Source organism: Ollibium composti, from assembly GCF_004801285.1.
Taxonomy (GTDB): domain Bacteria; phylum Pseudomonadota; class Alphaproteobacteria; order Rhizobiales; family Rhizobiaceae; genus Mesorhizobium; species Mesorhizobium composti.
In genome coordinates this window covers 57,672-112,974 of the sequence record NZ_SSNY01000007.1, presented here as the reverse complement: position 1 = coordinate 112,974, position 55,303 = coordinate 57,672, and the positions used below count along the sequence as shown (strand labels likewise).

Here is a 55,303-nt window from a genome sequence, read left to right as displayed (position 1 = left end):
AATAGGTCGGCGCCGACACAACGCCGCCGCCGGCGAACGGCACGACGTGGCCGGGCACGCCGCCCTTGGCGAAGGGCAGGATGCCCGACAACCCGCCGATGAGGCCTGAGAACAGCGAGCCGGCCAGCGACTGCAGTGGTTGCAGCCCCTGCTTCAATGCCAACCCCGCCAGGTTGAGCCCGATGCGGCGCAGTACATCGTCGAACTCCCTGCCGCTGACGACGGCCCCTTTCATCGCACCGGCCATCTGGGTGCCGAAGCTCTCGGAGAGTTTGCCGAGATCCGCCAGCGCAGCCTCGAATGGCGATGTATCGGCGCGGACGGAAACGGTTACGTCTTCGGCCAAGATCAGGCCTCCTTTTCAGAACGATCGGGGAAGGCACGCATCAGCGCGACCAGATCGGCACGCAAGGGAACCGGGCCGCGTCCAGGCGAGCGGACGCGCACGGCATGGCCGAATTCGACCGGCGTCATCGCCCAGAACACCTCCGGCGAAAGCCGCAGCAGGCCGAAACCGACGGCCATCGCCTCCTCCCACGGAAAGGCCAGTCTCTCGCCCGCTGCTGCGTCTAAGGGTTTGGCGTCGGAGCCTGTCCACCGGCGGAACCGAAGGTCGCCATCAACAGCTCCGACACGATCGCCGCAAAACCGGCGGCACCGTTTTCGCACTGCATGGCACCGACCTCTTCATCCGCGATGTCCTCGCCGGCGCCACGCAGGCCGGCGCCAATGACGCGCATCATGTCGAGCGCTGACAGCCGCCCGGCCGAGAAACGCTCGACCAAGGCGGTCAGGTCGTCGGCCGCATAGGTTGCCTCCAGTTCGGCCAGCGCACCGAGCGTCAGGCACAGCCGGTGCGGCCTGCCGTCGAGTTCCGCCGAAATCTCGCCGCGTCGCCGGTTCGCGCTCATGCTACCACCGCGAAGCTGATGGCGCCCGCCGACTCCAGCGCCATTTCGAAGGTGACCTCGCCGTCATGCGCGCCGGAATATTCCAGGGAGGTGATCTGGAACGGGCCGGAGACGATACCGAAATCCGGAATCGCCATCTGCCACGTGGCGATTTCCCCGGCGAAGAATTTCGAGCGGATCAGCGCGTCGGACTGGGCGTCCTTGAAGATGCCCGAACCGCTGACGGCAGCGCGCTGCACACCGCTGCCGGCGAGCAGTTCGCGCCAGCGTCCGGCCGAATCCGCATCGGTGACGTCCACCGTCTCGCTGTTGAAGGCGACACGTTTCGACCGCAGGCCGGCGACGGTGACGAAACTGCCTTCGCCGGTGGAATCGAGTTTGAGAAGAAGGTCCTTGCCCTTCTGCGCGCCCATGCAGGCCTCCTGATTGTGCTGTCGATTATGGGATCGGACCGGACGCGCTCAGGCGTCGTCCTCGATCATGGCGCGGAAGCGCAGCAAGCCGTGATGGATCAGCAGATCCTCGTCATAGCGCGCCTCCGAATAGTCCAGCCGCAGGGCGACCAGGCGATGGGCCTCCAGCGCAAGCGGCTCCTCCAGCCGCGCCCGGATGGCTTCCATGATATCCAGCGTTTCCTTCTTGCCCTGGGTCTTCGACCAGACGTGCAGGGTGAAAAGCTGTTCGGCACCTTTTTCGGTGGCGGTGCTCCAGTCGTAAATGCCGGTCATGCCGAACGTCACGTAGGGAAAGCGGACGTTTGCCGGTGCCCGGTCGAACACCTTGGCGCCGCCGAGCAGCGCCGTCAGCGCGCTCTCCGCACCCAGCGCGGAAAAGATCGCCTTCTGAAGATCAGCCGCGGCCGCGATCATCGCCATCCTCCTTGCCGCGGAATTCCGTTATCCGGGCGGAGTTCCGCCTTTCCATCGGCGCCTGCCTTGCCGAAAGGGTGCCACGCTCGGCCTGTTCGGCCAGATCGAGCGCCTTCCAGCGCAAAGCGCGCACGAGGCCGTCGAGCGTCATCGCCATCGTCACCTTCATATGGTCGTCTCCCGCGTCCGGCACAAAAGGTAGCGGCCGCTCTCGTCGGGATCGTGCGCGGTGACGATCAGGAAGAAGCGGCCACCGCCGGCAAGGCGCATGTCGGCTTCGACATCGCCGCGATGACGCAAGGTGATGCAGTGCGTCACCGCCTCCAGCGTCTGACCGGCGCCGAACCGACTGTCGGCCGAGACCGGCTCGATGCGGGCAAAGACGGTGGCAACGTCGCTCCAGTTTTCGGCAAACCCGCCGAGATCGTCCGGCACGGCCGTCACCGTCTGAAGCACCAGCCGGGTGCGCAGCGCGCCGGGATCGACAAAGGTTTTCCCCATCACAGCCGCCCCGCGCGATAGCCGGCGACGATGCGGTCGAAGCCGGCGGGATAGGAAACGGGCTGGTCGGCCGGGCCGTAGCCGGCGCGTAATTCGTACCAGTGCGCAACCAAAAGCAGGATCGCCCGCTTCAGCGGATCGGGCACGTCGGTACCTGCCTCGCCGAAGCCGGCGGTGAAGTCGATCTCCAGCCCGTTCATCGCGCGCAGCGGCGCGACGGAGGCGTTGAAATGGATGCGCGCCGGCCGCGACACGGCATCGACCTGATAGGTGGCAGGGTCTATGATCGTCCCCTCGCCTTCGCTGCCGAAGGCTGTGACGGACTGCACTTCGCGCAGCGGATGGATCCTGACGAGCGCGCAGCCGCTCTCGGGCAAATCGTCGAGGACGAGCCGCCAGCTTTGCAAAAGCAGCGCCATGCCGGTGCTGCGCTCGACCTCCTGTCGGGCGGCGCGGACAAGGCCGGCGAGCAGTTCGTCGTCGTCGGTGTGATCGATGCGCAGATGGGCCTTTGCCTCGGCCAATGTCACCGGTTCGGCGACCGGATCTACGGTGCGGATAAGCGTCATGCGTCAGCCTTCATGGAGAAAGGAAAAGCGGCTCCGGCGGGGAGGAAACACCGGAGCCGCCATCGACTCCCGCCCCGCTCAGAAAGGGACGGGAGAAGCACTCAGGCAGTGCCGAACTTCAGGAGCTTGATGGCGTCGAAGTCCTGCACGCCGCCGCCGACGCGCTTGGTCGTGTAGAACAGCACATAGGGCTTGGCGGAGTACGGGTCGCGCAGCACCCTCACACCCGCACGGTCGACGACCAGATAACCACGGCCGAAATCACCGAAGGCGATCGGTGTGGCGTCGGCGCCGATATCGGGCATATCCGGAGAACGTGCCGTCCGCGCCAACCTTGTCGAGCACCAGATCGACGAACTTGCGTTCGGTCGGCCGCACCTCACCGATCATCGGCATTCTCCTGATTTTTCTTGCCAAAGAGGCTTCCTATCCCGTTCTGCTGGAAGGCACGCACGACGAAGCCGAGCGCCCACCAGGCGCACAGGCTCGCCACTGCGGATCCCATCAGCATGAGCTCCGTCGGGCCAATCGCTGTCTCGATCTCGAGTTTGGACGCCACCTTGAGGCCGGCCGTGCCGCCGAACACCATTCCGCACACGACGCCGACTGCGAAGCGCGCGGCTGCCTCGCGCCTGCCATGCGGTAGCATGTAGGCGAGCGAGATTGCGGAACCGGCGACGGCGCCGCCGGCCTTGGCCAGCCACAGCCAGGCCGTTTGAGACATATCGTTCATGATCCTGGGTCCGTAATTCAGCCGAGACCGCGCGGCTGGTAGCCGACCGCCTCGCGCTTCTCGTCCTCGGTGAGGAAGGAGGCCGCATCGACGCGCTTCCACAGCGCATCGCGCTCGCTGGACAGGCCTTCGATGCGGTCGGCGTCGTACCAGAGACGCAAGCCTTCGCCGAACGGCCCGGCCAGCCAGGCCGACAGTTCCTTGGCGGTGCGCGCCACCAGTGGCAGTACGGTCAGCCGGTAGAAGGCGCGGTTGGCTTCCTGATAATTGGCGTAGGTGTTGTCGCCGGGAATGCCGAGCAGCATCGGCGGCACGCCGAAGGAAAGCGCGATATCGCGGCTGGCCGAATGCTTCGCCTCGATGAAGTCCATGTCCTTCGGCGACAGCGCCATCGCCTTCCAGTCCAGTCCACCTTCCAGAAGCAGCGGCCGTCCCGCCCTGCGGGCGCCGGAATAACCTTCCTCCAGTTCCGCTTTCAGCCGGTCGAACTGTTCGTCGCTCAGGTTGCCGCCGTCCTTCGGCGCATAGACCAGCGCGCCGGAGGGCCGCGCCGAATTATCGAGCAGCGCCTTGTTCCAGGTGCCTGCGGCGTTATGCGTGTCGAGCGCCATCAGGGCCGCTTCCAGCGGCGGAAAACCGTAGTGGTCATCGAGCGGGTGAAAGAGCCTCAGATGCAGCGCTCCGCCCCCCTCGCCGGCGCCGAGCAGCATCTTGCGGTGCACCGACCCTTCGCGATGATCGAGCGCCACCGGCCAACCGGTTGCGTCCGTTTCCACCGTGACCCGATCGGGGCGCAGGAGATGCAGTTCGCGCGCATCGCCACCCGCCTCGATCAGCTCGACATAGGCGTTGCCGGCGAGCAGAAGGTGGCCGTACAGCGCCTCGAAGAACGTCGCGCCGGCCTGCCGCTGGTTCGGCTGGCCGAGCAGTTTCAGCAACGGGTGCTCCTCGATCTCCGCCGCCCCCTCATAGAGCAGCCACGGGATCGCCGATGCGGTTTCGGCGATCAGCCGCACCGAGCGGTGGACGATCGGGTTCCTCATGAACCCTTCGCGCGCCAGCGCGGCATAGTCGCGGCGCGTCCAGCGCGCCTCGGCCTGCGCCTGGAAGGCGATGAAACCGCCTGGGGCGCCGCCCTTCGTTTCCACGCGCACACCGGCGCCGTTCCCCTTGCGGGGCCAAGGCCATGTCCAAGCCATATCCCATCCTGTCAGCGAAGTTCACGTATCCGCGGCTCGGCCGCGTGGTCCGGCATCAGTTCCGTCACCGCCCACACCAGCGCGTCCACCCGGTCCGGCGAGTGGCCGTTCGACAGCCCGTCCGGGCCGAAATCGCACATCTCGTCCTCCAGTTCGGCGAAGCGGCCGGCATGGAGCACCCTGCCCTGGTGGTAGAGGGCTGCGACCGGCTCGGCCCTAAGCCACTTGCCGCGCCGCGCCCTGACCGCCTTGACCGGCACGGCCGGATCGACGGTGCGGATCACGGCCGAGGCCATCTCGCCGCCCTGGTTGACCTCGACCAGCAGGCGATCGGCCCGCAGCGAATGAAACAAGGCTACGGCCTGCGAGGCCCAGCGCTGCGGCTGGGCGCCGCGCAGTGTCGCGTCGGCGAGCACGACCGCCCTGCCCTCGCCGTCCAACCCGGCGGCGACGATGCCGCAGGCGTCGGACGTCTTGCGCGAACTGGCCGGCGGATCGACCGCCACGACGATGCGCTTCAGTTCGCGAGGCGTCGAGACAATCGCCGTTTCGAGCAGGCCGCGCGACCACAGCGCATCGGCGCGGTCCTCGATCAACTCACCACCCAGCTCCTGCCGGCCGAGCACGCTGCCAGCATAGCGCCGCTCCACGGCGGCGAGGAAGCCGGCGGCCAGGTTGGCGCTGTTGTCCTGCGTGGTCATATGGGTCTTGACGACCATCGGGTCCGCCAGCAGGCGCTTCAGCAACCGGGTCGGGCGCGGCGTCGTCGTCAGCAATTGCAACGGACGCTCACCGAGCCGGAGACCGAATTGCAGCATGTCGAAGCAGTCCTCGGCATGTCGCCACTTGGCCACCTCGTCGCACCAAGCCGCCTCGAACTGGTGGCCGCGCAGGCTTTCCGGATCCTCGGACGAGAACATCAGCGCCACCTGCCCGTCCTTCCAGACGAGCCTGCGGCGGCTCGCCTCGAAGCGCGGCCGCTCCCGCCGCGAAATCGTGGCGATGCCCGAAATGCCCTCGATCATCACGTCGCGCACATCGGCCAGCGTCTCGCCGACCAGCGCCAGACGAAAATGCTTGTGGCCAGCGAAGGGCGGTATGGAACGCGCCAGCCCGTTGATCCATTCCGCGCCGGTTCGCGTCTTGCCGGCGCCGCGCCCGCCGAGCAGCAACCACGTCTCGGGCGATCCCAGCAGCGGGTATTGCGCCAGACGTGCGCTACGGAACCACTCGTTGCGGATCGACCAGATCCTTCGCTCCCCGACTTTCCGCAACCAGGGAAGCTGCGAGTTCACGGGCAAGCTCGATAATTCTGTCGTTAATGAGCTGGAGCACGGCGGCCACGTCTTCATCCGATCCGATCTGGTTCTCTTTGGCAGCCTCGTCGGGCCGCATGATTTCGCCGATCTTGTCGAGGCCGCGCACCATGGCAATGATGCCGTCGATCTCGGCCTTGCTGATCCCCTTTCCTCCCTCGCCGGCGCCGCTTCCCAGCGCCTCCAGCCGGCCGAGAAGCTGGCCGGCCACCTGCCGCACACGCGCGGCCACGTCCTGTCCGGAACCGGAGCGCAGAGCCCATCCTTCGCGTTCGGCCTGCACCCTCAGCCCGTCGGGCGAGCGCCCGCACGCCTCGGCGATCCGCTCAAGCGAAATATCCGTGCCTTCGACAACTGCGCGCTGGGCACGGTGCCGGGCAACCGCCGACGAAGCAGCCATCAAATCTTTCCCATGTTCGGACGAGGACGAGCGGGCGGCGGACGGAGGAAAGCCAGCGGCCCCCGCTTCCGGCAAACATCGAGCCATAACCGACCGCTTTCGCTGTCCGGCTGCCGCTGCCCACACTTTTGTGACGATAGCGAAACCCTACCAGACCAGCGTCACGGTGTCAAGAATAAATTCCTATCTTTTTTACCGTCTTTTCAGCGAAGCCAGACCCAGCTATCGGTTGTCCCTTGTCGGCGTCGTGGAAATCGGGGAAAAGGAGCAGGCCTTACCGCCCTGAAATCGCCCGCAAGCGTTTTCAATCTGCCGGCGAGGGATTGCGGAAGCCACATGGTCGACCCCATCAAACCACGCAGGAAAAGAGGCCCCGTAGCCGCGTGGCTGCTGGCGGTTGATGCCTGGCTCGATTCCTCGCTCTACGAGATCCGCTTCAAGGCTGGCGAGTTCTGGGAAGCGGCGACGATCCTCTCGCGGCGCTTCCGCCTCAAGGGATGGCGGCGCGCCCTCATCGAACTGCTCAGCGAAGGCTTCACCATGGGTGCGGGCGGCGCGGTGGTCATGCTGGCGCTCGCACTGCCCGCCTTCCAGGTGACGAAGGGCGACTGGAAAGCCCAGGACGATTTCGCCGTCACCTTCCTCGACCGCTACGGCAACGAGATCGGCCAGCGCGGCATCATCCAGCGCGATTCGGTGCCGGTCGACCAGATGCCGGATCACGTCATCAAGGCGGTGCTGGCGACGGAGGACCGGCGCTTCTTCGAGCACTACGGCATCGACGTGTTCGGCCTCGTCCGCGCCTTGACCGAGAACATGCGCGCAAATTCGGTCGTGCAAGGCGGATCGAGTATTACCCAGCAGCTCGCCAAGAACCTGTTCCTCTCCAACGAGCGCACACTGGACCGCAAGATCAAGGAAGCCTTTCTGTCACTGTGGCTGGAGGCCAATCTCTCCAAGAAGGAGATTCTGCAACTCTACCTCGACCGCTCCTACATGGGCGGCGGCACCTTCGGCATCGAGGCGGCGGCGGATTTCTATTTCGGCAAGAGCGTCAAGGATCTGAGCCTCGCCGAAGCGGCGATGCTGGCCGGCCTGTTCAAGGCACCGACGAAATACGCGCCGCACATCAACCTGCCGGCGGCGCGCGCCCGTGCCAACGTCGTGCTGAACAACCTGGTCGACAGCGGCTTCATGACCGAGGGCCAGGTGCTGCAGGCACGCATCCACCCCGCCGACGTCGTCGACCGCGGCGAGCGCAAGAGTCCCGATTATTTCCTCGACTGGGCCTTCGACGAGGTCAAACGCCTGGCGCCTCCCGGCACCCACTCGCTGGTGGCGCATACCACCTTCGACGCCAACCTCCAGAACGCGGCGGAGGAATCCCTGGAATTCCACCTCAGGCAATACGGCAAGGATTACCACGTCAGCGAAGGCGCGATCGTCGTCATCGAGACCAACGGCGCCGTGCGGGCCATCGTCGGCGGCCGCGACTACGGAGCCAGCCAGTTCAACCGCGCGACCAAGGCGCTGCGGCAGACCGGCTCGTCCTTCAAGCCCTATGTCTATGCCACCGCCATGGAAAATGGCTTCAAGCCCGAATCAATCGTTTCCGGCGGTCCAATCAGCTGGGGCGGCTGGGCACCGCACAACTATGGCGGCGGCTTCTCCGGCAACGTCACCCTGCTGACCGCCTTCGTGAAGTCGATCAACACTGTGCCGGTCAGGCTTGCAAAGGATCACCTGGGTATCAACGCCATCGTCGATATGGCCAAGGCCATGGGGGTGGAGGCGCCAATCGAACGCTTCAAGACAACGGTGCTCGGCACATCGGGAGAGACGGTGATGGACCAGGCCACCGGCTACAGCGTGTTCGCGCAGAACGGAGTTGTCGGCACCCGCCACGGAATCACGCAGCTGGTCACCCACACCGGCGAGGTCGTCTACGACTTCGCCAAGGATGCGCCACCGCCGCACCGCGTGCTGTCGGAGCAGGCGTTGCGCTCGATGAACGCCATGCTGACGCAGGTGCCGGTGATCGGCACGGCCCGCCGCGCCGCCCTGCCCGGCATCGTCTCGGGTGGCAAGACGGGCACCACGCAATCCTATCGCGATGCCTGGTACGTCGGCTTCACAGGCAACTACACGGCCGCCGTGTGGATGGGCAACGACGACTTCAGCCAAACCCGTAACATGACCGGCGGATCGCTGCCGGCGATGGTCTGGCAAAGGCTGATGGCCTACGCGCACCAGAACATCGACCTGAAGCCGATCCCCGGCATCGATCACCCCTTCGTCGACGACGCAGTCGCGGCCAAGGCCGAGGAAGCGCAAAAGAAACAGGCGGAAGCGGATGCCGCAAAGGCCGCGGCCGAGCGGCCGCCGGTATTGTCCAGCCGCACCACGCAGATGCTGCGCGAGCTGACACGGCTTTTCCAGGCGGCACCGCCACTCGCCATGGCCGCCGAGCCGGAAACACTGTCGGCGCTTTGACTTCGCATCCGCCCAGGCCCGGCTGCACGGATGGCGAACTGCCCGGCGCTTGCCAGCGCGGCCCGCGTCACGATATTGCGGCATGGCATCTTTCGTGTCCTCCGAGCCGTTCCCCATGCTGAAGAACGCACTCCTGACGCTTCTGGCGGTCGCCATCGCCGTCGGTCTCGGCGGCGGCAGCGTCTGGTATGCGCTTCATGCGCAAAGCGGCGTCGGCGCCATCCGCATCGGCCCGTGGACGGCCTTCCCCGATATAGGCACGCCGAACGCCGACCCGTATTCGCAGGCGCGCATCGCCAGGGAAGGGGTATTGGCACTCGGACGGGCAGAAGGACTCGCCTTCGTCGCCGAAAGCGATTCGGCCGGCCGGAAACTGCGGCGGGAGTGCGCCTACACCATCGCAGGCGCGTTCCCGACCGCGCGCTTCTGGACGCTCTACGCCGCCGACCAGTCGCTGGACGTCATCGCCACGGGCAAGGCAAGGCCGGCTGCGCTGCATTCCTACGAGGTCCTGCGCCAGACGGATAATTCCGCCAGCATCTCGGTGTCCAGCCGCCCCGCTCCCGGCAACTGGCTCCTCGTCAACGGCGCCGGAACCCTCTATTTCGTGCTGACCTTCTACGACACGCCGATCGCCAACAGCACCGGACTGTCCGACGTGACGCTGCCTGGCATCGTGAAGGGCCGATGCGATGCGTAAGGTCATCTACGCCGTCCTGCTCGGCCTGTTCGGCGCCGGCATCGTTCATATCGCCGTACTGCTTCTGGTGCCTGATTTTTCCGAACGGGACGCGTGGTCGCGGCTCGCCATGGCATCCGACCTCTACCGCATGACGCGCTTCGACGCCGAGGCCGGCGGGCCGCCCGTCGTCAAGTCCGTGGACCCGCTGTTCTTCGCCGCCGCCTGCAGGTTCGACCTCAACGACGGCATGGTGCAGGTGACCGCGCCGGGCCAGGTGCCCTTCTGGTCCGTTTCGATCTACGACCGCAACGGCCACAACATCTACAGCTTCAACGACCACAGCGCGACCGGCGGCAAGCTGGATACCGTCGTGCTGACGCCCGCACAGATGATCGAGGTGCGCAAGCAACTGCCGGAAGACTATGCCGGCTCCATCTTCGTCGAGTCGCCCATCGGCGAAGGCATCGTCGTCGTCCGCGCCTTCGTGCCGGACGCGAGCTGGAAGCCGACCGTCGACCGCTTCCTCAACGGCGCCACCTGCGATCCCGAAACCCTTGAGGACTGACCGCTTCGACGGTTCAGTGCCGCGGCGCGGGCTTGTTCAGCGGCGGCCTCGCCGGATCGGACGGCCCACCGCCCGATTGCGGCTCGTAGCGCACGCCGGGGAAGATGATGACGGCTGCCGGCGTCGTAACGGTCAGCGGCGGCCGGTTCGTCGCCGCCGTTCGCGGCGTGAAAGACAGTATCCTGCCCATGGTTCGCGTATTCCTCTCGGTTGCCCCGGAGCACAACGCAACGCCTCCATCTCTTGATAAGGCCACCAGAGGGTTAACGGAACGCTAACGGATCGCCGCTAATTTGACCGATGTTCCGTCGCGCGAAGTGGTCGAAGGCCGATGCGACGGACAGTGTGGACTGGCGTAAGGCGTATCTCGTGTCTTCTTCGGATTTCCGTCACATTGCGGCGCGGACAGAAGCAGGAAAGGCCGAGCGTCTGTTCCGTGCGGCGATCTCCGCCTTCTGCTGCCTGCCCCGACCCTCGCGGCGCGAGATCGCGCAGATCGAGGACCTGACGCTCCCGCTTTTCGACGGCGTGTCCAGCGAGGGTCTCCGCTTCGCCGCCGCAGCACTGTGCGAATGTGCCTATCCGCCCGCCGCACTCGTACGCCGGTTGTGCGACGCGCCCGTCGACGTCGCCGCCCCGTTGCTGATCCGCTCGCTGGCGCTGACCGATATCGACCTGATCGCCCTCATCGGCCGTCACGGCCTGCCGCATGCGCGCGCCATCGCGCGGCGCAGGGACCTCAATCCGACCATTGCCGATCTTATCCATGCGCTGGAAAGGCCGACGCTGGTGAAAGCCGCTTCACCTCCCGCAGAAGCGCCGGAAGCCGAGACTGCCGTGCCGGCGAAAGTCGATCAAAAGCCTCGCGGACAAGCGGCTGAGGAGACGAGGCAAAGACTGCGCTCGATCATGCTGGCCGACAAAGCGGCCGCCGAGGGTTCGCTCAATCCTTCGGCCAGATCAGGCACCTACGCCAAGCTGCGCGAAACGGCGCTGACCGGCAATGCCGTGTTCTTCCAGACCGCGCTGGCGGACGCGCTCGATATCGACTTCGCCATGGTGAGGGCGCGCATGTCGGTGGCGGACTATTCCGCCTTGCTGACGGCACTGCGGGCGCTGGACATCGGCGAAGACAGAGCCTTCCTGATCGCCGTGGCGATCTTCCCCTCACATTTCCCGCATCCGCAGGCGATCCGGCTGTTCCTCGACCGTTACCGGCTGCTGCACCGCGAAGCCGCAGCGGAGCAGGTGCGCGAATGGAAGGCGGAGGCCGCCTCGCAGGCGATCATCGAAGCGAGGCGCGCGAGAGCCAACTCCGATACGCCTGCGGCGCCAGAGCGGCCTGCCGCAAGGTTCAAGGCAGGCTGACGTTCAGCAACTGCTCCACCGGCACGGACCCGGCCTCGATCTCAACAACCCAGATGTCGGAATCGAATTTCCGCTCCCGCTCCAGCCGCGCCTGGAGCGCGTCCTGGTCCTCACCGTCGCCGAGACGAACGAACAAGCGCTCGTCGGGACGGGCCTGGTCGTAACTGGTTTGCGGTGCGGGGCCGAATAGTTGCACCGTGCCCAGTCTGTCCCTGGTCAGAACGAAAACCGCACCCGCTTCGGGCGCACCCTTGCTCATAACGGCGGCAAAGCCGCCGCCGCCGAAAACCCGGCGTATCAGCGCCGATACCCAAAGATCGGTGGTAACCCGCATAATGAGACTCCGGCTTCGCGGCTTTTCATAGCCGCATCGCATGCAGCCTGCGAGTGGAAAGGCGCCGTCAGTTGGTCAGGCCGATCTCGCGCATCTTGTTGTAGACGACCTCGTCGGGCTCCCCCGTCTCGGGCAAACCGAACAGCGCCTGGAATTCCTTGATGGCGGCTTTCGTCTGGGCGCCGACCATGCCGTCCAGCTTGATGCCGTCGTTGCCGAAGGCCTTGAGCCCCGCCTGTATCTTGATGATGCGCGCGTCGCCCTGGGGTGCGGGCGCAGTCGTTGCTGCCGGCGCGGGCGGCGCGGAAGCTGCCGGATCGCGCGGCGTCGGATGCGGCACGGAAGCCGTGGTGGGCGCCGCGCCGAGCTGTTCCAGGAGTGCATCGTCGATCCCGCCGCTGGCGAGCCCGACTTTCTGGCGATAGGCATCGATCGCCTTTTGCGTGTTCGGCCCCTGGAGCCCGTCGACCGTCCCGCCATAGAAACCGAGGGTCTTCAATATGCCCTGGACCTGCTCGACCACCGGATCGCTCTTGGGCGCGGAAGCGGCAACCGGCGACGGGGCCGGCCGCACGATGTTGATCGTCGTCTCCGGCTCGTCCGGCACCATGCTCGGAAAACTGCCGATGCTACGGGTGGCGAAGAAGGCGCCCGTATGCGGAAACGGCTGATACCAAAGGGCGTTGGCCGAGACGTAGAACAGCGTCACCAGGAAGGCGGTCGAGCCGCCCACCAGAACGGGATTGGCCGCCACAAGGCTACCCAACGCGACGGCACTGCTGCCGAAGGCGCTGCGCCGCCTGCGGGGAGCCCGCTTAGGCGGTCTTGCGGAGCGTGCCATGAGAATCGTCCCTCTTTTCCGTCCTTGCCGGCATCGGCAGGACGACAGGCTCGTCGGCTGCCTGCTTCGGCCCATCCAGCGGCAGGCTGATCGAAACCTTGGTGCCCTCCCCCGGCGCGCTCTCGATCGACATCGTGCCCTCGTGCAACGCGACAAGACCCTTCACCAGCGACAGGCCGAGACCGGTGCCCTCGAAGCGGCGCGTATAGTCGTTCTGTATCTGCATGAACGGCTTGCCGAGGCTGGCAAGATCGTGCTCGGCGATGCCGATGCCGGTATCGCTGACCGCAAAATGCAGGCGCGAGCCGACGCGCCGGGCATCGACGGTGACGCTGCCGCCGGCGGGCGTGAACTTCACCGCGTTGGAAACGAGGTTGATGAGGATCTGCTGGACGGCGCGGCGGTCGGCGTTGATCTCGCCCAGGTCCGCCGCAAGATTGGCATCCAACGCGATGTCCTTGGAGCCTGCCTGATGGCGCATCATCGACTGGCACATCTCCACGGCATCGGCGAAGCGGAACGGCTCCGGCTGGACCCGATAGGTGCCGGCCTCGATGCGCGACACGTCGAGGATGGAGGTCACCACATCGAGGAGATGCTGGCCCGATTCGCGCACCAGCCCGACATATTCCTTCTGGCGCTCGTCCTTGAAGGGTCCGAACATCTCATGCAGCAGCATGTCGGAAAAACCGAGGATGGCGTTGAGCGGCGTGCGCAGTTCGTGGCTGACGGCGGCGAGGAAGCGGCCCTTCGCCACATCGGCGCCGGCGGCAGCCTCCCGGGCGGCGGCCAGCTCGTCACGGAGCCCTGCAAGCTCACCATTGGCGCGCAAAAGGGCAACGAACGTGTCCGAATCTCCGGCTCGCATAAGGTCCAGCGCGAAGGGCCGATACTGGTCGCCGTGCCCGTCCGTTGCAGCGCGCGGCATGCGAAGGCGCAGTTCCAGCCTGCGCAGGTCCGCGCCCTCGCGCAGGTCCGCCAGCGCACTGAGATAGGCCACCCGGTCGGCGATATGCACCCTGTCGAACAGGCCGTTCCCCGCCAGCAGGTCCGGCGACAATCCCAGCAACGGCTCTGCCTTGGTCGATGCCTCCAGAACCTCACCCGTACGCGCAAAGCGCAGGACCACCGCGTCGATGACGTCCTCCAGCGACGTTTCGGCAGGATGTCCGGCGTCACGGCCAAGGTCGAAATGCGCCATGCGCGGAACCAGCGACAGCCCCCAGGCAATCGGGATCAGCCAATGCCATGCAGCGGGAGAAGCCGCAGCCAACGGCAGGAGCGGCGCGAGAGCGAATTGCAACACAATAGCGATTGCGGCGGCCACGGCCGCGCCAATCACTGCGCGGCGCGTGCCGAACACCCAGGCCGCTTCTATCGGCAGCGCCAGAGCCAAGAGGGCGACCGGCGAAGCCAGACCGCCGGCAAGGGCAATCAGGCAGGCCAGGCCGATGCTCGCCGCGCCCGCGGCCAACTTCGACGGCAGCGCCAGGCTCCCGCTGGACGAAACCAGCAGGGCAACAAACCAGCAGGTGCCGAACGTGGCGAAGATGGCAAGGAGCGCCATGTCGGCGCCGAGGCGTGCGGCGCTCAATGTGACTGCCGCGCCCGCTGCAAGAAAAGGCGCGGCCATCGTCACGCCGATGAAGCGCCGTTGGGTACGGCGCTGCGGCTCGCCCGCGACGCAAGGATGAACGAGCCGCTCGCAACCCGCGGCCATCGCGTTGCACAAGTCAACGATTCGGGTCGGCAAGGAACTCAACGCAACGCACTCGCATCTGTCTGCTTTGCAGATCGCTTTTGGTTAATCCGAAACTCGCATCCAGCCTTTAAAGAAACGATAAGGCCGGACCACCGAGCCCGGCCATCCCGGCAAATATCGGCACGGCGATCGGCAAAAGCCCGACCGATTGCCGCCATAGTAAATGGCAGGTTAGCCGCCCCTTTGCCCGCTGCCACCACGACAATGCGCAAGCGCGACTGTGCGATCTATAATTTTATCAATATAATCAGTATCTTATATGGTTACTTTTAAGTAAATAAATGTCCTTGAGCAAGGATCGGCGAGAAAGGGGTAAAGGCGGGGTTTCCCGGTTCGATAAAATTTGAAGAAAATTGTCGCGCGCCGGTCAAACGCCTTTTCGTGTGTCCATGTCATCATGGGGACCAATCAGGAGGCCGCACCGATAGCCGTGCGTCCCGTCACAACGAGAGGGCAGTCACATGGGTTTTCTGATCAGGGCCGCATTCTGGTTTTCACTGGTGCTTCTGGCGCTGCCGCTGGGCACGGGCTCGGATGAAGCCGGGCAGCCGAGCGTCGGGCCGCTGCAGGCGCTGGTCGCCGCCCGCGACGCCGTCGGCGACATCGCGGCAATCTGCGAGCGCAAGCCCGACGTCTGCGCGACAGGCAAGTCCGCCATGCACACGATCACCGTCCGCGCCATGGAAACGGCGCGGATCGCAGCCGAGATGCTGGACGACGACACCGCCCAACAGGCAGCTACGCTGGACGCGAAAACCGTCACCGGCAGCGTACCGGCAAAGAACTGACAATTTCCGCTGCGGGCCCTGGCTTCAGGGCAGCGCCGTCGCAGGCCGCCTCCCCTCTCGGCGCCTGCGGCGTTTTCTTTTTCCGTGACGCGGCGCAGCCGCCTCACTATATCCGGGCAATGGCCATTACGATCCAGACGATCCACGACGATTTCTCCCTGCTCGATGCCTGGGAGGACCGCTATCGCTATGTGATCGAACTCGGCGAGGCGCTGCCGTCCTTCCCCGAGGCCGAGCGTACACCGGCCAACAAGGTACCGGGCTGCGTCAGCCAGGTCTGGCTGACGACGGAGACCGGCTCCGGCGACAATCCACCGCTGACGTTCCAGGGCGATTCCGACGCCCATATCGTGCGCGGTCTCGTCGCCATCATGCTGGCGCTGTTTTCCGGGCGAAAAGCCAGCGAGATCCTGTCAACCGACGCCGAAGCGACGTTGAAGGCGCTCGGGCTCGACGAACATCTTTCACCGCAGCGCGCCAACGGCCTGCGCTCCATGGTCAAGCGCATCCGGCGCGACGCGGAAGCAGCACTCCGGCAGACTGCCTGAGCACGAACCGCCGTCAGTCTATCGTCGGCCGGTAGTCTGGCGTTCCCCAGTGCAAGGTCTGCGGCCGGCTCGTTTGCTTCGGCGGACAATAGTGGCGCCCGAGCGCGGCGAGCGCGGTCTTGAGGACGATCTTGGCAGAGCGGACCGGCCAGCCACGTTCGCTTTCGACCAGTTCCAGCCCTTTCAGGAAGCAGCAGACGTCGATCAGCACGCCTGACAGTTCGGGTCCGACCGCGGCTATGGCCTTCTCAACCCGCTGCCGCGCGGCAAGGGCCGCGTCCGTCAGGTCGGCCATGCCGCCTGCACCGCCGCGCTTACCCGAAGAGACGCTGGCGATCCAGTTGGCACCCAGTCTCTGCATGATCCGGCCGCGCGTATAGTCGACACGCAACCGCTCGCCGGCCCGGTACTCCTCCGGTGTCAGGAACGGCGTGCCGTCCTTGGCACGGCGTCGGGCGAGCTGGCCCAGCGGCGATTCCGACAGGTTTGCCAGAACAGCCGGCGCATCCGGCTCTCCTTGAAGAACCACGACGCCGATATCGCGCTGCCGCTCTGCGGAGCGCATGGCCAGCAACCGCTTGGCAAGGGCATGGCCTTCATCCGACAGGCCGACGGTGTGCGAAGCCCGCACAACGACGCCGCGAGACGCCAGAAGATCGATGAGATCGCCGGCCACGGCGATGGCGCCGCGTTCGCCGGCCTCGAGCAACAGTTTCGTCCCGCTCGCCGCCGGCCGCATCGATGCCGGCCCGGGTGACAGAAAGCGCAAGACGCGCCGGCCCGCGTCCGGCGTGGAAGTTGCATGCTGCATGATTGAAGGTCCCGAGGCTCAGATATCCAGCCGGCTGCGGAAAGCCGCGTGCGCGATCCGTTCCAGCGTCAGCACGACGCGGTCGAATTCCAGGTCGTCGCGCATGTCCTCGATCACCTGGCAGGCGTGCGCGACCGTGGTGCGGTCACGACCGAAGCCCCGGCCGACCTCGGCCTGCGTCAGCCTGAGCACCACATGGGCGACATACATGGCAATCTGGCGGACGCGCGATGCGGTCATGGAATTGCGGCCGGCGCTGCGCAGTTCCTTGCTGGATACGGAAAAGAAGGCCGCGGCGATGTCGATCAGGCATTCGCACATCTCGATCGCCACTTCATCCCGCCGCTTGGACGTCGGATGGAACCCATCGGGGGCAGCACGGTCGGGAAGCCTTTCAACCGGCGGCTCTTGACGAAGGATCGAAGGCGTCGAATGCACGGAACTTCCTCCATTAGGAATAAGTTCCTTTATATTTCCTGACAGCCTTCATGTGAACATAGAGAGAACATTTATTCGGCGCGGTGCGCTCTAAGCCTTTGTTACAAATAAGCTTTATTTCTTCCCACGGAATTCCGGCATCGCCGATATCCCCGCTTCCACTACCGCTCCGATAGTTGACGCCTGGCTGAACGGGATGGCGGGCATGGGACGACTGGAAGAGGAGGCGAAAGCCTTCGGCAGGACGAAAACCGAAGAAGAGGATCAGGCACGACAACGGGTGGCGCTCAGCCTGCTGTGCGGCATCGACATCGCCGATACTTTCGCAGCATCGCCTGAAAGCCGAACCAGGCTGATCCGTCACATCGAGCGCCTGATCGAGCGCGAACGGCTGAAAGGGATGCGTCGGCACTGGGGTTACGACCTCAACCGGCACATAGCCCTGAAGCAGGTTCTCGATCGGCTGTGCGGGCGCCCGGCCAGGAGCGCCTCGTGCCGAAACAGGGCGGATGGCGCGATCAGAAGATGGACAGGCAAACGAAAACGGCGCCCGAAGGCGCCGTGATCGATAACAAGGCCCGACAAGCGGGCAGGCGGAACCGCGTGGCTATCTGCCTTTGCGCTTGCGTCCCAGGCCCATCTTCTTGGCCAGTTGCGAGCGGGCCGCCGCGTAGTTGGGCGCCACCATCGGATAGCTCGGGTCCAGGCCCCACTTCTCGCGATACTGGTCCGGCGTCATATCGTAATGAGTCATCAGGTGCCGCTTGAGCGACTTGAACTTCTTCCCGTCCTCGAGACAGACGATATAGTCGTCATGCACCGACCGCTTCGGATTGACGGCCGGCTTCTGCTTATCGGCCACCGGCGGCTCGCTGCTGGTGCCGACGCGCCCCAGAGCGGCATGAACATCGGCGATCAGGTTCGGCAATTCTGCCGCCGGAACGGGATTGTTGCTGACATAGGCCGCCACGACGTCGGCGGTCAATTCGATCAGCATGTCGCTGTTTCGAGGAGGTGTTTCGGCGATATCCATCTCTATAGGGTCCCAACGTGAGTGTGTTTTTCTGCCCGTTCGTCCATCGTCGGGCTATTTTCATGTCGCAGGATAAAGGCCTTACGACCCACAGTACGGCCCTTTCATGAACCGGATGATCTGACAAGTCAATTGATCTAGAGAATTATAGACAGGGTCGTATAGCCAATATTTCCAAGCGTATTCGTTCTTGGCTCCCTAATATAACGCCGCGTCTCGACTTGGCGGCTTATTCAACCAGCGTGATAGAGCGCAGGTCACCAAATACAACCGCCTCCGATCCCGCCAGCCGGCAATGCCTGGAAATCCGTCGCACTCGCCCTGTGCTTCGACGCCGGGCCTTGAACAAGGCGCCGAGGCGTGTTCATTCGATGCTCAACCGAACCAGCACAGCGAATTGCCATGTCCCGCAAGTCCGTCTTTCCGCAAGCAGCCGCCCCGCAGGCACAGAAGCGTCCGGTTTCGCAGACGCACCATGGTATCACCCAAACGGACGACTATGCCTGGATGCGCGCGGACAACTGGCAGGACGTATTTCGCGACCCTTCCCGGCTCGATCCGGAAATCCGCGCCCATCTGGAAGCCGAGAATGCCTATCAATCCGCCATGATGGCCGATACGGCAGATCTTCAGAAAGTGCTGTTTTCCGAAATGAAGGGGCGCATCAAGGAAGACGATTCGTCCGTGCCGATGAAGGACGGGCCTTACGCCTATGGCTCTTCCTTCAAGCTCGGCGGCGAGCAGCCGCGTTATTTCCGCACGCCCCGTGACGGCGGCACCGAGCACATCCTTCTCGACGGGGACGTGGAAGCGGCCGGCAAGCCCTATTTCCGCCTCGGCGGCATCGACCATTCGTCGGACCATGCCAGGCTGCTTTGGGCGTATGACGACAAGGGCTCGGAATTCTTCACGCTTCGCGTGCGCGATCTGGCGAGCGGACAGGACCTGGCGGACAGCGTCGCCGACAGCGGCGGCTCCGGCGTCTGGGCGAAGGACAATGACGGGTTCTTCTATGCGCGGCTCGATGCCAACCACCGCCCGTCGAAACTGCTGTTCCACAGGCTGGGCAGCGCCGGGCAGGACGATCACCTTGTCTATGAGGAAGCGGACCCCGGCTTCTTCATGAATGTCGGCGGCACGCGCGACAACCGCTGGATCCTGATCGCCATCAACGATCACGAGACGTCGGAATACAGGCTGCTGCGCTCGGATGATCCGCTCGCCGAGCCGAAGCTGGTGGCAGGGCGCGAAACCGGCCTGCAATACGACCTTGAGGACGGCGGCGACGTCTTCTTCATCCTGACCAACGCCGATGGCGCTGAGGATTTCAAGATCATGACGGCGCCGGTCGATGATCCTGCGCGCGCCAACTGGCGCGAACTGGTGGCGCACGAGCCGGGCCGGCTGATCCTGTCCGTCATCGGCTTCAAGGACCATCTTGTGCGGCTGGAGCGCAAGGACGGCCTGCCGCGCATCGTGGTGCGAGAGAGGGCGAGCGGCGCCGAGCACATGATCGCCTTCGACGAGGAAGCCTATTCGCTCGGCCTGTCGGGGTCCTACGAATACGACACCGAGGTGATGCGCTTCACCTATTCGTCGATGACGACGCCGGCGCAGGTCTTCGACTACGATATGCGCACGCGCGAGCGCACCCTGCTCAAGACGCAAGAGGTGCCCTCCGGGCACGACCCGGATCGCTACGTCACGCGCCGGCTGATGACGCCGGCCGAGGACGGTGAACTGGTTCCCGTTTCGCTGATCTATCACAAGGATACGCCGCTCGACGGTTCGGCGCCCTGCCTGCTCTACGGCTACGGCGCCTATGGAATCACCATCCCGGCCGCCTTCAACACCAACTGCCTGTCGCTGGTCGACCGCGGCTTCGTCTATGCGATCGCGCATGTGCGCGGCGGCAAGGACAAGGGCTATGGCTGGTACGAAGACGGCAAGCGATCCAGGAAAACCAACACTTTCACGGACTTCATCGCCGCCGCCCGGCATCTCGTCGGAACCGGCTATACGGCGCACGACAGGATCGTGGCGCAGGGCGGCTCAGCCGGCGGCATGCTCATGGGCGCCATTGCCAACATGGCGCCGGAGGCCTTCGGCGGCATCGTCGCGGAAGTTCCCTTCGTCGACGTGCTGGCGACGATGCTGGACGCCACGCTGCCGCTGACGCCGCCGGAATGGCCCGAATGGGGCAATCCGATCCAGTCGGAAGCCGACTACCGCCTGATCGCCGGCTATTCGCCCTATGACAACGTGGCCGCACTTGCCTATCCGCCTATCCTGGCCGTCGCCGGCCTGACCGATCCGCGCGTCACCTATTGGGAGCCCGCGAAATGGGTGGCGCGGTTGCGCGAGCGCAAGACGGGCGACAATCCGGTGCTGTTCAAGATCAACATGGAATCGGGCCATGCCGGCGCATCCGGCCGATTCTCGCGGCTGGAGGAAATCGCTTTCACCTACGCCTTCGCGCTCAAGGTAACAGGCCGCATGGAGGCCAGGCCGTTGGGCTGATTCCTCAGCCTTGCGGCTTGCGCGGCGGATAGCCGTTGGGGTGCGGTGGGATGGCCTTCAGATAGGCGGCGATCGCCGCCCGATCCTCCGCAGGCAGTTCGGCCATATTCTGCTGCACCTCGACCATCGCGCCCCCGACCGAATCGAAATCGGGCGTCAGCCCGTTTTCAAGATAGGATGCGATGTCTTCGGCCGACCAGTCGCCGATACCGCCCTCGCCCGAAGTAATGTTGGGCGCAATGCCGTCACCCTCGGCGGCGACAGCGCCGGCCAGCCATTCAGCCTTCTTCGGCCCGCCGGCAAACTCGCGCGGCGTGTGGCATTCGCCGCAATGGCCCGGTCCTTCCACAAGGTAGCGCCCGGCGACGACCGCCTCAGGGGCGTCGGCCGGCAGGTCGATCACCGGCCTGTCATCGAGGTAGGCGAGCTTCCACAAGCCAATGCCGCGCCGGATGTTGAAGGGAAAAGATAGTTGATGGCCGGGTGCCTTGCCGGAAACAGCAGGCAGCGTCTTCATGAAGGCATAGAGATCGGCCACGTCCGACGGCTTCATGCGGGCATAGGACGCATAGGGGAAAGCCGGGTAGAGATGCTCGCCGGAGGGCGAAACGCCCTTCAGCATGGCGTTGGCGAAATCCTCCATCGACCACGCGCCAATGCCGTCCCTCGTGTCCTGCGAGATATTCGGAGCGACGAAGGTGCCGAACGCCGTTTTCAGTTCAACGCCGCCGGCAAGCTCGAACCGGGCATCGCCTTCCGCTTTCGCTCCGGCGTGGCAGGAGGCGCAACCACCGGCGAAGAAGATTCGCTTGCCCTTGGCCGCATCGCCTGCGCCCAGCTTGGCGATCGTGTCGGCGTCCAGTCTGACGGGCGCCGACAGGAACCAGCCGGCGACCGCGGCGGCGGCGCCGAGGATCACGACGGCGCCGAGAAGCTTGCCGGCCCGACCCATAGGGAAGGTCAGCCCTTCTTGATGCGATAGGTCTGGTGGCAGGCGCCGCAATCCTTGGCAATGGTGCCGAACGGCCCCTTGAGGGCGTCTACATCGGCAGGAGGAGCAGCAACCGCCGCCTTGACGTCTGCGAGGAACTTGTCTTCGGCGGCGTTGAACCCCGCCTTGTCTTCCCAGATCTTCGGCGCGGCGGTGGTGTCGCGGCCCTGCTCGCTGCCGACAGGGAACAGCGCCTCGGTGTCGAATTTCTCGGCATTCGCCTCCAACCCCTTCAACGCATCGAGGACGGCGGCTGCGTCGAAGGCCTGCTCGCCCTTCACCACCTTGGACAAGGTGCCGACGAGCTTGCCGCGTTCCTTCATCAGCGCCTGCCTGTCCGCAATGGGATCGGCGGACGCTGCGGCGCCGGTGAAGGCGAGCATGGAGATGGCGATGACAAGCTTTCTCATTCAGGAGGCTCCACAGTTGACGGTTGAGGACCGTATCCGGCCCCAGACGTCAACGAAAGACTGTACCCTGAAATTCCCGCCACTTTCACGCGAGCGTGAATTTTCGTCTTCCCGATGCCTGAAAAGAAAAAGCCCCGGACTTGCCGGGGCTTTCCTGTGCGATCAGCCACGCGCCTTTTCGTAGAGCTCGAGGACATGATCCCAGTTGATGAGATTGTCCACGAAGGCTTCGAGGTATTTCGGCCGGGCGTTGCGATAGTCGATGTAATAGGAGTGCTCCCATACGTCGACGCCGAGGATCGGGCTCGCGCCGTGAACCAGCGGGTTCTCGCCGTTCGGCGTCTTGGAGATGGCAAGCTTGCCGTCCTTGACCAACAGCCAGGCCCAGCCGGAGCCGAACTGCGTGGTGCCGGCGGCGATGAAGTCGGCCTTGAACTTGTCGTAGCCGCCAAGGTCGGAATCGACCGCCTTCTGCAGCGCGCCCGGCAGCTTGTTGCCGCCGCCGCCCTTCTTCATCCACTTCCAGAAGTGGATGTGGTTGTAGTGCTGGGCGGCGTTGTTGAACAGGCCGGCGTTCTTGCCGAACGACTGCTTGACGACCTCCTCCACCGACAGGTCACCCATCCCGGCTTCTGCGGCCAGCTTGTTGCCGTTGTCGACATAGGCCTTGTGGTGCTTGTCGTGGTGATACTCCAGCGTCTCCTTCGACATATACGGCTGCAAAGCCTCGTAGTCGTACGGAAGGGCGGGCAGTTCAAAAGCCATGGTGCTACTCCTCAAAAAAATCCGGTGTCTACCGGAGAAAGATAGGTCGGCTACGGCCGGGGACAACGCCGGGCCGGTGCGCGATTGCGTTTTATCCGGTCATCCGGCGGAAGTCGAATGCGCCCATTCCCAATAAAGCTCGCGCGCCTTCTTGGCGACGGGGCCGGGCTGCAGGTCGCGGTTTTCGATGCGGGTGATCGGCACGACCTTGGAATGATTGCCGGTGGAGAAGATTTCATCGGCCTCGAGGAAATCACGCACCGTGAGCGTCTTTTCGATGGCGCGGAAGCCGTAATCGCCGAGCAGCGCCATGGTGCGGGCGCGGGTGATGCCGGACAGGAAGGTGCCGTTGGCCGCCGGCGTCAGGACATGGCCGTCCTTGACCAGGAAAATGTTGGACGATCCCGTCTCGGCGACGTTGCCCAGCATGTCCAGCACCAGCGCATTGTCGAAGCCGCGCCCCTTGGCCTCCATGATGGCGCGGCCGTTGTTGGGATAGAGGCAGCCGGCCTTGGCATTGGTCGGCATCGTCTCGATGGTGGGCCGGCGGAAGGGCGAGACCGTGACGGAAAAGCCGCTCGGCGCAATCATCGGCGCTTCATAGAGGCACAGGCAGAACCGCGTCGAGTCCGGGTCGGCCGGTACGCCCATATAGCCGCCGTGCTCGGCCCAGTACATCGGCCGGATATAGACCGCCGTCTTGCCGTCGAACTTCTTCAGCCCGTCCCAAGTCAGGCCGACGATTTCCTCCGGCGACATGGTCGGCGCCAGACCGAGCGCAACGGCCGAGGCGTTCACCCGCCTTGCGTGAAGGTCGAGGTCCGGCGCGACACCCTCGAACCAGCGGGCGCCGTCGAAAACGGTCGAGCCGAGCCACATGGCATGGCTACGCGGCCCGATGATCGCCACGTTCCCTTCGTGCCAATCGCCATCCACATAGGTCCAGGTCGTCGTCTGCGCGGCTGTTGCCAGGGTCATCGCTTCATCCCGTTCGCGTTGGCGCACATTGGAAGGCGCTTGGCCGTCCGCGTCAACCGGCAAGGCCGTGGAATCGTTGGGACAAGCGGCGCAAGCTTTCGGCTGACTGCCGATGGTTCCTGGCCATTGCACACCTCACTTTGGCGCGAGCGTTGCGGATCGGCCACAGTCACGGCCTCTTTGCGGCGCAAAACGGCTTTGATCGCCGGCTTGCCCACCTTCTGGCCAAAATCGGCAAGACTTATCGCCGCCTCTCATGTGATGAGGAAGGAGCGGGGTCGGCTCATATTCTCTTCGACCCGGAATTCGGAAAGGCCACCATGCTCAAGACGATTTTTGCCCCGCCTGCGATGACGCGCCGCGGCTTTCTTGGCACGGCAGCGCTCGGCGCAGCCTCGGTAGCGCTGGCGGGATGCACGACCGTCGGCTCGCAACCGCCGCCACAGCCACAGTTGCCGCGTGAGCCGGACCTGCCTGATTATGCGACCATGTACGGCCCAATCGAGGACGAAGGGTTCCAGATTCCGGCGGTTCCCTACCAGAAGATCGACCCGCAATTCCTGCGACAGATCGTCGACGACCCGACCGGCCAGAAGCCCGGGACCATCGTGGTCGATACAACGAGCCACTTTCTCTACCTGGTGCGGCCGGGCGGCCAGGCGATTCGCTACGGTGTCGGACTTGGACGCGCCGGCTTCGAATGGTCCGGCAATGCCGTGGTGCAATGGAAGCAGAAATGGCCGAAGTGGACGCCGCCGGAGGAGATGATCGCCCGCCAGCCGGAACTCAGGAAATACAGCGCCGACAACGGCGGCATGCCGGGCGGGCTGAAAAATCCGCTGGGCGCGCGCGCGCTCTACCTGTTCCAGAACGGCCAGGACACGCTCTACCGTCTGCACGGCTCGCCCGAATGGACGTCCATCGGCAAGTCCGTCTCTTCCGGCTGCGTGCGGCTGATGAACCAGGACATCATCGATCTCTACGGCCGGGTGCCCGGCAAGGCGACGGTGATCGTGACGCCCAACGCCGAATCGGCGATCGCGGCGACGTCTTCCAGACGCGCCATCCCCATCGATGCCGGGGTGCCGCAGGACGCCGAACTGCTCGGCCCCGCCTATTGATCTGATGGCGGCGCCGGATACGCCGGCGCCTCAGCCCTGTTAGCGGCCGCGCGACAGGCTGCCCAGAATGCCGCGTACGATGGCGCGGCCAAGCGAAGAGCCGACCGAGCGCACCACCGACTTGATGGCGGCCTCGGTGACGGTCTGGCGGTTCGACGGGCGTGGCGCAGGGCGGCGAGGCTGGGACGGAGCCGGCGCGGAACCGCCACCGTCGAAATCCGGCAAGGTCCAGCGCGAGCCGCCGCTCTCCCGCGCCTTCTGTTCGGCCGCCTGCGCTTCGGAAGCCTTCTTCTGCAGCATCTCGAAGGCCGATTCGCGGTCGATCGTCTCGTCATATTGCCCGGCCACGGGACTGGCGGCGATCACCTTTTGCCGCTCCTGCGGCGTGATCGGCCCGAGCCGCGAGGACGGCGGCCTGATCAGCGTGCGTTGCACCATCGAGGGCACGCCTTTTTCCTGAAGCGTGGAAACCAGCGCCTCGCCGGTGCCGAGCTGGGTGATGGCCGTGGCGCAATCGAAATCCGGATTGGGCCGGAAGGTGTCGGCGGCAGTGCGCACCGCCTTCTGCTCGCGCGGCGTATAGGCGCGCAGCGCGTGCTGCACCCGGTTGCCGAGCTGCGCCAGGACCGTTTCCGGCACGTCGAGCGGATTCTGGGTGACGAAATAGACGCCGACGCCCTTCGAGCGAATCAGCCGAACGACCTGCTCGACGCGGTCGATCAGCGCCTTCGGCGCATCGTCGAACAGAAGGTGCGCCTCGTCGAAGAAAAAGACCAACCGCGGCTTGTCCGGATCACCAACCTCAGGCAGCACCTCGAACAGTTCCGACATCAGCCACAGCAGGAAGGTGGCGTAGAGCCGCGGGTTCATCATCAGCTTGTCGGCGGCCAGCACGCTGATGGCACCACGGCCGTCGCGCGTGGTGCGCATGAGATCGGAAATGCGCAGCGCCGGCTCGCCGAAGAAATTTGCCCCGCCCTGCTGTTCCAGAATCAGCAACGAGCGCTGGATGGCGCCGACCGACTGCTTGGTGACGTTGCCGTAGCGTGCGCCAATCTCGTCGGCACGCCCGGCGATGTTGGCCAGCAATGCCTGCAAGTCCTTCATGTCGAGCAGCAGCAGACCTTCCTCATCGGCGATGCGGAAGGCGATGTTCATGACGCCTTCCTGCGCCTCGGTGAGGTTCATCAGCCGCGACAGCAGTAGTGGTCCCATTTCCGAGACGGTGGCGCGGATGGGATGGCCCTGTTCGCCGAACAGGTCCCAGAAAATGACCGGGAATTCCTGGAATTCGTACGGATCGAGCCTGATTTCGCTGGCGCGCTTGAGAAGGAAATCCTGCGCCGTGCCCATCATGGCGATGCCGGACAGGTCGCCCTTTACGTCGGCACAGAACACCGGCACGCCGGCGTTCGAAAAGCCTTCCGCCATTATCTGCAAGCTGACGGTCTTGCCGGTGCCGGTCGCGCCTGTGACGAGGCCGTGCCGGTTGCCGTAGCGCAGCAGCAGTTCCTCGGGCTTCTGGTAGCTGTCGTCCGGCTTGCGGCTCGCGCCCAGGAAAATGCCCGTGTCTTGCGCCATCTATTGGCCCTTCTGCCGTGCCGCCGCTCAAGGCCGGCGATTTGCCGCAGGGTATACTGACGCTCGTGTGAAAATCAAAGGCATGGGTGCAACCTTCGGTGCCTTGGTTGCATTGCGATATGGTAACAGGAACCGTAGAGTGGTGCCGTCCAGGCTGGTGCGGCCGGCAGACAGGAAGAACGGATGAGCGCCGAGGCCTCGATCGATATAGATGGGCAGAACACGGAGCGGCAGCGCTGGCTGGCGCTTGCCGAAAAAGCGTTGGCCGGCGCCTCCTTCGAGGACCGGCTGGTTTCCCACACCGACGACGGCATTCGCGTCGAACCGCTTTATGGCCGGGCGGTCGATGCAGCACCCTGCCTGCGTAACAATCCGGCACAACCGTGGATCGTCAGCCAGCGTATCGACGACCCTGATGTGGACCGCGCCATCGCGCAGGCGAGCGAGGACCTCGCGCAGGGCGCCACCGGCCTGTCTCTCGTCTTCGAGGGGGCGCCGAACGCTTTCGGCTACGGCCTGCCCGGCACACCGCAGACACTCGAGCGCGTACTCGCCCAAGTATCCCTCAATCAGGTTCATCTGCGGGTCGACGTCCATCCCGTCAGCCGCGCCATGGCGGACGAACTGGTGGCGGTGCTGACGAAGCGGCGCGCCGATCCCTCCAAGCTCAGCCTCTCCTTCGGCATCGATCCGGCGGCGATCTTCGCGGGCACCGGGCGGCTGCGCATGTCGATCGAGGCGTTGCAGGCGTCGATGCCGCAGTCACTGGCGCACTTCTTCGCGCTCGGCGTCCCCGGCATTCTGCTGGAGGCGGATGGGCGCGTCTTCCACAACGCGGGGGCGACTGAAGCGCAGGAACTGGGCATCATGCTCGCCTCTGCTGTCTCTCACCTCAAGCTGTTCGAGGAGGCGCGCCAGGCGCTCGTCTATGCCGCGCCGCATATCGGTTTCGCCCTGTCGGTGGACCAGAACCAGTTCCTGTCCATGGCCAAGATCAGGGCGTTGCGGCGCCTGTGGGCGCGCATCCAGGAGGTCTGCTCCATTCCGGCATCCGCAGCCGAGGTCCATGCCGAGACGTCCTATCGGATGACGACGGCGAAGGACCCGGAAACCAACATCCTGCGCAACACGATCGCCTGCTTCGCCGCCGCCACGGGCGGTGCCGATTCGATCTCGATCCTGCCGCATACGATCGCGCACGGCCTGCCGGCCGGCTTTGCCCGCCGCGTCGCCCGCAACACGCAGCTTGTCATGGCGCGCGAGAGCCATATCGGCTTCGTCGCCGACCCCGCCGCCGGCTCGGGCGGCATCGAGGCGCTGACCGAGAGCCTGTGCGAAGCCGCATGGGAGGAGTTCCAGCGCATTGACGCCGAGGGCGGCGTTCTTGCCAGCCTGCGCGACGGTCACATCCAGACGCGGGTGAAAGCCGCGCGAGAAAGCCGCGCCGAGGCCCAGCGGGCGGGCGGCCGCCCCATCGTCGGCACCACCTTGCATCCGTTGCATGGCGAATCGCCGGTCGAAACGCTCCGCGCCGAAAAGCATGCCGCCCCGAACGACGGCGTGGTGTTCTGCGAGGCCATGGTGCCCATGCGTCTCGATCAGCAGATGAGTGAGACGCCATGATCCCCGATTTCAGCAATATGAAATGGGAAGCGTCGCATCGCGCCACCAGCCTGTCCACCGGCGCGTCATGGCAGACGCCGGAAGGTATTCCGGTCAAGCCTCTCTATGGCGAATCCGACCTCAAGGGCCTGCCGGACCTCGATACGTACCCCGGCCTGTCGCCCTTTGTTCGCGGCCCCTATCCCACCATGTACGTCCAGCAGCCGTGGACGATCCGGCAATATGCCGGTTTCTCGACGGCCGAGGAATCGAACGCCTTCTATCGGCGCAACCTGGCCGCCGGTCAGAAAGGCCTGTCGATCGCCTTCGACCTCGCCACCCATCGCGGCTATGACAGCGATCATCCGCGCGTTGCTGGCGACGTCGGCATGGCGGGCGTGGCCATCGATTCCATCCTCGACATGCGCCAGCTTTTCGACGGCATCCCGCTCGACCAGATGACCGTTTCCATGACCATGAACGGCGCGGTCCTGCCGATCCTGGCGCTCTACATCGTGGCTGCCGAAGAACAGGGCGTGGCGCAGAAGGATCTCGCCGGAACCATTCAGAACGACATTCTGAAAGAGTTCATGGTGCGCAACACCTACATCTATCCGCCGAAGCCTTCGATGCGGATCGTGTCGGACATCTTCTCCTACACGTCGCGCAACATGCCGAAGTTCAATTCGATCTCGATTTCCGGCTACCACATGCAGGAAGCGGGAGCGACGGCCGACCTCGAGCTTGCCTACACCATCGCCGACGGCATCGAATACACCCGGGCCGGCGTCGCCGCCGGGCTCGACATCGACCGCTTCGCGCCGCGCCTCTCCTTCTTCTGGGCGATCGGCATGAACTTCTTCATGGAAGTCGCCAAGCTGAGGGCCGCGCGCCTTTTGTGGTCGGAACTGATGGCGAAGAATTTTGCGCCGAAGGACCCGCGCTCGCTGTCGCTGCGCACCCATTGCCAGACCTCCGGCTGGTCGCTGACGGCGCAGGATCCCTACAACAACATCGTGCGCACGATGATCGAAGCGATGGCGGCGACGCAGGGCCACACCCAGTCGCTGCACACCAATTCCTTCGACGAAGCGCTGGCGCTCCCTACAGACCATTCGGCGCGCATCGCCCGCAACACGCAGATTATCCTGCAAAAGGAATCCGGCACGACACGCATCATCGATCCGTGGGGCGGTTCGGCCTATGTCGAGCGGCTGACGCACGACCTTGCGCAGCTTGCCATGCGCCATATCGAGGAAGTCGAGAAGCTCGGCGGCATGGCGGCGGCGCTGGAAAAGGGCATTCCGAAACTGCGCATCGAAGAGGCGGCGGCGCGCACGCAGGCCCGCATCGATTCCGGCGAGCAGACGCTGGTGGGCGTCAACGCCTTCCAGCCGGAAACGGACATCGAGGTCGACGTGCTCAAGATCGACAACGCCGAAGTCCGTGCCCGGCAGTTGTCGAAACTTCAGCAACTCAAGGGCACGCGCGAGGTCGCTGCCGTCGAAAGCGCGCTGGACGCCCTGACCCGCGCGGCGCAAGGCAACGAGAATCTGCTGGAGTTCGCCATCCGCGCAGCGCGCGCCAAGGCGACAGTTGGCGAAATCTCCATGGCGATCGAAAAGGCCTTCGGCCGCCATGTCGCCACCGTGCAGACGATTTCCGGCGTCTATCGCAAGGCGCTGGGCGAGAACAAGAGCTTCGACCGGTTCGAGGAAAAGCTCTCGGCCTTCGAGAAGAAGACCGGCGGCAAGCCGCGCATCCTCGTCGCCAAGATGGGACAGGACGGCCACGACCGCGGTCAGAAGGTGATCGCCACCGCCTTCGCCGACCTCGGTTTCGACGTCACCGTCGGTGCCATGTTCCAGACGCCGGAGGAAATCGCCCGGCTGGCGGCCGAGAACGACGTGCACGTCGTCGGTGCCTCCTCGCTGGCCGCCGGCCACCTCACCCTCATTCCGGAACTGAAGGCTGCGCTGAAGAAGCTCGGCCGCGAGGATATTTTGATCGTCGCCGGCGGCGTCATCCCGCCGCAGGATTTCGACGCCGTGCGCGCCGCCGGAGCCGTCGAAATCTTCCCGCCCGGCACGGCGATCCCGGAGGCGGCGGAACGCCTGATCGAACGGCTGCTAACTGGGTCATGATGCCGTTATAATCATCGTCGCAACATTTGGCGCTTACCGTTATAATTGCCGTTACAACGTGAGATCGGTGTCATGAATACGACCATTCGCAAGATCGGCAATTCCGAAGGAATCATCCTGCCCAAGGAAATCCTCGAGCGCCTGAATCTGCGTGCCGGAGATACGTTGGAAGTGGCCGAAACGAAGAACGGCCTATCTCTGACGCCGGTCGACAATACTTTCGAGCGGCAGATGGCGGCCGCACGTGAGGTCATGGACAAATACAAGGTCGCGCTTCAGAAACTCGCAGAATGAGCTGGGAGTTTCTGACGCGGGCCGTTGTCGAGGCCTTCCATGCTGAACAACTACGTCGACACGGGGGCGCAGTTGGTTTGCGGGACGCAAATATCTTGGAGTCCGCCCTCGCCCGCCCCGAGAATAGGGCGACTTACGGCACGCCTACCGCTCATGAACTCGCTGCCGCCTATGTCTACGGACTTGCGCGCAACCACGCCTTCGTTGACGGGAATAAACGCACGGCGATTGTCGCTGCGGGTGCTTTCCTGCTGCTGAACGGCTATGGGCTAACGGCGAACGACGCCGAGCTTTATACGTTCACAATGGGAATAGCCGCCGGCGAAATTGACGAGCCCGGCGCCACGGCATTCTTCCGGGACCACGCTGTGCCGATAAAGCTGTAAGCTCACTCCCTCGTCGTCAGCTTGACGATTTCCCATTCCTTGCCGTTGACGGTGACGAGGTCGCCGGTGCCTTTGCCGAACAGCGCCTGGGCCATCGGCGAAACGTGCGAGATCGAGCCTTTGGCCGGATCGGCCTCGTCCTCGCCGACGATCTTCCAATGCACCTTGCCGCCGTCTTCACCTTCCAGCGTGACGCCCATGCCGAAACGCACCACGTCGCTATCTGCTTCAGGCACGGACAGTTCGGCACTTTCTCGACGAGCCGTCCAGTAGCGCAGGTCACGCGAGGCCGTGGCCAGACGTTCCCGGTCTTCCTGCCGCTCGCCCTTGCCGAGTTCCTTGCGCAGCCTTTCCAGTTCGGCTTCAATCTGCGCCAGCCCGCGCTCCGTCACCAGGTTGCGGTGCGGGGAGATCGGCCGTTCGCCGATGTCGGCAATAGCCTCGTTGTCTTCTTCGCGGGTGAAGGCTCTGCTCATGGCAGGAGCTTAGGCCGTCCCTCGATCCGCCACAAGCCATGCCGGGAAAGGCCGAAGCTGGCACGTTTCCTGCGCCGCCAAGACAAATCGCCGGAAACTGTGCCAATGTTGAACAGACGTGCCCTGCTTGCCGGTTGCGCCAGCCTTGCGGCAACCGGCTTTCCGCTTGCCCGGGCGGCGGCAAAGAGCCTTGGCACGATCGAAACCGCGTCTTTGCGCGGCTCGATCAGCGCCACGGATCTGGGCGTGCGGCCCGGCACGTCCGACGACCAGAGCAAGGCATTCTCGCGCATGCTGCATGATGCGGCCAAGCGTGACCAGCCGATCTTCCTGCCTGCCGGCACCTATGTCGTGTCCAATCTTTCGCTGCCCGGCCGCGTGCGCCTTTCCGGCGTGCCGGGCGCCACGCGCATCGTCTATGGCGGTGGCGGCCATTTCATGCGCGGCGAGCGGCTCGATCACCTCGAACTCACCGGGCTGGTGCTGGACGGCACCAATCAATGGCTGGCCGACTATACGGAAGGCCTGCTGGACCTGCGCGGTGCCGCTTTCCTTGCTGTCGACAAATGCAGCGTCACCGGCAGCGCCAAGAACGGGCTGGCATTGGAGCGGGCAGCCGGTCGCATAGAGCGGACGACCGTATCCGGCGCCGCCGATGCCGGCATCTGGTCGGTCGAGGCGGCCGGGCTGACCATTTCCGGCAACACCATTTCGGACTGCACCAATGGCGGCATCCTCGTGCATCGCTGGCAGGCGGCAGAAGACGGGACGATGGTGACCGGCAACCGCGTCGAGCGCATCGGCGCGCGCAATGGCGGTACCGGGCAGAACGGCAACGGCATCAACGCCTTCCGCGCCGCCAACGTCGTCGTTTCAGGCAACCTCGTCTCGGATTGCGCCTTCTCCGCCATTCGCGCCAACAGCGCCAGCAACATCCAGATCAACGGCAACACCTGCCTGCGGTCCGGAGAAACGGGCCTTTATTCGGAGTTTTCCTTCGAGGGCGCAGTCATCGGCAACAACATCGTCGACGGCGCGGCCAACGGCATCTCCATCGTCAATTTCAACGAGGGCGGCCGCATGGCGGTGTGTTCGGGCAACATCGTGCGCAACCTTTCGACCGTCGGCCCCTACCCTGCCGAAAACGGCGGCTTCGGCACCGGCATCAGCGTCGAGGCCGACACCACCGTCACCGGAAACGTCGTCGAGAACGCACCGCTTTCCGGCCTGCAACTCGGCTGGGGACCCTTCCTGCGCAACGTCCTCGCCAGCGGCAACGTTATCCGCAAGGCCGGTACGGGCATCGTCGTCAGCGTCGTCGAGGGCGCCGGTTCGGCCATCATTTCGGACAATGTCATCGATGGCGCCCAGCATGGCGCCATCATCGGCCAGCGCTGGGCAGACCCGGTGACCGGCGACCTAGCGATGCTGGGCAATGCCGGCTACGCGCACCTCACGGTCGAGCGCAACCATGTGAGTTGACGACTGGGAGCCTCAGGCGAGCGCCCCGGCAGGACGCAATGCGCCGACCTTCAGGCCCTTGCGATTTTCCAAGGCCGGATTGGCGAGTTCCGTCAGCTTCGCCGCCAGTGTCCCGTCGGTCTTGAGCAATTTGCTCAGTACCGCCGCGACCATCACTTCTGCGCCGCGGCTGGCACCATCGTCGCATTTCAGTGAAATACCCACGCCCAGTTCCGGCACGGCGGCACAGTAGACGCCCTCCGCACCGGTCTTGACGAAGATACGGCCGGGCGCGGCCTGCATCAGCGCGACGTCGGCGCGGTCGGTGCCGGCGACCAGAAAGGGTTCGGCCATGCAGGCCTTGAGCAGCCGTTGCGCTGCCTTCGCGCGCTCGGGCGGCAGGCCCTTTCCCGTCACCATGCGGGCGAAGCCGAGGGCGTAGCTGCGCAGCGGCACGGCATAGGTCGGGATGGAGCAGCCGTCCGTGCCGCGATGCTCGGCATCGTGGACGGCGCCGGTAACGCTCTCCATCGCCTCGCGCACCATCTCCTGCTCAGGATGGCCGGCCGCGACATAGCCGCGATGATCGATACCGAGATGCCGGCAGGTGCAGAGAAATCCCGAATGCTTGCCGGAGCAGTTGTTGTGCAGCGCGCCGGGCGAGCCGCCGGACCGGGCGAGCGCAATCGTCGCCTCGTGATTCGAGGGCCAATGAGTGCCGCATTCCAGCGCGGTTTCGTCTAGGCCGGCCTTTGCCAGCATGGAGCGCGCCAGTTCGACATGCTCCGGCTCGCCGGAATGGGAAGCACAGGAAAGCGCCAGTTCCTTCTCGCCGAAACCGTAGGCGTCCGCCGCGCCGCTTTCGACGAAGGGCAGCGCCTGGATCGCCTTGACGGCGGAGCGCGGGAAGACAGGGCGTGCGGTGTCGCCGATCTCCAGCAGCGGCTTGCCGTCCGCCTCATAGACGGCCACCGCGCCGCGATGGGCGCTCTCGACCACATTGCCGCGGGTCACTTCGACCAGAACAGGGTTTGTCATCGTTGATGCCCGGGAATGGAATTCGGAGACTTATTCCTGCAACGGTTCGGCTGGATAGACAAGCCGGTCCGGCGACTGGCAGCGGGCGCCCGGCGTCATGGTGGCCGGCTCCATACGGTCGTCGCCCATGAGATGAAAGACCGTCTCGCCGCCGCACAGAAGGTAGTCCGCGACGATGCGGCGATGGCAGCGCCACCAGACGGCCTCCGAGCACATCATCGCCGTTCGCCGCCGTCGACCGAGCGCGACGAGCGCCTCAAGGCCGGTGTGGAAGCGTTCGCCCAGCGCATAGTCGGCGTAGTTATGAAAACTCCGGTTGACCCAGAAGGCGTTGGTCGTCTCGGGAACATCGCCTGCCTTTCCGCGCAGCCCGCCGAGCTCGGCAATATGCTCGTAGCCGATCTGATAGGGAGCGAGGTTCTCGCCTAGCACGTCCTTGTTGTATTGCGGATTGGTGCGCGAGCGCGGCACGGTGCGAATATCGGCCACCATCTCCACCCCAGCGACCCGCAGGAGGTCGACGAATTCCGGGATCGTGCGGGTCGAATGGCCGATGGTGAAGAACGGCAAAACCGTTCCGGAGGAACCGGCCCTATGGTCCGGCACCGCAGTCCTGGCCTATCTGATCCGGTCCAGAATGGAGACGTAGTTCGCCACCGCCGCACCGCCCATGTTGAAGATGCCGCCGAGTTTGGCGCCCGGAACCTGAATGCCGCCGGCCTCGCCCGTCAGTTGCATGGCGGTGAGCACATGCATGGAAACGCCGGTGGCGCCGATCGGATGGCCTTTCGACTTCAGGCCGCCCGAGGGATTGACTGGCAGCCTGCCGTCCTTGGCGGTGTAACCTTCCATGGCGAGTTTTGCGCCCTCGCCGCGTTTAACGAGCCCCATCGCCTCGTATTCGATCAGTTCGGCGATGGTGAAGCAGTCATGCGTCTCGACGAAAGAGAGGTCGCCCAGCGTCACGCCGGCCTTCTTCAGCGCCCGGCCCCAGGCTTCCTCGCAGCCTTCGAACAACAGGATGTCACGCTTCGACATGGGCAAAAAGTCCTGCACATGCTCATTGGCGCGGAAGGCGACGGCGCGGCGCATGCCGAGCGCCGTCGTCGAATCGGTCAGCACAAGCGCCGCCGCACCGTCCGATACCAGCGAGCAATCCGTACGCTTCAGTGGGCCTGCGACGAAGGGATTCTTCTCGCTCTCATGGCGGCAGAAATCATAGCCGAAATCCTTGCGCATCTGCGCATAGGGATTGTCGACGCCGTTCCTGTGATTCTTTGCCGCGATCATCGCAAGCGCGTCCGACTGGTCGCCGTAGCGCTGGAAATAGGCCTGCGCGATCTTGCCGAAGACGCCGGCGAAACCCGCCGGTGTGTCGCCGTCCTCCGGCAGGTAGGAGGCTTTCAGGAGGTTCTTGCCGATCTCCGGACCGGGCGTCGTGGTCATCTGCTCGGCACCGACCACCAGAACCACGCGGGCCGCCTTGGCGTCAATGGAACGGATACCCTGCCGCACCGCGGCCGATCCCGTCGCACACGCATTCTCCACCCGTGTCGCCGGCTTGAAGCGCAAGCGATCATCGGTTTGCAGCACGAGACTGGCGGTGAAATCCTGAGGCGAAAAACCGGCGTTGAAATGGCCGAGCACGATTTCGTCCACGTCGTCCGGCCCGACGCCGGCGTGCTCCAGCGCTTCGGCTGCCACCTTGGTGATCAGGCCCTCCAGCGTCTCGCCTTCCAGCTTACCGAAGCGGGAATGCGCCCAGCCGACGATGCATGCGGTCATGACTGCCTCCTTCGCCGCGTCTTATGGGGCTGCGGCGTGTCTTTGTTCAAATCTGAACCACCTTCGCAGCCGCGTAAAGTGATTTCGCACATGCGAAGGTGATTGAATCGATTGAGCCACCGCCGATGGGTTATTGATTGATGAGTCAATAAAAAATAAACTGACGGTGGGAGGATCGCCATGCCAAAGCTCGGAATGGAACCGGTGCGCCGCAAGGCGCTGATCGACGCCACGATTTCGGCGATCGGCGAACGCGGCTCGCTCAACGTCACCGTGTCGGAAATCGCCGAACGCGCCGGCGTGTCGTCAGCGCTGGCGCACCACTACTTCGGCCCGAAGGAAGAACTGCTGCTCGCCACGATGCGACAGTTGCTGGCCGATCTCGGCCGCGACAGCGTGGCAGCACTTCGCAAGGCGACGGCACCGCGCCAGCGGCTGTCGGCCATCGCCGCCGTCAACTTCAACGCCAGCCAGTTCCGCGAGGAAACGGTGCATGCGTGGCTCGCCTTCTATGTCGAAGCGCAGAACTCGCTGCCGCTGCGCCGTCTGCTCAGCGTCTATGCGCGGCGGCTGCATTCCAATCTGATGAGCGGCCTTCTCCCGCTCGTGCCGCGCAAGCAAGCCGAACGCATGGCCGAGGCGATCGCGGCGATGATCGACGGCCTCTACATCCGCCGCGCGCTGCGCGACGGCCTGCCGAACCCTGCCAGCGCGATTTCGCTGGTCGAAGATTATGTCGACGCCATGCTGGCCAAACAGGCACCCCGCGCATGACCGCCAAGCCGAATATCCTCATCGTCATGGTCGACCAGCTCAACGGGACCCTGTTCCCGGACGGGCCGGCAGACTTCCTGCATGCGCCGCATCTCAAGGCGCTGGCGGCGCGCTCGGCGCGGTTTTCCAACAACTACACCGCCTCGCCGCTTTGCGCGCCCGGCCGCGCATCCTTCATGAGCGGACAACTGCCGTCGCGCACCGGCGTCTACGACAACGCCGCCGAATTCCCCTCCTCCGTGCCCACCTTCGCGCATCATCTGCGCGCCGCCGGCTACCACACCTGCCTGTCGGGCAAGATGCATTTCGTCGGGCCGGACCAGTTGCACGGCTTCGAGGAGCGGCTGACCACCGACATCTACCCGGCCGACTTCGGCTGGACGCCGGACTATCGCAAGCCGGGCGAGCGCATCGACTGGTGGTATCACAACCTCGGTTCCGTCACCGGCGCGGGCGTCGCCGAAATCACCAACCAGATGGAATACGACGACGAAGTCGCCTTCCACGCCGTGCAGAAGCTCTACGACCTGTCGCGCGCCTCCGACGATACCGCGCGCAGGCCGTGGTGCCTGACCGTCTCCTTCACCCATCCGCATGACCCGTATGTTGCCCGGCGCCAATACTGGGACCTCTACGAGGACTGCCCGGCGCTGGAGCCGGAGGTCGGCTTCATCCCCTATGAAAGCCAGGACCCGCATTCGCAGCGGCTCTACAAGGCGAGCGACTACGACAGCTTCGACATCAGGCCCGAGCAGGTCCGGCGCGCACGGCGCGGCTATTTCGCCAACATCTCCTATCTCGACGACAAGGTGGGTGAACTGGTCTCGGTGCTGGAACGCACGCGGATGCTGGACGACACCATCGTCCTGTTCTGCTCCGACCACGGCGACATGCTGGGCGAGCGCGGCCTGTGGTTCAAGATGTGCTTCTTCGAGGGCGCGGCGCGCGTGCCGCTGATGATCGCCGGCAGGGGCATATCGGCCGGGCGGATCGATAAGCCGGTGTCGAACCTCGACGTGACGCCGACGCTGTGCGACCTCGCCGGCATCGATATCGAGGCGATCATGCCGTGGACCGACGGCCAGTCGCTGAGGCCGCTGCTCGACGGCGGGACGCGCGAAGCGCCGGTGCTGATGGAATATGCCGCCGAGGGCAGCTATGCGCCGCTGGTCGGTATCCGCGAAGGCCGTTACAAGTTCGTCCACTGCGAGCTCGACCCGCCGCAGCTTTTCGACCTCGAAGCCGATCGGCACGAACTGACCAATCTTGCCGCCGATCCGGCCCATGCGGCGCTGGTCGAAAGCTTCATGGAGAAGGTTCGCGCGCGCTGGGACATGGCCGGCTTCGACGCCGCCGTACGCGCCAGCCAGGCACGCCGCTGGGTGGTCTATCCGGCGCTGCGCAACGGCGCCTACTTCCCGTGGGAATTCCAGCCGCTGCAAAAGGCGTCAGAGCGCTACATGCGCAACCATATGAACCTCGACACGCTCGAGGAGAGCAAACGTTTCCCGCGGGGCGAGTAGCATGGACGTTCTCGCCGAAGCGGATTTCGTCATCATCGGCTCGGGCTCGGCCGGCTCGGCCATGGCTTATCGCCTGTCCGAAGACGGCAGGCATTCCGTCATCGTCATCGAATACGGCGGCACGGATGCCGGGCCGCTCATCCAGATGCCTTCGGCGCTCTCGATCCCGCTCAACATGCCGCTCTACGACTGGGGCTTTGCCAGCGAGCCGGAACCGCATCTGGGCGGCCGCGTGCTCGCCACCCCGCGCGGCAAGGTGCTGGGCGGCTCCTCTTCCATCAACGGCATGGTCTATGTGCGCGGCCATGCGCACGACTTCGACCATTGGGCCGAACAGGGCGCGGCCGGCTGGAGTTATGCCGACGTGCTGCCCTACTTCAAGCGCATGGAGCATTCGCACGGCGGCGAAGACGGCTGGCGCGGCACAGACGGCCCGCTGCACGTCCAGCGTGGCCAGCGCCGCAATCCGCTCTACGCCGCCTTCATCGAGGCCGGAAGGCAGGCCGGCTTCGAACTGACCGACGACTACAACGGCGCCAAGCAGGAAGGTTTCGGGCCGATGGAGCAGACCATCCACAACGGTCGCCGCTGGTCCACCGCCAACGCCTATCTGAGGCCTGCGCTCAAACGCCAGAACCTGAGTCTGGTCAAGGGCTTCGCCCGGCGCGTGGTGATCGAGAATCAACGCGCCGTCGGCGTCGAGATCGAGGCTCACAGAAAGATTCAACTCGTTAAGGCAAGACGCGAAGTCGTCGTCGCTGCCTCGTCCATCAACTCGCCGAAGATCCTGATGCTGTCGGGCATCGGCCCGGCCGCGCATCTCAGGGAAAACGGCATCGAGGTGATCGCCGATCGCCCCGGCGTCGGCGCCAACCTGCAGGACCACCTCGAACTCTACATCCAGCAGGAATCGACCCAGCCGATCACGCTGAACTCGGTCCTGAATCCCTTTTCCAAGGCGCTGATCGGCGCGCGCTGGCTGTTCTTCAAGAACGGGCTCGGCGCCACCAACCATTTCGAGGCCGCCGCCTTCGTGCGCTCGGCCGCCGGCATCGATTATCCCGATATCCAGTACCATTTCATCCCGGCGGCAGTGCGCTACGACGGCAAGGCCGTCGCCAAAACGCATGGCTTCCAGGCGCATGTCGGGCCGATGCGGTCCAAGTCGCGCGGCAGCGTCACGCTTCGTTCGCCCGAACCCTGGGCGAAGCCAGTCATCCGTTTCAACTACATGGCGCATCCGGACGACTGGACCGAGTTCCGCCACTGCATCCGGCTCACCCGCGAAATCTTCGGGCAGGCCGCCTTCGACGCCTATCGCGGCAGGGAGATTTCGCCCGGCAGCCATGTGCAGAGCGACGAGGACCTCGATGCCTTCATCCGCGACCATGCCGAAAGCGCGCTGCATCCCTGTGGCACCTGCCGCATGGGCCGCGCCGACGACAGGACGAGCGTGGTCGATCCCGAATGCCGGGTGATCGGTGTGGAAGGGCTGCGCGTGGCGGATTCCTCCATCTTCCCGCGCGTCACCAACGGCAACCTCAACGCGCCGTCGATCATGACCGGTGAGAAGGCCGCCGACCATATCCTCGGCCGCACGCCGCTCGCACCGTCGAACCAGGAACCATGGATCAATCCAAGGTGGCGCGAAAGCGACCGATAACTTGCGCGGACAGTGCCACTCCTCATCCGCCTCTCCCCGTTCTTGCGGGGAGAGGGTAAGGGTGGGGGGCAGCGCCGACGTCATGGAGACTGTCTCATGAAAGCCCAGCCAAAAGCCTCGCACCACATCAACGGCCGCTATGTCGACGACGAGCAGGGCACGGCGCTGCCGGTCACCTACCCGGCCACCGGCGAGGTGATCGCCAGCCTGCATTCGGCGACGCGCAACATCATTGAACTGGCCATCGAGGCAGCGCGCGCGGCGCAGCCGGCATGGGCGCGCCTGAAGCCGGTGGAGCGCGGCCGCATCCTGCGCCGCGCTGCAGACATATTGCGCGCCCGCAACGAGGAACTGGCGCGGCTGGAGACGCTCGACACCGGCAAGCCGATGCAAGAGACGCTGGTGGCCGACGCCCCTTCCGCCGCCGACTGCCTGGAATATCTCGGCGGCGCGGTTGCCGCCTTCAACGGCGAATTCGTCGATCTCGGCGGCCCGTTCGCCTACACGCGGCGCGAGGCGCTGGGCGTCTGCGTCGGCATCGGCGCCTGGAACTATCCGATCCAGATCGCCGGCTGGAAATCCGCCCCGGCGCTCGCGATGGGCAACGCGATGGTCTTCAAGCCGTCCGAAAACACGCCGCTGTCGGCACTGGCGCTGGCCGAGATCTACACCGAGGCCGGCCTGCCGGACGGGCTGTTCAACGTCGTGCAAGGCTATGGCGACGTCGGCGCCGCCCTGGTCGAGCATGAGGTGACGGCCAAGGTGTCCGTCACCGGCTCGGTGCCGACCGGCCGCCGGGTGCTGGCGCTCGCCGGCTCGAAGATGAAGCACGCGACGATGGAACTCGGCGGCAAGTCGCCACTGATCGTCTTCGACGACGCCGATATCGAAAACGCCATCGGCGGCGCCATGCTGGGCAATTTCTATTCCGCCGGCCAGGTCTGCTCCAACGGCACCCGGGTCTTCGTGCAGAAAGGCATTCACGACCGCTTCGTGGAGCGGCTGGTCGAACGTGTCAAGAAAATCCGCCTCGGCGATCCGCTCGCCCCCGACACGCAGATGGGACCGCTGGTCAACAAGGCGCAGCACGACAAGGTCGTCTCCTATATCGGCATCGGCCTGGAAGAAGGTGCAACGCTCGCCTGCGGCGGCGGCGTTCCGAGCCTGCAAGGATTCGAAGGCGGCTTTTTCGTCGAGCCGACCGTGTTTACCGGCGTGACGGATTCCATGCGCATCGCGCGCGAGGAGATCTTCGGGCCGGTGATGAGCGTGCTCTCCTTCGACCATGAAGACGAAGTGATAGAACGTGCCAACGCCACCGAATTCGGCCTTGCCGCCGGCGTTTTCACGCGCGACCTGCCGCGCGCCCACCGCGTGATTTCCGAATTGCAGGCCGGCACCTGCTGGATCAACGCCTACAACCTGACACCGGTGGAAATCCCCTTCGGCGGCACCAAGCAATCCGGCATCGGCCGCGAGAACTCGCTGGCGGCGCTGGAGCACTATTCTCAGATCAAGACCGTCTATGTGGAGACGGGCGACGTCGCTAGCCCTATTGAGCAGCGTCCGCGCTGTAATCCAGATAGGCGGTCAGGGCGCTGACCAGATGATAGAGGATGCTGGCCGGCACCTCGGATGCCAGCGGCTCGCCGTCCGGTCCGATGCGGTCGATCCAAAGGCCAGCGGGAGCCGGATCGAGATGCCATGCGAACAGGCGGCCGACGCGCTCCTCGATCTCAGGCTTCAAGTCCGCTCCGCCGGCTGAATCCAGCGCGATGGCAGCTTTGATCGCCTCCGCCTGCGGCCAGCTGCGCGATACCGGATCGAGCGGCACGCCGCTTGTCGAAACGCGACCCAAAGCAAGGCCGGTGGCGCGGTTGACGCCGTTGGCGACGGCCGTGGCATAAAGCTTACGGGCAAAGGCGACCAGATCGGGTCGCCCCGCTCGGCGCACGAAATCCACGATCAGCCACGCCCATTCGAAATGGTGACCCGGCTCGAACTCACCGATCCTGTTGGCTGGCGTCCGGCCGGCATCCGAGCATTCGCCCAGCGTCCAGTTTTCCGGGTCGAAGAAGCACGATGCGAAAAGATCGATCACCTCCTCTGCCCGCGTGAGAAACCCGCCGTCGCCGGTCGCTTCGTGCCAGCCCAGAAAGGCCTCCAGCAGGTGCATATGCGGGTTGGAGCGCCGGCGGGCGGGATCGGCGTCCGAGGCATCCAGATAGCCGAACGACCCGGCAGTCCGTAGTTTGACGTCGAGGGCAACGAGTGTCTCATGACACAGCGCGAGCGCACCGGGATGGCCACACCGATGCGCCTCGGCGAGCGCCAGCAGCACGCAGGCTTGGTCGTAACTGTCCTCCACCGGATCCAGGACCGTGCCGTCGGCATCGAGCGCGCGCACCCAGCCGCCTGCGGCGGTCCTGCCCTGACGAGAGATGAAGGCAAGACCCTGGTCGATCAACTGATCGGCCGGACCGTCCCAGCCATACCGTCGCGCAGCGGCAAAGGCGTAGACCTGTCTGGCCATGGTGCGCATGCGCTTCGGCTTGTCCAGCGCATCGCCATCGAAGCCGATGGCCTCGTAAAAACCGCCATGGCGCCTGTCCGGGCCGACGTTCGCCCAAAGCGGCAGTGCCTGCTCGAACAACCAGCGTCGAACGCGCGGCCGCCAATGCCCCCAGCGCTGTGTGCCGATCAATTCCGTCCGCGTCGGCTCCGGAAGCAGGCCTTGATATCTCACGCTATCGGCAGCCCGACCCATCTCATGCTTGCGGCCTACCGGCGCGACGAATACCGCGTCCGGCGTCGAGACGATGGCTAGATGCTCGGCGCCCGCAACGGAGAGGTGCCGACCCTCGCTGCTGAGGTAGGAGCCGCGACAGTCGATGGCGGCCACGTCGCCAGCAAAAACATTGCCGTTCTCGTCCGGCCCGGCTGCGGCCAGAAGCGCTTCCCATGAGCCGAGGTCGGTCCAGGCAAATCTGGCCAGGACCAAGGCCAAATTGTCGAGCCGTTCGATGATGGCGCGATCGAACGAGACGGCAGGAATATCCCCATAGTCGATCGAAAGACGTGGCGCTGCCTTCTCGCCTGTAGCAGCCTGAAAGGCCTGTTCGACCGCCGCCCACAGCGCCGGCTGCAAAGCCTGAAAGGCTCGGCGCATGGTTTCCGCATGGAAGAGGAAAATGCCGGCATTCCAGAGAAAGCCGCCGTCGCGCACAAAGCGCTCCGCGGTCTCCCTCCCCGGCTTCTCGATGAAGCGCCGCACGCCGAAAACGTCGCCATGACGCTCGCCGGCCTCGATATAGCCGTAGCCGGTGTCCGCATGCTGCGGTTCGACGCCGAACAGCACCACACGTCCGGCATTGGCGGCCGGAATGCCGCTCTCGACGGTTTCCCAGAACTGGCCGACGGTCGAAATCTCATGGTCCGACGGAGCGATCAGCATGAGGGAATCATCGAAGGTGCGGAGGGTCTCAAGCGTCGCCAGAGCCACGGCGGCGGCCGTGTCGCGCCCTCTCTGCTCAAGCAGGACTCCGCCGGCAAGGTCGATTTCCGCGACTTCCCGATGCACCAGAGCCGCATGTCGCTCGGCTGCGATCACGAAGAGAGGAGTCGCTCCTTCAGGTCGTCCTTTCAGCCGGTGCAACGTCCGCGCCAGCATCGTGCCGGCGCCACACAGATCATGGAATTGCTTTGGCTTTTCGGGCCTCGACAAAGGCCACAGCCGCGTTCCGGCCCCTCCCGCCAGAACAAAGCAGACCACCTGCTCGTTCATTCCACTGCCACCCCACCCCGTAGCCCATACGGATCGGCAAAGCGAATCTCATCGCCAGAGCCGACTGACCGACCATATCGCTCCACGACAGAAGCGGAAGAGCCGAAGATGAAGAATGACCTTCATCTTCCGTTAGGGTTGCAACGCAAGCCGCAAATTGCGCCATGATCGTCGCCATTGGTGCTTGCAGGAAAGCAGCACGGCAGCTATAAGCCCGCCGTCTGGCCACGGAGTGTAGCGCAGTCTGGTAGCGCACCTCGTTCGGGACGAGGGGGTCGCAGGTTCAAATCCTGCCACTCCGACCAGACTGAAGGCCGCCCTTGAGGCGGCTTTTTCTTTGACAGGTCAGCGCGTTAAAACGCCTTCCTGAGAAAGGAATGCGGAACGCGTGACGTGTCACGCGTCCATGCGAAACCTTGCCTTCACGCGCTGGCGCGAAAGCGCGTCGAGTCGATGGCCGCGGCCATCAAGGTCTGCGTGTAGGTGTCCTGCGGATGGTCGAAGATCGCCTCCGTCGGCCCTTCCTCGACGATCTTTCCCTGCCGCATGACGATGATGTAGTCGGCCATGGCGCGCACCACCGAGAGATCGTGACTGATGAACAGATAGGACAGATCGTGCTCCGCCTGAAGCTGGCGCAGCAGGTCGACGATCTGCTTCTGCACCGAGCGGTCGAGCGCCGAGGTCGGCTCGTCGAGCACCACCACCTTGGGCTTCAGGATCATGGCGCGCGCGATGGCGATGCGCTGGCGCTGGCCGCCCGAAAACTCGTGTGGGTAGCGATTGCGGGCATTGGGATCGATTCCAACCTCGCGCAAGGCTTCAACAGCCCGCTGGTCGCGCTGCCTGCCTGAAAGCTCAGGCTCGTGGACCAGCAGGCCTTCGGTGACGACCTGACCGACTGTCATGCGCGGCGACAGCGAACCGAACGGGTCCTGGAAGACCAGTTGCAGTTCGCGCCGCAGCGGCCGCATCGCCTGCCGGTCGGCATGGGAAATATCCTTGTCGTCGAAGCGGATGACGCCGTCACTCGGCAGCAGCCTGAGCAGAGCACGGCCAAGGGTCGATTTGCCCGAGCCCGACTCCCCGACGATACCGATGGTCTGTCGGCGCTTCAGTCGCACCGAGATGCGGTCGACGGCCCTGAGCAGCATCGGCTCGCCGGCCAGGAAGCCCCCGCCGATCCTGAACGTCACCTCGACGTTGCGGCCTTCCAGAAGCACCGGCGCATTGGGCGGTGGCGGATCCTTGCTGCCCGTCGGTTCGGCCGCAAGAAGCATCTTGGTGTAGTCGTGCTGGGGTGCTGAAAACAGTGCCTCGGTTTCCCCCTCTTCCACCACCTCGCCGGAGCGCATGACATAGACGCGGTCGGCGAAGCGGCGCACGATGCCGAGATCGTGGGTGATGAAGACGATCGCCATGCCAAGCTTCTGCTGCAGTTCCGCCAGCAGGGTCAGGATTTCGCCCTGGATGGTGACGTCGAGCGCGGTCGTCGGCTCGTCGGCGATCAGGATATCGGGGTCGTTGGCAAGCGCCATCGCGATCATGACGCGCTGCCGCTGACCGCCGGACATTTCGTAGGGATAGGATTTCATCCGCCGTTCCGGGTCGGGAATACGGACCAGGCGCAGAAGCTTGAGCGCTTCCTTGCGCGCCTCGGCGGCGCCCAGCCCGCGATGGCGGCGGATCGGCTCGATAAGCTGATTGCCGATGGTGTAGAGCGGATCGAGCGAGGTCATCGGCTCCTGGAAGATCATGCTGATCTTCGAGCCGCGCACCTTGTTGAGATCGGACTTGCCGAGTTCCAGGAGATTGCGGCCGCGATAGTCGACCGTGCCGCTGGCTTCGCCGTTGGAGGCGAGAAGGCGCATGGCGGCCATCATGGTCTGGCTCTTGCCCGAGCCGGATTCGCCGACGACGGCGACGGTCTCGCCGGCGCCGACATGGATGTCGATGCCCTTCACCGCCTCGACCGTTCCGTCGAGGGTACGGAAGCGGACCCGGAGGCCGCGGACATCGAGGATCGTTTCGCGTCCCGTCATCTCAGCGATCCTTCGGGTCGAGGGCGTCGCGCAGGCCGTCGCCGACAAAGTTCAGCGCGAACAGCGTCGAGACGAGGAAGAAGGCCGGGAACAGAAGCAGCCAGTTGGCGGTGCCGATGTTCTTGGCACCCGTCGAGATCAGCACGCCCCAGCTCGTCATCGGTTCCTGCACGCCGAGGCCGAGGAACGACAGGAAGCTTTCCAGGATGATGACCTGCGGCACCAGCAGCGTCATGTAGATCACCACCGGGCCGAGCAGGTTGGGGATGACATGGCGCGAAAGGATGCCGCGCGCGCCGACGCCCAGCGCCTCGGCTGCCTGGACATATTCCTGCCTTCGGATCGACAGCGCCTGCCCACGCACGATGCGCGCCATATCGAGCCACAGAACCGCGCCGACGGCGAGGAACATCAGCACGAAGTTTCGTCCGAAGAAGACGACCAGCATGATGACGAAGAAGATGAAGGGCAGCGAATAGAGCACGTCGACGATGCGCATCATCACCTCGTCGACCTTGCCGCCGATGAAGCCGGCAGTCGAGCCGTAAAGCACGCCGATGACGACGGCGACGACGCCGGCGAGCAGGCCGATCGACAGCGATATGCGTCCCGCCATCAAGGTGCGGGACAGCAGGTCGCGGCCGACATTGTCGGTGCCGAAGAAGAAATACTGCTGCCTGACGGCGGCGCTGAACGTCATTTCCAGCCCGTCATTCGATTTAGCTTCCACCTTGGCGTCGTCGAAGGTGTCGGAGCGGTCGATGTAGCGCAGATAGCGCTCATCGATCGGCCGGGTCGCGGTGACGGTGACGACGGCGCGGCTGTCCTCCAGCTTCCAATCCTTCAGATCGACGCGCATGCGCTTCAGCACGTCGTCCAGCGCACCCTGCACCATCTCCGCCTTCGGATAGGCGGAGAAGCTCGGCGGCGTTCGCACATAGTCGGAATAGATGGTGGTGTAGTTGTGCGGCACGAACCAGGGGCCGGCTATGCACACGATCGCCATCAGGATGAGATAGCACAGGCTGACCATGGCGGCGCGGTTCGCCTTCAGGCGCGCCCAGGCATCGCCCCAGAGCGATCGGCCGACGATGGCGGCGGGAGCGGCGGCGGCGACCTCAGTCATAGCGCACCCTCGGATCGACCACGGCATACATGATGTCGACGATGAGGTTGAAGACGATGGTGAAGATGGCGATCACTACCACCGTGCCCATCACCAGCGTGTAGTCGCGGTTCAGCGCTGCATCGACGAAATAGCGCCCGACGCCGGGAATGGCGAAGATCGTCTCGACGATGATGGAGCCGGTCAGAAGTGCCGCGGCGGCCGGGCCGGTGAAGGAGACGATCGGCAGGACGGCGCCGCGCAGCGCGTGCTTGACGACCACCGACCAGTCGGAAAGGCCGAGCGCGCGGGCGGTGCGGATATGGTGCGAGTGCAGCGATTCGATCATCGAGCCGCGCATCAGGCGCGCGACGATGGCGATCTGCGGCAAGGCGAGCGTGAGCACCGGTCCGATCTTGTTGACGAACGCCCCGTCTCCCCAGCCGCCGATCGGCAACAGCCTCCATGTCAGGCCGAAGACGAGCTGGATGATCGGCGCGATGACGAAGGTGGGGATGGTGGAACCGGCGGTGGCCAGCGCGATCACCGAATAGTCGCCCGCCTTGTTCTGGTTCAGCGCCGCCACGGTGCCGAGCAGCGAACCGAGCAGCAAAGCAAGGACGAGCGCGGACGCACCGAGCTGAACCGAGATCGGCAGGCCCTTGGCGAAAAGTTCGCCGACGGTGAAATCGGGCAGGTTGTAGCTCGGGCCGAAATCGCCGTGCGCCAGGTTCTTCAGGTAGTGGAGATATTGCACCCAGAGCGGATCGTTGAGGCCGAACTGGGCTTCCAGGTTGGCCTTGATCTCGGGGCTCAGGCCCCGCTCCTGGTTGAACGGGCCGCCGGGCGCGACCCTGATCAGGAAGAACGCCAGTGTCACGATGACGAACAGCGTCGGTATGGCGGTCAGCAACCGCCGGAACACGTAGAGAAGCACCGTCCCCTCCCCGCTTGAGCAAGGGGCCGCCGCTCCCGACTTGGGAACGGCGGCTGACTAAATCAGTCCTTGCTGATGAAGCGGGACGGATGGACGTCCATCACGTTGTCGACGAAGCCGTGCAGCTTCGGCGAAACGATGTCGTGGTAGCTGTAGTAGAGAAGCGGGATGTTGCCGACATTGTCGACCAGCACACGCTCGGCCTCGGAGAGGTCCTTCATGCGCTCCTGCGGATTGCCGCCGGCAGCGGCGGCCTTGTCCATGGCCTTCTCGAAGTCAGCGTTGTCGAAGTCGGAGTAGTTGTTGCCGCTGGCCTTGCGCGAAATGCCGAGGAAGGTCTCGGGGTCCTTGTAGTCGGCGATCCAGCCGGCGCGGGCGACGTCGTAGTTGCCCTTCTGCTCCAGGAAGCTGTAGTGCGTCTTGGTGTCGGTGTTGAGCAACGTCACCTCGACGCCGAGCGGCTTCAACTGCTCCTGGATGGCCACGGCGGTGTTCTTGTGGTTCTCCGAGGTGTTGTAGCGGATCTCCATCTTCAGCGGATGCTCGGGCGTGTAGCCGAGCTTCTCGAGAATCTTCTTGGCCTCGTCCTCACGGTCGATCTGCGGCATGTCGGCGTATTTGGCCAACGCCGGCGTGTAGCCTTCGATACCGGGCGGAACCATGGAATAGCCGGGCAGCATGGAATTCTGCCAGACCTTCTCGGCGAGGAAGTCGCGGTCGATGGCCATGGAGATGGCGTTGCGCAGCTCGACATTGTCCCACGGCGCCTTGTCGGTCTTGATGGCGTAGTAATAGGTGCCGAGATAGGGGCCGACCTTGATCTGGTCGCCGAACTTGGCCTGGAGGTCCGCCAGCTGCTCGGTCGGCAGGTCGTCGTAGCTGTCAAGTTCGCCGGCCTCGAAGCGCTTGATCGCCGAGGCACGATCCTCGGTCGGGATGTAGTTCACCGTGTCGATCTTGACGGTGTCCGCATCCCAGAACTTCGGGTTCTTGACCAGCTTGATGTGGTCGTTCGGCACCCACTCGGCCAGTGTATAGGCGCCGTTTGAAACCAGCTTGCCAGCCTTGACCCAATCGGCGCCGAGCTTGTCGATGGAGGCCTTGCTGACCGGATAGGTCGCCTGGTGGGTCAGCATTTCGAGGAAATAGGGCGTCGGCGCCTTGAGCGTGACTTCCAGCGTCGTGGCGTCGATCGCCTTGACGCCCATATCCTCGGGTTTGCCCTTCTTGGTGTTGACCTCCTCGGCACCCTTTATCGGGTAGAGCATGGAAGCGTACTCGGCGCCGGTCGCCGGATCTTCCAGCCGGTGGAAAGCATAGACGAAATCTTCCGCCGTCACGGGGCTGCCGTCCGACCACATGCCGTCCTTGCGCAGCTTGAAGGTGTAGACTGTACCGTCGTCCGAAACCGTCCAGCTTTCGGCGGCGCCGGGAATGACGTTCGCCTTCTCGTCCTGCATGACGAGACCCTGAAACAGGTCGCGCAGGACGTTGGCTTCATAGATGGTCGAGGTCTTGTGCGGGTCGAGCGATTCGGGCTCGGCGGCACTGCCGCGATTGTAGACCACATCGGCGAAAGCCGGCGCCTGGAACGCGCCGGCCGAAACAGCCAGAGTAGCGGCGAATACGGTCGCCTTGAGCATTGTCTTCAGCATAAAGTTCTCCCTAACGGCGTGCGCCCCTCAAACACGCCTTGCGAGTGTTGACGCCCCGAACCGGTTCACCCGGTTTCGTTGGCGAGCCGTCGGTCCCTGGCCGCGGCTGGTGTCAGGACACTAGACACGACGAAATCTTATTTCAACAGCCTCGTTAGTTGACGCAAGGCAAGCTCACCTCCATCCGCCTTGGTTCTTTCTCACAACCTTATCGATACAACTCAAAATCAATTCCAGGTTGCATTCCCGGTTCAGCCTTCCAACACGCCACCGGCGCATCCTGATATTATGCACAATCCCTTTCTTTACCGCTCCAGTTTCATGCGCTTCCGAAACGACAGGACGGCCACGTCGGCCATCGAATTCGCCATACTGTCACCGATTTTCATCCTGATTTTACTCGGAATGGTTGCATATGGAATCTATTTCGGAGCAAGCCATTCGGTCCAGCAGATTGCCGCCGATGCCGCCCGGACCGCACTGTCCGGCCTGGATCAGAGCGAACGGCAATCGCTGGTGACGGCGTTCGTTCAGCGCAATGCCGCCGGCTATCCGTTCATCGACCCGGGCAACCTCTCGGTCACCGCGCAGGACAGTGCAGCCGATGCCGACCAATTCGTCGTCGCGGTGCAATACGACGCGCGCAACCTGCCGATCTGGAATCTGCTCAGCGGCCTGCCCTTGCCCGGCACGACGATCGCCAAGCGCTCGACCATCCGCATCGGGGGCCTGTGATGCATCAGCACTCGATCCTTCGGGATATCCGCCGGTTCGTTTGCGACAGGCGCGCCAACTTCGCCGTCATGACGGCGATCACCGCTCCCCTGGCGATCACCCTGGCAGCCTTCGCCGTCGACGAAGGCTCGCTCTACACCGAACGCCGGGCAGCACAGTCGCTGGTCGACATTGCCGCCATCACCGCCGCCGCCAATATCGGCAATGCCGAAGGGGCCGTGCTTGCGACGTTCGCGGACAATGGCTTGCCGTCCGCGGTCGTGCAGGGCGCAAGTAGCGGCCAGCCCGCGAGCGCCTCCAAGGACGATATACCGATGGCAACTGTCGTGCGCGGCCACTATACGCCAGACCCGGCGGTCGCGGCAGCCAGCCGCTTCGTGCCGGAGGCCCAGCCTTACAATGCGGTGAAGGTGACGCTGCGCAAGAAGGGCACCCTGTTCTTCGGCTCCGCCATCATGGACGCGCCGACGATCTCGACCACCGCCATCGCCAGCACGCGGGCGCAAGCCGCATTTTCCGTCGGATCGCGACTGGCCAAGGTCGACGGCGGTATCCTCAACGCCCTTCTTGGCGGCCTGATCGGCGGAAGCCTCTCGCTCAGCGTCATGGACTACAACGCCTTGGCCGCTGCCGATGTCAGCGCGCTCTCCTTTCTCGACACGCTTGCCGTGCAACAGCACCTGACGGCGGCGACCTATGCGGACGTGCTGCAATCCAAGGCCACGGTCGGGCAGATCGCAACGGCGCTCGCCAATACCGGCGGAGTCGGCCAAGCAGGCAAGCTCGCCTTGCAGGCCATTGCGGCCCGCTCGGCGGTCGATGCGAAAATCCCCCTCAGCAAGGTCATCGACCTCGGCTCGGTCGGCCGCCTCGGGCTTGGCCAGCGACCGGCGGGCCTGCCGGTCGACGCCAGCGCGCTCGGCCTGCTGACGGCGGCCGCAACGCTGGCGAACGGATCTCATCAGGTCGAAGTCGACCTCGGCGCCACGGTCCCTGGCCTTCTCTCGACCACAGTGGCCGTCGCCATCGGCGAACCGCCGCAATCGTCACCATGGCTGACCGTAGGCGAAGCGGGAACGGTGGTGCGCACCGCCCAGACGCGGCTGCGCCTCAAAGCGACCATTGGCGGCGGCGCTTCCAATCTCGGCGGTGGCATCAAGTTGCTTTCCGTGACGTTGCCTCTGCATGTCGAAGTGGCCTCCGCCGAAGCCCGGCTCGCGGACATTACCTGCCCGGCCGGCGGACAGGGCAATACGCGGGTTTCCATCGCGGTACGCCCCGGCATCGCTTCACTCAGGCTCGCCGAAAGCGATGCGGCGGGCTTCGCCGATTTCAGCAAGCCGCAATCGTTTCACGACGCGCGGATCGCGGAAGTCAGCCTCAAGCTCCTGTTTCTGACGCTCGACCTTCTGGGCGTTGACGGCTCGGCCTCGGCCGCATCGACCAATACCAGCCCGACCATGCTGACCTTCGACAGCGGCGACATCGCCAACAAGACCGTGAAGTCCACCTCGACCCAAAACATCACCGAGACATTGACCGTGTCCCTGATCAAAGACCTGTCCCTGTCGGTCAACGCGCTCGGTCTCGGGCTCGACGTCACCGAACTGCTGGGGACCGTCAAGCCGGCCGTCGTGACACTGCTCGAGTCGATCACCGAGCCGGTCGACATCCTGCTCGACAATGTCCTTGCCGCTTTCGGCGTGCGGCTTGGCGAAGCCGACGTGCGCGTCACCGGCGCAACATGCGGGCGCGCGCTGCTGGTTCAGTAGGGCGGGAACAGGCCGCTATACGATCTGGCCGATGAAGGCGCGCAAGCCTGGCAGGGACAGGGTACTCCCCTGCAAGGCCGCTCCATAGCCGGCGTAATCGACGGCTTTGACCGGGCCGAGACCGTCGGGCAGCGGCCAGCGCGCAGTCCCCTCACCGAAGTTGAAGGCGCACAGCAACTTCTCGCCCTCCCCTTCGCGGACGAAGGCAAGCACGTCACCGTCGGCATCGAGGAAGCGGATCACGCCCCGCGCCAGCGCCGGGTGCGCCCTGCGGATGCCGAGCACGGCGCGGTAATGGGTCAGAACCGAATTCACGTCCGGGCTCTGGACGTCGACGGCGCGCGCACGCTGGCTGTCCGGCACAGGCAGCCACGGCTTTCCGGTCGAGAAACCGGCATTCGGCGCATCCTTTTCCCACACCATCGGCGTGCGGCAGCCATCGCGACCCTTGTTGCCGGGCCAGAAACGGATGCCGACAGGATCGCGCAGGTCGGCATAGGCGAGTTCCGCCTGCTCCAGCCCCAGTTCCTCGCCCTCGTAGAGGCAAATCGAGCCGCGCAGGCAGCAAAGCAGTTCGATGGCGAACTTGGCGACGGCGACCGGGTCGCCGCCCGGCCGCGTCCAGCGCGTGACATGGCGCACGACGTCATGGTTGGAAAAAGCCCAGCAGACCCAGCCGTCCGGCGCTTCCCGCTCGAAGGCCTCGACGCAGCCGCGCACATGGGCGGCGGAAAAATCCGCGCCGAGCATGTCGAAGGTGTAGCACATGTTGAGCTTGTCGCTTCCGCTCGTGTAGGCGGCCAGCGTCTCCAGCGAACGGTCCTCGTCGCCGATCTCGCCGACGGCGGCCCGGTCGCCCGCCTGATCGAGCACGCCGCGCAGGCGGCGCAGGAAATCGAGGTTTTCCGGCTGCGTCTTGTCGAACAGATGTTCCTGAAAAAGATAGGTCATGCTCTGGCCGTTGGTGCCGGCGACGCTTTCGGCCAACGGCGGGTTGGAACGCAACCAGCGGTCCTGGAAATAGTAGTTCACCGTGTCGAGGCGGACGCCGTCGACGCCGCGATCGAGCCAGAAGCGAACGTCATCGAGCAGCGCGTCCTGCACCGCGCCCTGGTGGAAATTCAGCGCCGGCTGGGCGGCGAGGAAATTGTGCAGGTAGTATTGCCGGCGCGTCGCGTCCCACTCCCATGCCGGCCCGCCGAACACGGAAAGCCAGTTGTTGGGCGCCGTGCCGTCCGGCTGCGCATTGGCCCAGACGTACCAGTCGGCCTTGGCGTTGTCACGGCTGGAGCGGCTTTCGACGAACCAGTCGTGCTTTTCGGAGGTGTGCGCGAGCACCTGATCGATCATGACCTTGAGGCCCAGCCGGTGCGCCTCGGCGACCAGCGCGTCGAAATCCACCTCCGTTCCGAACATCGGATCGACGGCGCGATAGTCGGACACGTCATAGCCCATGTCGGCCATCGGCGACTTGAAGAAGGGCGACAGCCAGATGGCATCGGCGCCGAGCGAGGCGACATGGCCGAGCCGGCGGGTGATGCCGGCGAGATCGCCGCTGCCGTCGCCGGTCGTGTCCTGATAGGAGCGCGGATAAATCTGATAGATGACGCAGCCGCGCCACCATTCGCTTGTCGCCGCCTCTGCCATCTTCGTCTCCCGTCTCAACCGCGCTCGACCATGAAGGCCACCGCCCTGCCCGGCACCGCCGCACCGGGTACCGGGCCGCCTTCGAACGCCGAACACCAGCGATAGCCTTCGCGACCCGGCAAAACGAAGGTCGAGGCACGCCGGTCGCCGTTGACCAGTACGGCCAGCCGGCCGCCCTGATGATTGCCGTCTCGCAGGATCATGACAAGGCGATGGCGCGCGGGGTCCTGCCAGGTCACATCATCGAGAGTGGCGCCGGTTTCAGTCAGCCATTCGACATCCGGGATATCTTGCCCTTCGTCCGGCCGGCCGGTGAGGAAGCGCGTATCCTGCAAAGCCGGCGCCGCACGCCGCAGTGCCGAAAGTGCAGATACAAAATCCTCCAGCGCGGTATCGCGCCCTGCCCAGTCGAGCCATGTCGTCTCGTTGTCCTGCGCATAGGCGTTGTTGTTGCCGCGCTGGCTGCGACCGAACTCGTCGCCCGCCGTCAACATGATGGCGCCGCGCGAGGCGAACAGGGTGGCAAGCAGCGCGCGCTTGTCCATGTCCCGCCGTGCACGGACGGCGGGATCGTCCGTCGCGCCCTCGACGCCGTCGTTCCAGGAGAAATTCTCGTCGTGGCCGTCGCGGTTCTTCTCGCCATTCGCCTCGTTGTGCTTGCCGGCATAGGAAACAAGGTCGGCCAGCGTCATGCCGTCATGGGCAGCGAGGAAATTCACCGTACGGGTGGCTGGCGTGCCGTCGCGCTCGAACACGTCGGACGAACCGGCCAACCGCGTCGCCAGCGCCCCGACCGCGCCGGCGTCGCCACGCCAGAAACGGCGCACGTCGTCACGGTAGCGATCGTTCCACTCCAGAAAGGGCGAAGGAAAATTGCCGAGCTGATAGCCGTTCCGGCCGATGTCCCACGGCTCGGCAATCAGGATGCGACCCCCAAGCAACGGGTCGGCGCGCATCGCTTCCAGCGGCGGCGCGTCTTTATGAAAGCCGTCAGCGTCTCGGCCGAGGACCGGCGCGAGATCGAAACGGAAACCGTCGATGCCGGCATGGCGCACGAAGTGGCGCAGGCTGTCGAGAATGAGTTGCTGCACGACCGGCCGGTCGCAGGCCAGCGTGTTGCCTGTGCCAGTGTCGTTGACGAGTTTCCCGCCGGCATCGTGCCGGTAGTAGGCTTGCGCATCCAGCCCGCGCAGCGACAGCGTCGGCCCCTGCGCATCGCTCTCGCCCGTATGGTTGAAAACCACGTCCAAAATGGTGCCGATGCCGGCGTCGTGCAGCGCCGAAACCGCCTCGCGAAGATCGGCGAGCCCGCCCGGCGCGAGGCGCGGATCGAGCGCCATGAAGGTGACGGGGTTATAACCCCAGGCGTTCGTCAGGCCGAGCGGTCCCAGATGGCGCTCGTCGATCCAGGCCGCAACCGGCATCAGTTCGACGGCCGAGACACCGAGCTTTTTCAGATGGTCGATGACGGCCGGCGCTTTCAAAGCGCGCAGCGTGCCGCGATCCTGTTCCGGCACGCCGGGATGGCGGATCGAGAACGCCTTGACCGGCAGTTCGTAGATCAGCCCACCGGGATCGAACAGCGGTGATTGCATCGGTGGCGGTGCAGGCAACGCGCGCGCAATGGCTTTTGGCACCAGCGCGGCCGTATCGCCGCCCTCGCCGCGTCGCGCCGCCAGACGCGCGTCATAGATGTAGGGGCGGTCAATCTCGACCGCATAGGGATCGACCAGAAGTTTGTCGGGATCGAACCACAGGCCCTTTTCGGGGGCGTAAGGTCCATCCGCGCGAAAACCGTAGCGGGTGCCGTCTTTCAGACCCGGTACGGACAGCGCGTGGACGCCCTCGCCGTCGGGCTTCAACTCAAGCCGTGTCTCCCGCGTGCCGTCGAACAGGCAGACCCAGACACATTCCGCAGCACCCGACCAGACGGCGAAGCGGATACCTTCGGGG

56 protein-coding genes, 1 tRNA gene and 1 pseudogene (2 of these 58 only partly in view) are annotated in these 55,303 nt (G+C 64.8%); 21 read left to right on the top strand and 37 right to left on the bottom strand.

Annotated features, from left to right (window positions below):
- The 14 genes and pseudogenes from E6C48_RS13275 to E6C48_RS22830 form a co-directional block, all read right to left on the bottom strand.
- A protein-coding gene (locus E6C48_RS13275; protein ID WP_407940989.1) for a phage tail tape measure protein crosses the window boundary here: on the bottom strand, window positions 1-346 show its 5' portion. Its footprint begins 230 nt before the window's first position; 346 of the gene's 576 nt are visible here — the first part of the coding sequence; it begins with the start codon at window positions 344-346; its stop codon lies beyond the left edge, outside the window.
- Between the two features lie 2 nt (window positions 347-348).
- Complete coding sequence (locus E6C48_RS23180; RefSeq protein WP_407940988.1) at window positions 349-669, bottom strand: rcc01693 family protein; 321 nt, start codon at window positions 667-669, stop codon at window positions 349-351.
- Window positions 570-911: a gene transfer agent family protein gene (locus E6C48_RS13265; protein ID WP_136357934.1), complete on the bottom strand. Its 342-nt coding sequence runs from the start codon at window positions 909-911 to the stop codon at window positions 570-572. The genes E6C48_RS23180 and E6C48_RS13265 overlap by 100 nt, the downstream gene beginning before the upstream one ends.
- A complete protein-coding gene (locus tag E6C48_RS13260) occupies window positions 908-1,324 on the bottom strand; it encodes a phage major tail protein, TP901-1 family (RefSeq protein WP_136357932.1) in 417 nt (138 codons plus the stop codon). Before E6C48_RS13260 ends, E6C48_RS13265 begins: the two co-directional genes overlap by 4 nt.
- 48 nt (window positions 1,325-1,372) lie before the next feature.
- Entirely contained in the window at window positions 1,373-1,780 is a 408-nt protein-coding gene (locus tag E6C48_RS13255) for a DUF3168 domain-containing protein (protein ID WP_136357931.1), read from the bottom strand.
- The gene (locus E6C48_RS22565) at window positions 1,761-1,931 is read right to left on the bottom strand and encodes a hypothetical protein (RefSeq protein WP_168734526.1); all 171 of its coding nucleotides are present in this window, start codon (window positions 1,929-1,931) and stop codon (window positions 1,761-1,763) included. Before E6C48_RS22565 ends, E6C48_RS13255 begins: the two co-directional genes overlap by 20 nt.
- A 14-nt stretch (window positions 1,932-1,945) precedes the next feature.
- Window positions 1,946-2,281: a phage head closure protein gene (locus tag E6C48_RS13250; protein ID WP_136357929.1), complete on the bottom strand. Its 336-nt coding sequence runs from the start codon at window positions 2,279-2,281 to the stop codon at window positions 1,946-1,948.
- On the bottom strand, window positions 2,281-2,850 hold the full coding sequence (locus tag E6C48_RS13245; protein WP_136357927.1) for a head-tail connector protein: 570 nt from the start codon (window positions 2,848-2,850) through the stop codon (window positions 2,281-2,283). The genes E6C48_RS13250 and E6C48_RS13245 overlap by 1 nt, the downstream gene beginning before the upstream one ends.
- 101 nt (window positions 2,851-2,951) lie before the next feature.
- A pseudogene (locus tag E6C48_RS13240) lies at window positions 2,952-3,161 on the bottom strand (phage major capsid protein); the annotation flags it as partial.
- Entirely contained in the window at window positions 3,112-3,240 is a 129-nt protein-coding gene (locus tag E6C48_RS23040) for a hypothetical protein (RefSeq protein WP_269142544.1), read from the bottom strand. The pseudogene E6C48_RS13240 and the gene E6C48_RS23040, both read right to left, overlap by 50 nt.
- A complete protein-coding gene (locus tag E6C48_RS13235) occupies window positions 3,230-3,583 on the bottom strand; it encodes a DUF6107 family protein (protein ID WP_136357925.1) in 354 nt (117 codons plus the stop codon). The genes E6C48_RS23040 and E6C48_RS13235 overlap by 11 nt, the downstream gene beginning before the upstream one ends.
- A 17-nt stretch (window positions 3,584-3,600) precedes the next feature.
- The gene (locus E6C48_RS13230; protein ID WP_136357923.1) at window positions 3,601-4,782 is read right to left on the bottom strand and encodes a phage portal protein; all 1,182 of its coding nucleotides are present in this window, start codon (window positions 4,780-4,782) and stop codon (window positions 3,601-3,603) included.
- 11 nt (window positions 4,783-4,793) lie between these two features.
- Entirely contained in the window at window positions 4,794-6,077 is a 1,284-nt protein-coding gene (locus tag E6C48_RS13225) for a DNA-packaging protein (RefSeq protein WP_230978756.1), read from the bottom strand.
- Window positions 6,001-6,498, bottom strand: a complete 498-nt coding sequence (locus tag E6C48_RS22830; RefSeq protein WP_230978755.1) for a hypothetical protein — start codon at window positions 6,496-6,498, stop codon at window positions 6,001-6,003. The genes E6C48_RS13225 and E6C48_RS22830 overlap by 77 nt, the downstream gene beginning before the upstream one ends.
- 336 nt (window positions 6,499-6,834) lie before the next feature.
- Here E6C48_RS22830 and E6C48_RS13220 point away from each other — a divergent pair, with 336 nt between their 5' ends.
- The 3 genes from E6C48_RS13220 (at window position 6,835) to E6C48_RS13210 (ending at window position 10,238) form a co-directional block, all read left to right on the top strand.
- On the top strand, window positions 6,835-8,991 hold the full coding sequence (locus E6C48_RS13220; RefSeq protein WP_136357919.1) for a transglycosylase domain-containing protein: 2,157 nt from the start codon (window positions 6,835-6,837) through the stop codon (window positions 8,989-8,991).
- A gap of 115 nt (window positions 8,992-9,106) precedes the next feature.
- Window positions 9,107-9,691: a DUF1214 domain-containing protein gene (locus tag E6C48_RS13215; RefSeq protein ID WP_136358221.1), complete on the top strand. Its 585-nt coding sequence runs from the start codon at window positions 9,107-9,109 to the stop codon at window positions 9,689-9,691.
- Window positions 9,684-10,238 carry a DUF1254 domain-containing protein gene (locus tag E6C48_RS13210; RefSeq protein ID WP_136357917.1) on the top strand — a complete coding sequence of 185 codons (555 nt, stop codon included), beginning with the start codon at window positions 9,684-9,686 and terminating at the stop codon, window positions 10,236-10,238. The genes E6C48_RS13215 and E6C48_RS13210 overlap by 8 nt, the downstream gene beginning before the upstream one ends.
- Window positions 10,239-10,251: 13 nt before the next feature.
- On the opposite strand, the gene E6C48_RS22560 is transcribed toward E6C48_RS13210, so the two are convergent.
- Complete coding sequence (locus tag E6C48_RS22560; protein WP_168734521.1) at window positions 10,252-10,428, bottom strand: hypothetical protein; 177 nt, start codon at window positions 10,426-10,428, stop codon at window positions 10,252-10,254.
- A gap of 179 nt (window positions 10,429-10,607) precedes the next feature.
- On the opposite strand from E6C48_RS22560, the gene E6C48_RS13205 reads away from it, so the two are divergent.
- Complete coding sequence (locus E6C48_RS13205) at window positions 10,608-11,606, top strand: DUF2336 domain-containing protein (protein WP_168734525.1); 999 nt, start codon at window positions 10,608-10,610, stop codon at window positions 11,604-11,606.
- Here E6C48_RS13205 and E6C48_RS13200 read toward each other — a convergent pair.
- The 3 genes from E6C48_RS13200 to E6C48_RS13190 form a co-directional block, all read right to left on the bottom strand.
- Window positions 11,593-11,940: a DUF1491 family protein gene (locus E6C48_RS13200; protein ID WP_136357914.1), complete on the bottom strand. Its 348-nt coding sequence runs from the start codon at window positions 11,938-11,940 to the stop codon at window positions 11,593-11,595. The two genes, E6C48_RS13205 and E6C48_RS13200, sit on opposite strands and share 14 nt — an antisense overlap.
- A gap of 67 nt (window positions 11,941-12,007) precedes the next feature.
- Window positions 12,008-12,781 carry a peptidoglycan-binding domain-containing protein gene (locus E6C48_RS13195; protein ID WP_136357912.1) on the bottom strand — a complete coding sequence of 258 codons (774 nt, stop codon included), beginning with the start codon at window positions 12,779-12,781 and terminating at the stop codon, window positions 12,008-12,010.
- A complete protein-coding gene (locus tag E6C48_RS13190) occupies window positions 12,756-14,501 on the bottom strand; it encodes a sensor histidine kinase (RefSeq protein ID WP_136357910.1) in 1,746 nt (581 codons plus the stop codon). The genes E6C48_RS13195 and E6C48_RS13190 overlap by 26 nt, the downstream gene beginning before the upstream one ends.
- 503 nt (window positions 14,502-15,004) lie before the next feature.
- Here E6C48_RS13190 and E6C48_RS13185 point away from each other — a divergent pair.
- Together E6C48_RS13185 and E6C48_RS13180 are read left to right on the top strand one after the other, a co-directional pair.
- Window positions 15,005-15,331, top strand: a complete 327-nt coding sequence (locus E6C48_RS13185) for a DUF5330 domain-containing protein (RefSeq protein ID WP_136357908.1) — start codon at window positions 15,005-15,007, stop codon at window positions 15,329-15,331.
- Window positions 15,332-15,450: 119 nt separating this feature from the next.
- Window positions 15,451-15,879 carry a SufE family protein gene (locus E6C48_RS13180; protein WP_136357906.1) on the top strand — a complete coding sequence of 143 codons (429 nt, stop codon included), beginning with the start codon at window positions 15,451-15,453 and terminating at the stop codon, window positions 15,877-15,879.
- 13 nt (window positions 15,880-15,892) lie between these two features.
- Here E6C48_RS13180 and E6C48_RS13175 read toward each other — a convergent pair whose 3' ends face one another.
- Together E6C48_RS13175 and E6C48_RS13170 are read right to left on the bottom strand one after the other, a co-directional pair.
- Window positions 15,893-16,588, bottom strand: coding sequence for a DUF6456 domain-containing protein (locus E6C48_RS13175; protein ID WP_407940987.1), 696 nt, complete (start codon window positions 16,586-16,588; stop codon window positions 15,893-15,895).
- 120 nt (window positions 16,589-16,708) lie between these two features.
- Window positions 16,709-17,023 carry a helix-turn-helix domain-containing protein gene (locus E6C48_RS13170; protein WP_230978754.1) on the bottom strand — a complete coding sequence of 105 codons (315 nt, stop codon included), beginning with the start codon at window positions 17,021-17,023 and terminating at the stop codon, window positions 16,709-16,711.
- A gap of 301 nt (window positions 17,024-17,324) precedes the next feature.
- On the opposite strand from E6C48_RS13170, the gene E6C48_RS13165 reads away from it, so the two are divergent.
- Window positions 17,325-17,693, top strand: a complete 369-nt coding sequence (locus E6C48_RS13165) for a cytoplasmic protein (protein WP_206086501.1) — start codon at window positions 17,325-17,327, stop codon at window positions 17,691-17,693.
- A gap of 42 nt (window positions 17,694-17,735) precedes the next feature.
- Here E6C48_RS13165 and E6C48_RS13160 read toward each other — a convergent pair whose 3' ends face one another.
- The gene (locus tag E6C48_RS13160) at window positions 17,736-18,161 is read right to left on the bottom strand and encodes a MucR family transcriptional regulator (RefSeq protein ID WP_136357902.1); all 426 of its coding nucleotides are present in this window, start codon (window positions 18,159-18,161) and stop codon (window positions 17,736-17,738) included.
- 402 nt (window positions 18,162-18,563) lie between these two features.
- Between E6C48_RS13160 and E6C48_RS13155 the strand changes: the two genes are divergently transcribed.
- A complete protein-coding gene (locus E6C48_RS13155) occupies window positions 18,564-20,681 on the top strand; it encodes a S9 family peptidase (RefSeq protein WP_136357900.1) in 2,118 nt (705 codons plus the stop codon).
- 4 nt (window positions 20,682-20,685) lie between these two features.
- Here the strand turns inward: E6C48_RS13155 and E6C48_RS13150 are convergent, their stop codons facing one another.
- The 4 genes from E6C48_RS13150 to E6C48_RS13135 form a co-directional block, all read right to left on the bottom strand.
- Complete coding sequence (locus tag E6C48_RS13150) at window positions 20,686-21,633, bottom strand: cytochrome c (protein WP_136357898.1); 948 nt, start codon at window positions 21,631-21,633, stop codon at window positions 20,686-20,688.
- Between the two features lie 8 nt (window positions 21,634-21,641).
- Window positions 21,642-22,082 (bottom strand): c-type cytochrome, encoded by a 441-nt coding sequence (locus E6C48_RS13145; protein WP_136357896.1) that lies wholly within the window; start codon window positions 22,080-22,082, stop codon window positions 21,642-21,644.
- A gap of 162 nt (window positions 22,083-22,244) precedes the next feature.
- Complete coding sequence (locus tag E6C48_RS13140) at window positions 22,245-22,847, bottom strand: superoxide dismutase (RefSeq protein ID WP_136357894.1); 603 nt, start codon at window positions 22,845-22,847, stop codon at window positions 22,245-22,247.
- Window positions 22,848-22,946: 99 nt separating this feature from the next.
- The gene (locus E6C48_RS13135) at window positions 22,947-23,825 is read right to left on the bottom strand and encodes a branched-chain amino acid aminotransferase (protein WP_136357892.1); all 879 of its coding nucleotides are present in this window, start codon (window positions 23,823-23,825) and stop codon (window positions 22,947-22,949) included.
- 320 nt (window positions 23,826-24,145) lie between these two features.
- Here E6C48_RS13135 and E6C48_RS13130 point away from each other — a divergent pair, with 320 nt between their 5' ends.
- The gene (locus E6C48_RS13130) at window positions 24,146-24,946 is read left to right on the top strand and encodes a L,D-transpeptidase family protein (protein WP_136357890.1); all 801 of its coding nucleotides are present in this window, start codon (window positions 24,146-24,148) and stop codon (window positions 24,944-24,946) included.
- A 39-nt stretch (window positions 24,947-24,985) separates the two neighbouring features.
- Here E6C48_RS13130 and E6C48_RS13125 read toward each other — a convergent pair whose 3' ends face one another.
- Window positions 24,986-26,527, bottom strand: a complete 1,542-nt coding sequence (locus E6C48_RS13125) for a helicase HerA-like C-terminal domain-containing protein (RefSeq protein ID WP_136357888.1) — start codon at window positions 26,525-26,527, stop codon at window positions 24,986-24,988.
- Window positions 26,528-26,710: 183 nt separating this feature from the next.
- On the opposite strand from E6C48_RS13125, the gene E6C48_RS13120 reads away from it, so the two are divergent.
- From E6C48_RS13120 to E6C48_RS13105, 4 genes are all read left to right on the top strand, one after another.
- The gene (locus E6C48_RS13120; RefSeq protein WP_136357886.1) at window positions 26,711-28,150 is read left to right on the top strand and encodes a methylmalonyl-CoA mutase subunit beta; all 1,440 of its coding nucleotides are present in this window, start codon (window positions 26,711-26,713) and stop codon (window positions 28,148-28,150) included.
- A complete protein-coding gene (gene scpA / locus E6C48_RS13115) occupies window positions 28,147-30,273 on the top strand; it encodes a methylmalonyl-CoA mutase (RefSeq protein WP_136357884.1) in 2,127 nt (708 codons plus the stop codon). Before E6C48_RS13120 ends, scpA begins: the two co-directional genes overlap by 4 nt.
- 72 nt (window positions 30,274-30,345) lie before the next feature.
- On the top strand, window positions 30,346-30,567 hold the full coding sequence (locus E6C48_RS13110; RefSeq protein WP_136357882.1) for an AbrB/MazE/SpoVT family DNA-binding domain-containing protein: 222 nt from the start codon (window positions 30,346-30,348) through the stop codon (window positions 30,565-30,567).
- A complete protein-coding gene (locus E6C48_RS13105; RefSeq protein ID WP_136357880.1) occupies window positions 30,564-30,953 on the top strand; it encodes a type II toxin-antitoxin system death-on-curing family toxin in 390 nt (129 codons plus the stop codon). The genes E6C48_RS13110 and E6C48_RS13105 overlap by 4 nt, the downstream gene beginning before the upstream one ends.
- 2 nt (window positions 30,954-30,955) lie before the next feature.
- Here the strand turns inward: E6C48_RS13105 and greA are convergent, their stop codons facing one another.
- Window positions 30,956-31,429 (bottom strand): transcription elongation factor GreA, encoded by a 474-nt coding sequence (gene greA, locus E6C48_RS13100; RefSeq protein WP_136357878.1) that lies wholly within the window; start codon window positions 31,427-31,429, stop codon window positions 30,956-30,958.
- Window positions 31,430-31,534: 105 nt separating this feature from the next.
- Here greA and E6C48_RS13095 point away from each other — a divergent pair, with 105 nt between their 5' ends.
- Window positions 31,535-32,911 carry a TIGR03808 family TAT-translocated repetitive protein gene (locus E6C48_RS13095; RefSeq protein WP_136357877.1) on the top strand — a complete coding sequence of 459 codons (1,377 nt, stop codon included), beginning with the start codon at window positions 31,535-31,537 and terminating at the stop codon, window positions 32,909-32,911.
- 12 nt (window positions 32,912-32,923) lie between these two features.
- Here E6C48_RS13095 and E6C48_RS13090 read toward each other — a convergent pair whose 3' ends face one another.
- Genes E6C48_RS13090 through E6C48_RS13080 form a run of 3 tightly spaced genes read right to left on the bottom strand, consistent with a single transcriptional unit; the run spans window position 32,924 to window position 35,713 of the window.
- Entirely contained in the window at window positions 32,924-33,928 is a 1,005-nt protein-coding gene (locus E6C48_RS13090; RefSeq protein ID WP_136357875.1) for an asparaginase, read from the bottom strand.
- 30 nt (window positions 33,929-33,958) lie between these two features.
- Window positions 33,959-34,498 (bottom strand): DUF488 domain-containing protein, encoded by a 540-nt coding sequence (locus E6C48_RS13085; RefSeq protein ID WP_230978753.1) that lies wholly within the window; start codon window positions 34,496-34,498, stop codon window positions 33,959-33,961.
- Window positions 34,499-34,546: 48 nt separating this feature from the next.
- Window positions 34,547-35,713: an acetyl-CoA acetyltransferase gene (locus E6C48_RS13080; RefSeq protein WP_136357873.1), complete on the bottom strand. Its 1,167-nt coding sequence runs from the start codon at window positions 35,711-35,713 to the stop codon at window positions 34,547-34,549.
- A 180-nt stretch (window positions 35,714-35,893) separates the two neighbouring features.
- Here E6C48_RS13080 and betI point away from each other — a divergent pair, with 180 nt between their 5' ends.
- From betI to betB, 4 genes are all read left to right on the top strand, one after another.
- The gene (gene betI / locus E6C48_RS13075; RefSeq protein ID WP_136357871.1) at window positions 35,894-36,487 is read left to right on the top strand and encodes a transcriptional regulator BetI; all 594 of its coding nucleotides are present in this window, start codon (window positions 35,894-35,896) and stop codon (window positions 36,485-36,487) included.
- A complete protein-coding gene (gene betC / locus E6C48_RS13070; protein ID WP_136357869.1) occupies window positions 36,484-38,010 on the top strand; it encodes a choline-sulfatase in 1,527 nt (508 codons plus the stop codon). The genes betI and betC overlap by 4 nt, the downstream gene beginning before the upstream one ends.
- 1 nt (window position 38,011) lies before the next feature.
- Complete coding sequence (gene betA, locus E6C48_RS13065; RefSeq protein WP_136357867.1) at window positions 38,012-39,673, top strand: choline dehydrogenase; 1,662 nt, start codon at window positions 38,012-38,014, stop codon at window positions 39,671-39,673.
- A gap of 96 nt (window positions 39,674-39,769) precedes the next feature.
- A complete protein-coding gene (gene betB, locus E6C48_RS13060) occupies window positions 39,770-41,275 on the top strand; it encodes a betaine-aldehyde dehydrogenase (RefSeq protein WP_136357865.1) in 1,506 nt (501 codons plus the stop codon).
- On the opposite strand, the gene E6C48_RS13055 is transcribed toward betB, so the two are convergent.
- On the bottom strand, window positions 41,226-43,457 hold the full coding sequence (locus E6C48_RS13055; RefSeq protein WP_136357863.1) for an AGE family epimerase/isomerase: 2,232 nt from the start codon (window positions 43,455-43,457) through the stop codon (window positions 41,226-41,228). The genes betB and E6C48_RS13055 overlap by 50 nt on opposite strands.
- A gap of 228 nt (window positions 43,458-43,685) precedes the next feature.
- Between E6C48_RS13055 and E6C48_RS13050 the strand changes: the two genes are divergently transcribed.
- A tRNA-Pro gene (locus tag E6C48_RS13050) sits at window positions 43,686-43,762 on the top strand.
- A gap of 117 nt (window positions 43,763-43,879) precedes the next feature.
- Here E6C48_RS13050 and E6C48_RS13045 read toward each other — a convergent pair.
- The 4 genes from E6C48_RS13045 to E6C48_RS13030 all read right to left on the bottom strand — a co-directional run bounded on the left by E6C48_RS13045 (window position 43,880) and on the right by E6C48_RS13030 (window position 49,196).
- Window positions 43,880-45,499 carry an ABC transporter ATP-binding protein gene (locus tag E6C48_RS13045; RefSeq protein ID WP_136357861.1) on the bottom strand — a complete coding sequence of 540 codons (1,620 nt, stop codon included), beginning with the start codon at window positions 45,497-45,499 and terminating at the stop codon, window positions 43,880-43,882.
- Window position 45,500: 1 nt separating this feature from the next.
- On the bottom strand, window positions 45,501-46,625 hold the full coding sequence (locus tag E6C48_RS13040; protein ID WP_136357859.1) for an ABC transporter permease: 1,125 nt from the start codon (window positions 46,623-46,625) through the stop codon (window positions 45,501-45,503).
- Window positions 46,618-47,541: an ABC transporter permease subunit gene (locus E6C48_RS13035; RefSeq protein ID WP_136357857.1), complete on the bottom strand. Its 924-nt coding sequence runs from the start codon at window positions 47,539-47,541 to the stop codon at window positions 46,618-46,620. The genes E6C48_RS13040 and E6C48_RS13035 overlap by 8 nt, the downstream gene beginning before the upstream one ends.
- Window positions 47,542-47,603: 62 nt before the next feature.
- The gene (locus E6C48_RS13030) at window positions 47,604-49,196 is read right to left on the bottom strand and encodes a peptide ABC transporter substrate-binding protein (RefSeq protein ID WP_136357855.1); all 1,593 of its coding nucleotides are present in this window, start codon (window positions 49,194-49,196) and stop codon (window positions 47,604-47,606) included.
- Between the two features lie 189 nt (window positions 49,197-49,385).
- On the opposite strand from E6C48_RS13030, the gene E6C48_RS13025 reads away from it, so the two are divergent.
- Both E6C48_RS13025 and E6C48_RS13020 read left to right on the top strand, forming a co-directional pair.
- Window positions 49,386-49,931: a TadE/TadG family type IV pilus assembly protein gene (locus E6C48_RS13025; protein ID WP_330998605.1), complete on the top strand. Its 546-nt coding sequence runs from the start codon at window positions 49,386-49,388 to the stop codon at window positions 49,929-49,931.
- Complete coding sequence (locus tag E6C48_RS13020) at window positions 49,931-51,703, top strand: TadG family pilus assembly protein (RefSeq protein WP_136357853.1); 1,773 nt, start codon at window positions 49,931-49,933, stop codon at window positions 51,701-51,703. The genes E6C48_RS13025 and E6C48_RS13020 overlap by 1 nt, the downstream gene beginning before the upstream one ends.
- Before the next feature lie 15 nt (window positions 51,704-51,718).
- Here the strand turns inward: E6C48_RS13020 and bglA are convergent, their stop codons facing one another.
- Window positions 51,719-53,350 (bottom strand): beta-galactosidase BglA, encoded by a 1,632-nt coding sequence (bglA, locus tag E6C48_RS13015; protein ID WP_136357851.1) that lies wholly within the window; start codon window positions 53,348-53,350, stop codon window positions 51,719-51,721.
- A gap of 14 nt (window positions 53,351-53,364) precedes the next feature.
- Window positions 53,365-55,303, bottom strand: the 3' portion of a protein-coding gene (gene glgX, locus E6C48_RS13010; protein WP_136357850.1) for a glycogen debranching protein GlgX. Its footprint extends 59 nt past the window's final position; the window shows 1,939 of its 1,998 coding nt (coding positions 60-1,998); its start codon lies off the right edge, out of view; its stop codon occupies window positions 53,365-53,367.

Coding starts and splice junctions, on each gene's coding strand:
- E6C48_RS13215 (WP_136358221.1), top strand. CDS start 9,107: ATGCTGAAGAACGCACTCCTGACGCTTCTGGCGGTCGCCATCGCCGTC.
- betA (WP_136357867.1), top strand. CDS start 38,012: ATGGACGTTCTCGCCGAAGCGGATTTCGTCATCATCGGCTCGGGCTCG.
- E6C48_RS13200 (WP_136357914.1), bottom strand. CDS start 11,940: ATGCGGGTTACCACCGATCTTTGGGTATCGGCGCTGATACGCCGGGTT.
- E6C48_RS13250 (WP_136357929.1), bottom strand. CDS start 2,281: ATGGGGAAAACCTTTGTCGATCCCGGCGCGCTGCGCACCCGGCTGGTG.
- betI (WP_136357871.1), top strand. CDS start 35,894: ATGCCAAAGCTCGGAATGGAACCGGTGCGCCGCAAGGCGCTGATCGAC.
- betC (WP_136357869.1), top strand. CDS start 36,484: ATGACCGCCAAGCCGAATATCCTCATCGTCATGGTCGACCAGCTCAAC.
- E6C48_RS13110 (WP_136357882.1), top strand. CDS start 30,346: ATGAATACGACCATTCGCAAGATCGGCAATTCCGAAGGAATCATCCTG.
- E6C48_RS13120 (WP_136357886.1), top strand. CDS start 26,711: ATGAGCGCCGAGGCCTCGATCGATATAGATGGGCAGAACACGGAGCGG.
- E6C48_RS23040 (WP_269142544.1), bottom strand. CDS start 3,240: ATGATCGGTGAGGTGCGGCCGACCGAACGCAAGTTCGTCGATCTGGTG.
- E6C48_RS22830 (WP_230978755.1), bottom strand. CDS start 6,498: ATGGCTGCTTCGTCGGCGGTTGCCCGGCACCGTGCCCAGCGCGCAGTT.
- E6C48_RS13265 (WP_136357934.1), bottom strand. CDS start 911: ATGAGCGCGAACCGGCGACGCGGCGAGATTTCGGCGGAACTCGACGGC.
- E6C48_RS13140 (WP_136357894.1), bottom strand. CDS start 22,847: ATGGCTTTTGAACTGCCCGCCCTTCCGTACGACTACGAGGCTTTGCAG.
- E6C48_RS13040 (WP_136357859.1), bottom strand. CDS start 46,625: ATGACTGAGGTCGCCGCCGCCGCTCCCGCCGCCATCGTCGGCCGATCG.
- E6C48_RS13235 (WP_136357925.1), bottom strand. CDS start 3,583: ATGAACGATATGTCTCAAACGGCCTGGCTGTGGCTGGCCAAGGCCGGC.
- E6C48_RS13105 (WP_136357880.1), top strand. CDS start 30,564: ATGAGCTGGGAGTTTCTGACGCGGGCCGTTGTCGAGGCCTTCCATGCT.
- E6C48_RS13185 (WP_136357908.1), top strand. CDS start 15,005: ATGGGTTTTCTGATCAGGGCCGCATTCTGGTTTTCACTGGTGCTTCTG.
- E6C48_RS13165 (WP_206086501.1), top strand. CDS start 17,325: ATGGCGGGCATGGGACGACTGGAAGAGGAGGCGAAAGCCTTCGGCAGG.
- E6C48_RS13160 (WP_136357902.1), bottom strand. CDS start 18,161: ATGGATATCGCCGAAACACCTCCTCGAAACAGCGACATGCTGATCGAA.
- E6C48_RS13210 (WP_136357917.1), top strand. CDS start 9,684: ATGCGTAAGGTCATCTACGCCGTCCTGCTCGGCCTGTTCGGCGCCGGC.
- E6C48_RS13255 (WP_136357931.1), bottom strand. CDS start 1,780: ATGATCGCGGCCGCGGCTGATCTTCAGAAGGCGATCTTTTCCGCGCTG.
- E6C48_RS13145 (WP_136357896.1), bottom strand. CDS start 22,082: ATGAGAAAGCTTGTCATCGCCATCTCCATGCTCGCCTTCACCGGCGCC.
- E6C48_RS13080 (WP_136357873.1), bottom strand. CDS start 35,713: ATGACCGCATGCATCGTCGGCTGGGCGCATTCCCGCTTCGGTAAGCTG.
- E6C48_RS13190 (WP_136357910.1), bottom strand. CDS start 14,501: ATGGCCGCGGGTTGCGAGCGGCTCGTTCATCCTTGCGTCGCGGGCGAG.
- E6C48_RS13135 (WP_136357892.1), bottom strand. CDS start 23,825: ATGACCCTGGCAACAGCCGCGCAGACGACGACCTGGACCTATGTGGAT.
- E6C48_RS13045 (WP_136357861.1), bottom strand. CDS start 45,499: ATGACGGGACGCGAAACGATCCTCGATGTCCGCGGCCTCCGGGTCCGC.
- E6C48_RS13195 (WP_136357912.1), bottom strand. CDS start 12,781: ATGGCACGCTCCGCAAGACCGCCTAAGCGGGCTCCCCGCAGGCGGCGC.
- E6C48_RS13230 (WP_136357923.1), bottom strand. CDS start 4,782: ATGGCTTGGACATGGCCTTGGCCCCGCAAGGGGAACGGCGCCGGTGTG.
- E6C48_RS22560 (WP_168734521.1), bottom strand. CDS start 10,428: ATGGGCAGGATACTGTCTTTCACGCCGCGAACGGCGGCGACGAACCGG.
- E6C48_RS13260 (WP_136357932.1), bottom strand. CDS start 1,324: ATGGGCGCGCAGAAGGGCAAGGACCTTCTTCTCAAACTCGATTCCACC.
- E6C48_RS13125 (WP_136357888.1), bottom strand. CDS start 26,527: ATGGCGCAAGACACGGGCATTTTCCTGGGCGCGAGCCGCAAGCCGGAC.
- scpA (WP_136357884.1), top strand. CDS start 28,147: ATGATCCCCGATTTCAGCAATATGAAATGGGAAGCGTCGCATCGCGCC.
- E6C48_RS13245 (WP_136357927.1), bottom strand. CDS start 2,850: ATGACGCTTATCCGCACCGTAGATCCGGTCGCCGAACCGGTGACATTG.
- E6C48_RS13220 (WP_136357919.1), top strand. CDS start 6,835: ATGGTCGACCCCATCAAACCACGCAGGAAAAGAGGCCCCGTAGCCGCG.
- bglA (WP_136357851.1), bottom strand. CDS start 53,350: ATGGCAGAGGCGGCGACAAGCGAATGGTGGCGCGGCTGCGTCATCTAT.
- E6C48_RS13030 (WP_136357855.1), bottom strand. CDS start 49,196: ATGCTGAAGACAATGCTCAAGGCGACCGTATTCGCCGCTACTCTGGCT.
- greA (WP_136357878.1), bottom strand. CDS start 31,429: ATGAGCAGAGCCTTCACCCGCGAAGAAGACAACGAGGCTATTGCCGAC.
- E6C48_RS13090 (WP_136357875.1), bottom strand. CDS start 33,928: ATGACAAACCCTGTTCTGGTCGAAGTGACCCGCGGCAATGTGGTCGAG.
- E6C48_RS13155 (WP_136357900.1), top strand. CDS start 18,564: ATGTCCCGCAAGTCCGTCTTTCCGCAAGCAGCCGCCCCGCAGGCACAG.
- E6C48_RS22565 (WP_168734526.1), bottom strand. CDS start 1,931: ATGACGCTCGACGGCCTCGTGCGCGCTTTGCGCTGGAAGGCGCTCGAT.
- E6C48_RS13130 (WP_136357890.1), top strand. CDS start 24,146: ATGCTCAAGACGATTTTTGCCCCGCCTGCGATGACGCGCCGCGGCTTT.
- E6C48_RS13095 (WP_136357877.1), top strand. CDS start 31,535: ATGTTGAACAGACGTGCCCTGCTTGCCGGTTGCGCCAGCCTTGCGGCA.
- E6C48_RS13020 (WP_136357853.1), top strand. CDS start 49,931: ATGCATCAGCACTCGATCCTTCGGGATATCCGCCGGTTCGTTTGCGAC.
- betB (WP_136357865.1), top strand. CDS start 39,770: ATGAAAGCCCAGCCAAAAGCCTCGCACCACATCAACGGCCGCTATGTC.
- E6C48_RS13055 (WP_136357863.1), bottom strand. CDS start 43,457: ATGAACGAGCAGGTGGTCTGCTTTGTTCTGGCGGGAGGGGCCGGAACG.
- E6C48_RS13180 (WP_136357906.1), top strand. CDS start 15,451: ATGGCCATTACGATCCAGACGATCCACGACGATTTCTCCCTGCTCGAT.
- E6C48_RS13150 (WP_136357898.1), bottom strand. CDS start 21,633: ATGGGTCGGGCCGGCAAGCTTCTCGGCGCCGTCGTGATCCTCGGCGCC.